This window comes from Pseudonocardia aurantiaca (genome assembly GCF_039526725.1).
GTDB lineage: Bacteria > Actinomycetota > Actinomycetes > Mycobacteriales > Pseudonocardiaceae > Pseudonocardia > Pseudonocardia aurantiaca.
Genome location: NZ_BAAAJG010000029.1, coordinates 112,219 through 168,922 on the forward strand (window position 1 = coordinate 112,219; position 56,704 = coordinate 168,922).

The window sequence follows — 56,704 nt, forward strand, 5'->3', positions numbered from 1 at the left end:
CTGAGCAGGATGAGCAGCCGCTCGGTAGCGCTCAAGAGCAGCGGTACTGGCGGCAGGGCATGCCCGCGCCCGCCGGGCTAGAACTGGTTTTCGGTGCCGAGTGGGTTATCGCGTCGCTCGTGCGCCAGCGGGTGGCGAGCTGGCTGCGGGAGCTGCGTTGGCCGCCTGCCCAGATCGAGGAGCTGGTGCTCGCCGTCAGCGAGGCCGTGAGCAACAGCGTCGAGCACGGTTACCAGGTCATGCCCGACGCCGTAGGTCAATCGGGGGCCGTCGAGGTCCGTGGCCGGGTCGTGCAAGAGCCCGACGGCTTCCGCAGGGCCGAGCTGACGGTGCGCGACCACGGGGCCTGGCGCGAACCGGTGCCCGGCGTCTCCAGCCGGGGGCACGGGATGCTGATCATGCGCGCGTGCGTCGACCGGTTCACGGTGAACCACAGCGCCGCCGGCACCACGGTGGTGCTCCTCGGGCGCCCCGCCCCGCCGCTGCCGGGCTAGGAGCGATTTTCCAGGGCCTGCTAGGGCCAGACGAACCCGAGCGGGGGCACGCGGGCGCTCGTCATCAGCATCGTGGTGCCGTCCACCTCGCGGGAGACCTCCACCGCGTCCATGCAGGTGTGGATCATCAACAGTCCGGGCCCCTCGAAGCCGTCCGGCTCGGGGCTCCAGTACTCGCCTGCCGCCACCGCGACCAGCACACGCCTGCCGCCGTCGCGCTCGGCGAACTGCCGGGCGGCCACCCGTACCTCGGCGCCGATGGCCGACGGATGTGTCTGCTCGACCGCGTTCGACACCGCCTCGTTGACGGCCATGACGATGTCGTCGACATCGCGGGAGGGCCAGCACAGGTTCGCGAGCCAGCGGCGGAACCGCTCGCGTACCACCGACAGCGAGACCGGGTCCGACAGGAGGACCATCGATATCACCGACCCGAGCGGTTCGTCGGGGATCGGTTCTCCCGCGGTGTGCACGGCGCCCGCCTGCTCTCAGCCGATGACGGCCTCGTCGACGGTGCGGTACAGCGACAGCACCTCGTCCAGGCCCATCGTGCGGATCGGACGGATGACGGGCCGTGACTCGTCCACGACCACCCGTAGCGGAACCCCCAGATCGCGGCCCTCGTCGTTCAACGCGACGAGTAGGCCGAGGCCGGACGACGAGAGGAAGTCGACGCCCGTGAGGTCGAGGACCAGCGGGCGGCCGCGCGCTTCGCGCAGCGTTGCGCTCCCCGCTTCCAACAGCCGTCCTCCCGTGCTCAGGTCCACCTCGCCGCGTACCGCGAGGATCAGACAGCCGCCCTGGTCGTCACGGGCGATCGTCATCAATTGCTCGGCCGGCGGCACTCCGCCGAGTGGGCCGTTCATGTTGGCGCAGCGTACAGATGGTGCCTGGGCGATCATCCGGACGCGGTCCCCCCGGCGGCGGACCGTTGCCCATCGTCGACTCCCTCAGCACCCGTCTCGCCAGCGTGACGACCTCGCGCAGCCCGCGTCGGTCCAGTAACTTCGCCACGTCGCGGGCCGCTGCCCGTGAGACGTCATCGCTCGTTGTCATGGCCCCGCAGCTCCCCCGACGACACGTTCCCCCAACACCCGTTCCAGCTCCGACGTTCCCGCCCGGAACGGGTGCCAAACGCCGCCGGGGTGCGTGCGGTGGCCGGGTCCTGGGTACCGGCCGGGGGCTGGGACAATGAACCTGGACGAGGTGGGCGCGGCTCACCGGGGAAGGGGAACGGTGACGGCGACCGACCAGGCGCTCGATCTGGCCCGCGTGGCCGTGGCCGCAGCGGCCGACAAGAAGGCGCAGGACATCGTCGTGCTCGACGTGTCCGACCAGCTGGTGATCACCGACTGCTTCGTGATCGCCTCCGCACCCAACGAGCGGCAGGTCCAGGCCATCGTCGACGAGGTCGAGGAGAAGCTGCGCGCGCAGGGGGCCAAGCCCACCCGCCGCGAAGGCACCCGCGAAGGAAGGTGGGTGCTGCTGGACTTCGTCGACGTTGTGGTGCACGTCCAGCACACCGAGGAGCGCGGGTTCTACGGGCTCGACCGGCTGTGGAAGGACTGCCCGCGGGTCGCGTTCCCCGAGGCGGAGGTCGTGGCTGACGGGCCGGACGCGAACGGGTCCGGCCGGGACGGGAACGGAGCCGGGTGACCCTGCGGATGGTGGTGCTGCTTCGCCACGGGCAGACCGACTACAACGTTGCCGGGCGCATGCAGGGCCACATCGACTCGGTGCTCACCGAGACCGGTGTGGCGCAGGCAGCCCACGTCGCCCCCGAGATCGCCCGGCTGGCCCCTGACCGGCTGATCAGCTCTGATCTCGCCCGCGCCGCCGACACCGCCGAGGCGGTCGCCGCGGCGAGCGGGCAGCCGGTCAAGCTGGATTCCCGGCTCCGGGAGACGCACCTCGGCGAATGGCAGGGCCAGACGGTCGCGGAGATCGAGGAGGCCTATCCGGGCGCGATCGCCACCTGGCGGTCCGACCCGGCGTGGGCGCCCCCGGGCGGTGAGTCCCGCATCGAGGTCGTGCGGCGCGCGATGCCGGTCGTCGAGGAGCTGGAGGACGAGTTCAGCTCAGGGCCGGACACCACCGCCGTGCTCATCGCGCACGGCGGGCTGATCGCGGGTCTCGTCTGCGGGATGCTCGCGCTTCCCCCGGCGACGTGGCCCGCCATCGGCGGCATCGGCAACTGCCGGTGGGCCACCCTCGCCCGCCGCGCCGACCACCCGCGCTGGAGGCTGGCCGGGTACAACGTCGGCTCCGACAGCTGACGGGCCCGTGCCCTCGTCGTCGGGTCCGGTCCTGCTGGTGCTGGGCGACTCCCTCACGTTCCACGGGCCGGAGCGCGCCGAGCCCGCCGACGATCCCCGGTTGTGGCCCAATGTCGCCGCGGCCGCGCTCGGGGGTCGCGCCGAGCTGGTAGCGGGGATCGGCTGGACGACTCGCCACGCCTGGCACGCCCTGATCTCCGATCCGCGCGTCTGGACGCTCCTGCCCGCCGTCGACGCGCTCGTGCTGGGCGTCGGCGGCATGGACACGCTGCCGTCGCCGCTGCCCACGTCGCTGCGGGAGCTGATCCCGGCGCTGCGCCCCGACGGGCTGCGCCGTGCCGTTCGGTCCGGGTACCAGCGCGTCCAGCCCGCGCTCGCGCGCACGTTCGCGGCGGTGCTGCCGGGCGGCGGCCCGGTGGCATTGCCGCCGCGCCTGACCGTCGAGCATCTGGAGCGGTGCCGCAGCGCGGTGCTGACGATCCAGCCGGAGCTGCCCGTCGTGACGGTGCTGCCGCCGCCGCACCGTGCCCCCGCGTACGCGTCGGTGCACCTCGGACGCGACGCCGCCGAGCGCGCCACGCGGGAGTGGGCGCACGCGCACGGCGTGGCAATGCTCGACCTGCCGGCGCTAGTCGGCGAGCACGTGCTGGGCGGTCACGGCAACCCGGACGGCATGCACTGGGGCTGGCCGGCCCACGCGGCGGTCGGCGCGGCGTGCGCCGACCTCCTGCGTCCGGCGCTCACCGTCCGGCCGCGACCGATGCCATAGGGTTCGTCGTCGTGCGCGTCGCCGTCGTGACCGACTCCACCGCCTACCTCCCGGCCGGGGTCGCCGCCGAACGCGGGATCAGGGTGGTGCCCCTCGAGGTGCGGCTTGGCGAGCGGGTGGGGCGCGAAGGGATCGACGTCGACGCCGCCGATCTGTCCGCGGCGCTCGCCCGCCAGCTCGACGTGCAGACCTCCCGCCCCGCCCCCGCCGAGTTCGCCGCCTGCTACCGCGAAGCGCTCGACGCGGGCGCCGACTGCGTGGTCTCCGTCCACCTGTCCCGGGAGCTCTCCGGCACGTGGGACGCCGCGCGGCTGGCGGCCGAGGAGATCGGCGGCGACCGGGTGCGGGTCGTCGACTCCCGAGCTACCGCAATGGGCCTCGGCTACGCGGTGCTCGCCGCGGCCGACGCCGCCGACGCGGGTGCGACCGGCGCCGACGTCGAGGCCGCAGCCTCCGACATCGTCGCCCGCTGCCGGATGTTCTTCTCCGTCGACAACCTCGACCGCCTCCGCCGCGGCGGCCGGATCGGCGCGGCTGCCGCGCTCGTCGGCACCGCCTTGGCCGTCAAACCGCTGCTCCACATGGAACAGGGGAAGATCGTGCCCCTGGAGAAGGTACGCACCACCGCCCGCGCGACCCAGCGCCTGGTGGAGCTCGCGGTGAAGGCGGCAGGCAACCGGCCGGTGGACCTTGCCGTCCACCACCTGGGCGCCGCCGCTCGGGCCGAGGACGTGGCGGCGCGGCTGCGGGAGCGGCTCCCGGACATCACGCGGTTGCTGGTGTCGGAGGTCGGGGCGGTGATCGGCGCGCACGTGGGGCTGGGGCTGCTGGGTGTGGTGGTGGTTCCGAGTCCCTGAACTGGCTGACGACACTCGCCCAGGCAGGGTGCGATCAGCGGTGACGTGCTCGCGCGCTGCTAGGCGACGACCCCACATCAGCAGGCGGATGAGTCGTGCGGCCGCGGCGAAGGAGATCGCCGGCGGCCTGGAACGCGCTGGCCACCGCGAACCACCGAGGTCTTGAGTCAGCCCTTGAATGAGCGTCCAGTTGCGCTGAGTGCCTCGATGAGAATGCGAACGGCCTTCGGCCCGACTCCGTGCATCGCCATAGCGCCCGCGTGGCCGGTCTTCCGGTGGCCTTGGGCAGGTCACCAACTTCACCGGCAGCCGCGGCGTCCCCGGCAGCTACCTGGGCTGCGAGCCGCTTCGGTGCGTGCGAGAGCCATGCGCGACCTGGCCAAGCGGCTGGAGTTATCGAGGATCTTGTTCCGAACTCGCTGTGGGAGCTGCACCGCAGCTGCCGGCACGTCCGTCGCGACGTCGTCGGCCTCCCGGGCGCAGGCCTGTCAACGAAGGGGGGTGCCCCCCGACATCCATTCTGCCGGGCGGGGGCGACGGTCTCGGCGACCTCGGGCGGTTCAGCGGTGAGTTGTCCACATCGGAGGACAGCCATCCACAGGTTCCCAGTACGCCCTGGCCAGGGGCCGTTCCGGACCTAGCGTCGGACGCGTGGCATCTCCCGACCTCACGTCCCGGCCCGGCCGCCTGAGCGCCGTCTTCGGCCTGCCGGCCGATCCGCCTGCCGTCGCGGGCCGGCCCGGTGAGGCCGCGTGGGCTCCGGGAGGCGTGTGGCCGCCGCCCCGTCCGGCAGAGCGCGCGGCCCCGCCGTCGGACGACACCCCGACGGTGCCGCTGCTCTTCGCGGCAGCTGGCGTGGAGGTGCGCGGGACGCCCGAGGCGGACAGGGAGCGGTGGTTCCCGGCGCTGCTGCGCCGCGCGGTGCCGCAGGCGTGGCGCGGGGCGCGGGTCCACCCGGGTCGGCCGGGAGCCACCGCCCTCGTGCTCGTGGCCGCCGGGGCGGCGGTCGTCGCCGCAATCGGCGTGTGGACGGAGCGGCCCCGCGCGGAGCCGGTGAGTGGGCTGCCTGCCGTGGCCACGGTCGTCGAGTCCCCAGCCGAATCCGCCGAGCCCGCGGCGCCGCCACCCACGGGTGCGGCCCCCACTGCCGCGGCTTCCACCGGCACCGCTCCCGCACCACCCGCGGAGCCGCTCGTCGTCAGCGTGTCGGGCAAGGTGCACCGTCCGGGCCTCGTCGAGGTGCCTTCTGGTGCGCGCGTGGCCGACGTCCTCGACGCCGCTGGCGGCCCCCTGCCCGGCACCGACCTCGCCGCGCTCAATCTCGCTCGCCGGGTGGCCGACGGGGAGCAGGTGGCGGTCGGCGTACCTCCGGCGGCCGACGCCGCCACGACCGGCGGTCCCGTTGCCGACCCCGTCGCCGGTGCCGGCGCGCCGCCCGGGAAGGTCGACCTCAACACCGCGACGGCCGCCGAGCTCGACGTGCTGCCCGGCGTCGGACCCGTCACGGCCACCCGCATCCTCGAATGGCGCACCCGCAACGGGCGCTTCTCCCGCGTGGAGCAGCTGCGCGAGATCCAAGGCATCGGCGAGCGGCGCTTCGCCCAGCTGCGCGAGCTGGTGACGGTCTGATGCCCGCCCCGGATCCCGGTGTTCGCGTCGACCCAGCAGAGGTCGCCCGGGTCCAGCAACTGCTCCGCGACCATCTGCGCGACGGTCTGCGCGACACGGCCGAACCCCGCCGTCCGCCCGACCTGCGGCTGGCACCGGCCGCTCTCGCGGCGTGGGGCGTGGTGCTCCTCGGCGTCACGCTCGGCCCGGTGGCCGCCATCGCCGCGCTGATCGCCGCTGTGCTGCTCGCGGTCGCCGCAGCCGTGCGCGTCCGGCGCCGGCAGCGGCATCGCCGTGCGCGTGGCGCGGCCACGGTGCTCGCCGCGGCGGGGTGTGCGGCGGCCGCGGGCCTCGTGGTCACCTCCCATGCGCTGCTGGTCGCGCAGCACCCGCTGCGCGAGCCCGCCGAGCGGGGAGCTGCGGCCACAGTGCGCGTTGTCGTCCGCGACGACCCGCAGCCGGTCCGCGCGGCCACCTACGGTTCGCAGCCCGGCACGCCGCAGCAGTTTCTGGTGCCGGTGGTGCTGGTGCGGGCCGAGGTCGACGACGGCGTGTGGGCGGCGGGCGGGCGGATGCTGCTCATCGCCCCGGCCGAGGGCTGGAGCGGGCTGCTGCCGGGCCAGGCGGTGAGCGCCGACGGACTGCTCGCCCCCGCTGCCCGGCGCGATCTCACCGCGGCGGTGCTGCGGGTCCGCGGCCCGCCCCGGGACGTCGCTGCCCCGCCCTGGTGGCAGCATGCGGCGGGCGAGCTGCGCGGCGGGCTTCGTGAGGCGGCCGAGGTGCTGCCGCCGGCCGCCGCCGGGCTGCTGCCCGGGCTGGTGGTGGGCGATACGAGTCGGCTCACCGCCGAGGTCGAGGCCGACTTCCGGGCCGCCGGGCTCACCCACCTGCTTGCGGTGTCGGGGGCGAACCTCGCGATTGTGGGCGGCGCGGTGCTGGCCCTGCTGCGGCTGGTGCGGGCCGACCCGCGGCTCGCGGCGGTGCTCAGCGCCGCCGCGGTCGCGGGGTTCGTGGTGCTGGCCCGGCCGTCGCCGAGTGTGGTGCGGGCCGCGGCGATGGCGGCGGTGGTGATGCTCGCGCTCGCGCTGGGCCGCGGCCGCTCCGCCGTGCCGGCGCTGGCGGCCGCGGTGCTGGTGCTGCTCCTGGCCGACCCCGCGCTCGCGGTGGACCCGGGGTTCGCGCTCTCGGTGTTCGCCACCGGCGCATTGGTGTTGCTCGCCCCGGGATGGGCCGTCGCGCTGCGCCGCCGTGGTGTGCCGGGCTGGGCGGCGGAGGCCCTGGCCGTGCCCGCCGCCGCGTTCCTCGCCACCGCCCCGCTGGTGGCCGGCCTGAACGGCGAGGTCAACGCGATCGCGGTGCTCGCGAACCTGCTCGCCGTGCCCGCCGTAGCGCCGGCCACCGTTCTCGGCGTGTTGGCCGCGGTGCTCTCCCCGCTGGGGCTGCCGCTGGCGCAGGCCTGCGCCTGGCTGGCCGGCCCAGCGGTGGGCTGGCTCGTGCTGGTCGCCGACCGGTCGGCCGCCGTGCCGGGCGCGGTGCTTCCCTGGCCGGACGGGCTGCTCGGGGCGCTGCTGCTCGCGGGGCTCGCCGTTGTGCTGCTCGCGCTCAGCCGCTCCCCGCGCTGGCGAGCCGTGCTGGTGGCCCTTGTGCTCGGGCTCGCGCTGGTGCTCGTGCCCACGCGGGTGGTGCGGCCGGGGTGGCCGCCGCCCGGCTGGGCCGTGGTGGCGTGCGACGTCGGGCAGGGCGACGCCCTCGTGCTCGCCACCGGACGGCCGGGATGGGCCGTGCTGGTCGACGCGGGTCCGGAGGACGGGCTGGTCGACGCCTGCCTCGACCGGCTCGGTGTGCAGGGTCTCGCGATGGTCGTGCTCACCCACCTGCACGCCGACCACGTGGGCGGGCTTGCCGGTGCGCTGCGCGACCGTCCGGTGGCCGGGGTGGCGGTGGGGCCGCTCCGCGAGCCCCGGTGGGCGCTGGCCGGGGTGGCCGCGGCGGCCGCTTCGTCCGGCGCGCCGCTGGTCGCGCTCACCGCCGGGCAGCGGCTCACCTGGCCTGCGCTCACCCTGGACGTGCTGGGCCCGCTGCACCCGGCCGCCGTCGTCGACCCCGACGACGGCACGGTCGTCAACGACGGCTCACTCGTCCTGCGAGCGCGCACTCCCGCGGGCACCGCGCTGCTCACCGGCGACGTCGAACTCGCGTCCCAGGCCGACCTCGTCGCGTCCGGTGCCGACCTGCGCGCCGACGTGCTGAAGATGCCGCATCACGGCAGCCGCTACACGTCCGTCGCGTTCCTCAACGCCGTGTCGCCGCGCGCGGTGCTGGTCAGCGTCGGGGCCGGCAACCGCTACCGGCACCCCGACCCGGGCCTGATCGGCGGCCTGGAGCGGGCCGGCGCCGCGGTGCGTCGCACCGACACGGCCGGCGACATCGCGCTGGTGGGCCGGTCCGCCGGGGAGGACCTGCAGTTCGTCTCCCGCGGCTCCCCGCTCCCGGCGCCGCGGTGAGGCGGGCGAGCACATGACCTCGATGGTCGGGCAGGCTGCCCGGCATGGCCGCTCCTCTCCGCCCGCCGCAGTAGCGCAAGTAGGACACCCTGCACCGGCTTCAGCAGGACGTGGACGCCTGGGTTGCGACGAGTCGGGACGGCGAACTCCCGCGATCCCGGGCACGTACCGGGGCGGGTGCATCGAGCTGGTCGACGACGAAGGCGGCGACGGCACGGGTGGCGCTGAGGGTGTTGACGACGGCTCCCGGCGGCCCCGTCCCGGCCGGCCGGAACGGGCTGTTCCGCATTGGCGCGGCGAGCTGGACCGCCGGTGTTGCTCGACGCGGCCTTCGGGAGCCGAGCACGGCGTGACCACCCAGGACGCCCGCCACCGGAAGCCGCCGCTCCTCTTCCCGGCCGCCACGGCCGGGCTCCGTCGCGGGAGCTACTCGGGCCAGGTGGCCAACGCACCCGGTCCCATGCATCTTCCCGGCGCATGCGACGAACGTGCCCTGATTCTGCTTGACGAACAATGAGAGCAGGGCCGCCCGCAGCTGACGGTCGGTACCGCCCAGCCACCGGCCACCGGTTCGCCGCCGACGATGACGAGCCGCCCGTTGGGAATGAGCGCACGCCGGAGATGGGACAACCGGCGATTGCCTGCCATGTCGAGGATCACGTCGAAGCGGTCTCGACCGTCGGCGATGTCGTCGCGGGTGTAGTCGACGACGTGGTCTGCGCCGATGCCCCGGACCATGTCCACATTGGCGGTGCTGCACACGCCGGTGACGTCCGCCCCAAACGCCTTGGCGATCTGGACTGCGAAGCTGCCCACCCCTCCCGAAGCACCGACGATCAGCACCTTGTGACCGGCCTCGACCCGTCCGTGGTCCCGGACGGCCTGGAGGGCGGTGAGCGCCGAGACCGGGACTGCCGCCGCCTCGTCGAAGGACAAATTCGACGGCTTGGTCGCGAGCTTGTCGGTTCGCACGCGGACGTACTCGGCGAACGAGCTGTCACAGATGCCGAACACCTCGTCGCCTGGCTCGAATCCGGTCACCGCGGTGCCCACGGCGTCGACGGTTCCAGCGAGGTTCCGCCCCGGGTTGAGGCGCTTCGGCTTGCGCAGCCCGAAGCCCGCGGCTCGGATGGTGCTATTCGTCATCGTGCTCCCCTTCCAGGAGATTTGCGTTGTCGGCCGGCATTGCGCGGATGCGGAGGAAACGACCCGTGATCGTGGTTCAGCTGGAGACGAGCGCACGTTCGGCGGGTCGAGGTGCCTTCGCGGTGCTGACGCCCTTGATCAGGAGGTAGGCGAGCATCGAGACCTCGCTGAGGGTCACCACCACGACCACGACGGGGTTGACCGCGTCGGCGAGCGCGGGGGCGAGGAATTGCAGCGCGACGTCGAGCAGATAGGCGACGGTCCCGGTCATCAGCACGACACCGAGCGGCCGCGGGAACATGCCCGACCGGTAGGCCAGGAGCCCCAGCGGGAACAGCCACAGGCCGAAGAAGACCTGCGCGACGAGGTACCCGTTGTGCTGCAGGTCGAGCAGCAGCAGCACCATCGCGTCCGAACCCTCCGCGCCGAACGCCCCGGCGTAGGCCGGCTCCGTCGCGACGAGCAGGGCCTGCAGCTGGGTGACCAGATTGAGGGCCTTGATCGCGACGGCGACCACCACGAAGACGACCATGGCGCGGGCGACGACCTTGGTCACGTGCTGCAGCAACTGGTAGAGGGCCATGACGGTGAGCAGGAAGAATGTCGCGTCCACCAGGTCGGCCACGAAACTCGTCCGGACCAGCGAGGCATTGGCGACGACGTTCGCCGCGGTCGCGGCGGCGTCCCCGGGCACGTAGACCTGCAGTCGCACAGCGTGGGCGAAGCCACCGCAGATCGCGACGACGAGGTAGAGGAGGCCTGCGTTTCGGGCGAGCCGCTTCGGTGAGCGTTGAACGGCCGGTGAGTTCATGAGGTACTCCCTTGTTCCGTGGCTGTCGGTTGGTCTGCTGGACCGTGGCAGGTACGAGTGGAGATCGGGCGCAGCCCGGGTTGAGCCGCCCCGGACCGGCTCAACCGGAGCGCATACTGGGACCCTCGACGGCGGGAGCAGCCCGATGGTCCGGATCGGTCTTCTCGGTGGCGTCAGTGCCACGACTGACGGTGGCGAGCCGGTGGACGTCGGCCCGGCGAAGTGCCAGACGGTTCTCGCGGTGCTCGCCCTGTCGGCCAGCTCTGCCATTCCGGTGCCGCGGCTGGTGGAGCTGGTGTGGGGAGCGGAGCCACCTCGGACGGCCGACAAGACCCTGCAGTCCTACGTCGTCCGACTCCGCAAGGCCCTGGGCCCCACGTCGATCGTTCGGACCGGTGCGGCCTACCGAATGGCAGTGGACCCTGACGCAGTCGACGTGGCGCGCTTCCAGCGGCACCTCGACTCGGGCGACATCACGGCGGCGTTGGCGGAGTGGACGGGAACTCCCCTGGCCGGGCTCGACGCCCACGGCCTCACGCCGGTCGTGGACGGGCTCGTGGAGCAGTGGCTGGGCGCGGTGGAGATCGACCTGGGGCGTCGCGTCGAGACCGACGCACCGGCGGCGATCGCCCCGCTGACCGAGCTCACCGCGCACCATCCGTTCCGTGAAGGGCTGTGGGCGCTGCTGATGACCGCCCTCTACCGCGTCGGGCGGCAGGCCGATGCGCTCGCGGCGTTCCGATCCGCCCGTCAACACCTCGTCGATCAGCTCGGGGTCGAACCCGGCCCACGCCTGCGGGAGCTGGAGTCCCTGATCCTCGGCCACGACGAGCAGCTGGCCGGCGCCCCGCCGTCGGGCCGTCCCACGGGGACGGTGACGTTCGGCTTCTGCGAGGTTGAGGGCTCGTCGCGGCTGTGGGCGACGAACCGGAAGAAGATGGCCGCGGCGATGGTCCGCCTCGACGAGCTCGTGCGGGCCGCGGTGGACCGGCACGGCGGGTACGTGTTCGCCACCGGCGGCGAGTCGTTCGGAGCGGCGTTCCACCGGGCCGACGACGCCGCTGCGTGGAGCACCGAGATGCAGCTCGAGGTGAACCGCGAACCTTGGCCTGGTGGTGTCGAGCTCAGGCTGCGGATCGGGCTGCACGCCGGCGAGACCGAGGAACGGGCGACGAGCTATTTCGGTCCTGCCGTCAACGTGGCGGCGCGCATCGCCGCCGCCGGTCATGGCGGCCAGACCCTCGTGTCCGGCGTGACCTCGGCCCTGCTCGACCGCAGCGACCTGCCCGACCTCGGCATGTATCGCTTCGACGGCGACGTGGCGGGCCACAGCATCTTTCAACTCGGCGACGGCGAGCATCCGCCGCTGCGGATCGAGGACAGCCGTCGAGGAAACCTCCCCCTCCGACTGGGTCGGCTCATCGGCCGCGACGATGACCTCGATGTCATCGCCGACGCCCTCGCACGCTCCCCGGTCGTGACGTTGGTGGGGCCCGGCGGGATCGGCAAGACTCGGCTCGCGCTCGGAGTTGCAGCACAGTTGTCCGCCATTGATCGCAGCTGCGGGGCCTGGCTCATCGAACTGGCCGGCATCGCCTCATCGGGCGACGTGCCCCGCGCCGCTGCCGACATCCTGGAGGTCACGGAGAGCACAGGGCGCACCGTGACCCAGTCGATCGTCGCGGCCCTGCAGTCCCGCCCGGCGCTTCTCGTTCTGGACAACTGCGAGCACGTCATCGACGGCGCTGCCGAGCTGGCCCACGCCATCGCCGAGCGCTGCCCGAGCGTGCGGGTGCTCGCCACGTCCCGGGAAGCCCTCGGCGTCGGCAACGAACAGCTCATCGCGGTGCAACCCCTGGACCCCGCCGGACCGGGAGCCGACCTGTTCAACGAACGCGCACGGTCGCTCTCACCCGCGTTTGATCCACACGCCCATCGCGACGAGGTCGAGGAGATCTGCCGTCGCCTCGACGGCATCCCACTCGCCATCGAGCTGGCTGCCGCTCGCACGAGAACTCTCGGGCCACCGGATCTGGTGGCCCGACTGGGCGACCGCCTCCGGCTCCTGACGGGCGGCCGCCGGACCAACGCGGAGCGCCACCGGACGCTGCGGGCCACCATCGGCTGGTCCTACGACCTGCTCACGCGACCCCAACAGGTGCTCTTCCTGCGGCTTTCGATCTTCGCAGGGCCCTTCGACGTCGCAGCGGCAGGGAGCGTCGGCGCCGATGCGGAGCTGGATGTCGTCGACGTCGAGGACCTGTTGGGGGACCTGGTCGAGCGGTCGATGCTTGTCGTCGAGTCCGGACCGTTCGGTCGCCTTTTCCGGCTGCTGGAGACCATGCGTGAGTTCGCAGCCAGCCAGCTCTCGGCGGACGGGGGCTCGGAGGTGATCGCCGGGCGCCACGCACAGTGGTGCCAGGACCAGGTCACCCACATCCACCACCTGCTCGTCGGCACGGCCGAGGTCGAGGGTGTCGCCCGCCTCGCCCAGCTGTGGCCCAACCTCCGCGCCGCCGTCGACCGGGCCTGCACCACCGGCGACCGGGAGCTCGCTGGCGCTCTCGTCCGCCCGGTCGCCGCCGAGCTCAACCTGCGCAGGCAGAGCGAGATCGGCGACTGGGCCGAACGGATCCTCGCCATCACCCCATCGGACGACGACGACCAGATCGCCTACTGGCTCGCCTGCGCCACCCACCGCTACATGCAGCGCGGAGACCACCACGGATACGAGCGTCTCGTCCACCGCTACCCGGAGCCGGACCACGCCCTGACCCGCTACGCGCGGGCCCAACTCCACGGCAACGGCGAGGCATTGCGCGCGTGCTACCCCGAGGCCGTGGCCTGGCTCCGCCGGGACGGCGAGGACCACGCGGCCGCGCTCACCGAGATCGGCGGCGCAGCAGGGTTGCTGAGCACCGGGAATTTCGAGGAGCTCGACGCCGTCGTCCCGGCCCTGGCGGACCGGTATCGCGCCCAGGGCCCCCCGACCCTGCTCTACGTGGCACTCACGCTGCTCGGCTACTCCGCCTTCGTCCAGGGCAAACCCGACCAGGCCGAGCGACTGTTCGACGAATCTGCCGGAATCGACGTCCCCGACCGGACCATCTCGGTGAACAAACCCGTCGAGGCACGAGCTGCGTTCCGGCGCGGGAACCCATCACGAGCGTTTCAGATCCTCCGCTCCCACGTCGACGAGCTGCTCGCGACCGACTACACAGACATCGCCAGCAACGCCGCCGTTGAGTTCATCAACATGATGGCGGCGATCGACCGCATCCCCGATGCGGCCCGAGTGCTCGGCTACCTCGCGGCCTCCGGCGACTACGGTGCCCTCGCTTCCCGAACGCTCGTGGCCGACGCCGCCGGCAAGATCGCTGCCGCCGTCGGGTACACCCCCGGTCTGAAACAGCGGCTTGATGCCCGCCAGGCACTCGAGTACATGCGTCACGTGCTCGACGAGCTCATTGACGATCAACGGGTCCGATCGGCGGGCGAGCCGTAGTGACGGCGAGGCTGACCCTGGGTGGGCCACGGCCGGCAGCATCCCGGATCCGCCCTGGCGCCTCCACTCAGGTGCCCTGCCTGTGTCGACGGCATCGTCGCCGACTATCTGATCACCCTCGGCTCCCCACGTATTCGTCGGGAGCCTGGAGCAGGCGCTCGAGAGAATCCACCGCATCACGGGAGCCGCTACACGTCCGTCGCGTTCCGCAACGCGGTGTCCCCGCGCGCGGTGCTGGTGAGCGTCGGGGCCGGCAACCGGTACCGGCACCCCGACCCCGGCTTGATCGGCGGCCTGGAACGGGGCGGTGCCGCGGTGCGCAGCACCGACACGGCCGGGGACATTGCGGTGGTGGGGCGGCCGGCCGAGGAGGATCTGCAGGTTGTCTCCCGCGGTTCCCCGCTGGCGGAGCCGCGGTGAGCCAGGTGCGGCCGCGTGCCGGGCGGGCGGTCGCGCTTCAGGCGTGGACCCGAACCGCACGTCGCCGAGCAGACCCTGTGCGCGACGACCGAGCGTGTGTAGCGTCGGTCCGGCTAGGAGCGTGCGGTGACTGCGGCTGGCGACGCCCGGCGAGCGAGCACAGACGGAGGCGTGATGCTCCGCCCCAGGAGGGACCAGCGCACCGCGACGGCGCCACCGGCGATCCAGCTCGTTCCCGGACGGGAGGCGACGATGACCAACGCGATCCTACGGCCCGCCGCAAGGCGCAAGTTCTGGGGCTGGGGCCTGGAAGGCGACGGGCTCACGAGGAGCGAGCTCGAGGAGCTCGGTGCGACGTTCGCCCGCCGCCTGGGCATCGAGGGCGTCCGCATGCAGGATCCACCGCGCGCGGAGGAGCTCGACCTGCGCGCCCCGCGCCTGTCCCCGCCCGCGTCGCTGGGCCCGATCTTCAGCGCAGATCCGTACGACCGGGCCGCGCACACGTACGGGAGATCGTTTCGCGACCTGGTGCGTGCGTTTCGTCGCGACTACGCGCACGCGCCCGACCTCGTCGCGTTCCCGCGTGACGAGCGCGACGTGACGTCCGTCCTCGAATGGTGCAGCGGCGCCGGCGCAGCCGCCGTCCCCTTCGGCGGCGGCTCGAGCGTGACCGGCGGCGTCGAGCCTGATGTCGGCGAGGGCTACCGCGGCGCCGTCAGCGTCGACCTTCGCCATCTCGACGGCGTGCTCGAGGTCGACGGCGTGTCGCTCGCTGCGCGGATCGCCGGGGGCACACTCGGCCCCGCGGTGGAGGCGCAACTGAAGCCCCACGGGCTGACGCTGCGCCACTTCCCGCAGTCCTTCGAGTGGTCGACGTTGGGCGGCTGGATCGCGACCCGGTCCGGCGGTCACTACGCGACGCTTCACACGCATATCGACGAGTTCGTCGAGGCGCTGCGGGTCGTGACCCCGCGCGGCGTGCTCGAGACGCGGCGCTTGCCGGCGTCGGGCGCGGGTCCCTCGCCGGAGGGCTTGTTCTGCGGCTCGGAGGGCACGCTCGGCGTGATCACCGAGGCGTGGATGCGCGTGCAGCCACGGCCGGGCTTCCGCGCGGGCGCCTCCGTGTACTTTGCCGACTTCGCGGCAGCGGTGAACGCGACCCGCGCGCTTGCCCAATCGGGGCTCAATCCGAGCAACTGCCGACTGCTCGATCACGACGAGGCGCTGCTGTCGGGGAGCGGCGACGGATCGCGCTCGATCCTCGTGCTGGGCTTCGAGTCCTCGGATCATGAGCTCGGCCCGTGGCTGGCGCGCGCGCTCGAGATCGCCACCGGCCATGGCGGCGAGCTGCCTGACGACGAGCGGGACGACGCCGCCGCGATCTGGCGCGCGTCGTTCCTACGGGGACCACACATCCGCGACGGCGTGGCACAGCTCGGGCTGATCCACGAGACGTTCGAGACCGCGGTGACCTGGGATCGCTTCGACGCGTTGCACGACGGCGTGCGGGCCGCGGTCGGGCGGGCCCTGGACGAGACGTGCGGCGGCGGCGCCATGTCCTGCCGCTTCGCCTACGTCTATCCCGATGGCCCCGCGCCCTATTACTCGGTCTACGCGCCGGGCCGCCCGGGGCAGGAGCTCGAGCAGTGGGACGCGATCAAGGCCGCCGCGTCGGAGGCGATCGTTGCGCTCGGCGGCACGATCACCCACCACCACGCCGTCGGACGCGACCATCGCCCCTTGTACCTGCGCGAGGTGCCGGAGCTCTTCACCGCCGCGCTGCAGGCGACGAAGGCCGAGCTCGACCCTTCGGGGATCATGAACCCCGGCGTCCTCTTGCCGCCCGGCGCGGCGGGGCCGACCGCGAATCGACGCACATCATGAGCGAGACGATCTCTCCGCCGACGGCACCTGAGTGGCACCCGTCCACGCCGAGCAAGGTGTTCCGCAGCGAGCTGAACCCGGTCGACCTGCTGCGGCGTGCGGCGTACATGTATCCGGACAAGGTCGCTGTCGTACACGGCACCCGACGATCCTCGTATCGGCAGCTGGCGGAACGTTCGTGGCGACTCGCAAACGGACTGCGCGCGGCCGGCCTGCAGAAGGGCGACCGCGTCGCCGTCATCCTCCCCAACTCGCCGGCGATGCTGGAGGCGCACTTCGGCGTGCCCGCGGCCGGCGGCATCCTCGTCAGCGTCAACACCCGCCTCGCGAGCGCCGAGGTCGGCTACATCCTCGGGCACAGCGGCGCGCGCTACCTCGTAGTCGACCAGGAGCTCGACCCGCTCGTCGCTCCGCTGGACCTGTCCGGCCTGACCGTCATCCGCTGCGCCGACACGGGTACCGCCGAGGATCCGTACGAGGCCTTCCTGGCCGCCGCGTCGGCCGCCGTGCCGGAGAGCTGGCTGGAGCACGAAGAGGAGACGATCTCCGTCAACTACACCTCGGGCACGACGGGACGGCCGAAGGGCGTGCAGTACACGTACCGCGGCGCCTACCTGAACGCGCTCAACGAGGTTATCGTCGCCGGCCTGTCGGGCGATTCGGCGTACCTGTGGACGCTGCCGATGTTCCACTGCAACGGCTGGTGTTTCCCGTGGGCCGTCACGGCCGTCGCCGCGCGCCACGTGACGATGCGGACCGTCGACCCGGAGCGCGTCTGGGCGCTCATCGACGAGGAGGGCGTGACGCACTACAACGGCGCACCGACCGTGCACCTGATGATCATCAACCAGCCGAGAGCGCATCGCGTCGAACGGCAGGTCACGGCGCTTGTGGCCGCCGCTCCGCCCTCGCCCACCTTGCTGGCCGCCATGGGCGAGCTGAACTTCCGCGTGGTGCACGTCTACGGCCTGACCGAGACATACGGTCCGACGACCGTCTGTCCCGAGCAGGAGACGTGGGCCGAGCTCGCGCCCGACGAGCGCGCGAAGCTCCTGGCGCGTCAGGGACAGGCGTACATCTCATCGGACCTCGTGCGTGTCGTGGACGAGGAGATGAACGACGTCCCCGGCGACGGCGAGACGATGGGCGAGGTGATCATGCGCGGCAACATCGTCATGTCGGGCTACTTCCAGGACGACCCCGCGACCGAGAAGGCGTTCCGGGGCGGCTGGTTCCACTCCGGCGACCTCGCGGTCTGGCATCCCGACGGCAACATCGAGCTCCGGGACCGCGGCAAGGACGTCATCATCTCCGGAGGCGAGAACATCTCGAGCATCGAGGTCGAGCAGGCGATCGTCGCCCATCCCGCGGTGCTCGAGTGCGCCGTCATCGGCATCCCGCACGAGCGCTGGGGAGAGCGACCGAAGGCCTTCGTGACCCGGCGGCCCGACGCGGCGGTGACCCAGGAGGAGATCCTCGCGTTCTGCCGCGAACGGCTCGCCGGCTACAAGTGCCCCGACGCGATCGAGTTCGGCCCGCTGCCGAAGACGTCGACCGGCAAGGTCCAGAAGTTCGTCCTGCGCGAGCGCGAATGGGCCGGGCACGAGGGAAGGATCGGGGCGGCGTCGTCGTCGAACCGCTGACGCGCCGCCGCTCGGCCCGCCGCCGGCCCAGGGCGTGATGCCGGGGGCGAGCCGGCCCAGATCGAGGGGACGGCCGCCGCGCTTGACGACCTGTCACGGCCCTGGCGGCATGCAGGTGCTCGACCCCTCGACGACCTCCGGCTCTGCGGGTCGACGGCGCTGATCCCGTCCATCGCAGAGATCTTCGGCTCGATCTCGCCATGAACGAATGCGATGCGCTCCCCGGTCCGAGGAATTCCTGCCCGCGTGGTGGCAACTCGGATCAGCATGACCTGACCGCCTCTCGACACCGAGTAACGGCGCATCGCGCGGGCACGAGCGCCAGCTCGTACCGACGGTGCCGGCGACAGTACAACGACGGGACGGACGCGCCCAACGCCTGATTCTGCTGCCGGAGCAGTGAACCAAGGTTCTGCCAGCTGTACTCGATCGCCCACCCTCGATCCACCGTTGATCTTCGGCCGGGGGGTGAGGCGCTGTTGCGTTCCGGGGAGAAGGGCTGACTCGACGCTTCGAACGCCGAGCTCAGATCGCGAGGGCGAGTTCGGTGAAGATCGCATCGCCTCAAGCCGGCGGCCGGGCAGGGCTTCCGAGCAGCAGGGGCGGAGCCGGTCTAGGCGTTGACCCGACACCCCTCACACCCCACCGCCCCTGCAACATGACTCGCTCACCGGTACGGCAGGCTCCGCTTGACTTCCCGTGCACCATCTAGTAAGGCGCGATTTCAAGGCCCCGATGGGGTACCCCGGGGTGCGCGAGGAGGCATTGTGGCCCACATCGATCCATCGGCCGGAAGGCCGGCAACCACAACCATCTACGAGCAGGTCCAGGCAACAGCCGAGTTCCAGGATCTCCGGCGCCGGCTTCGCCGGTTCGTCTTCCCCATGAGCGCGGCGTTCCTGCTCTGGTATCTGCTGTACGTCCTGCTGGCCAGCTACGCGCCGGCGTTCATGGCCACCAAGCTGGCCGGCAACATCACCGTCGGGCTGGTGATCGGGCTCCTGCAGTTCGTCTCCACGTTCGCCATCACCGCCGTCTACGTCCGCTACGCGAACCGGCACCTCGACCCCCGCGCCGAGCGGCTGCGCGAGCTGATCGAAGGAGGGGACGGGTGATGGACCACCTCGCGCAGGGCAGCGCGCCGGCGAGTGTCGGCAACCCACTGCTGAACATCGGCATCTTCGCCGTGTTCGTCGTCGTCACGCTGGTCGTCGTGTTCCGGGCCAGCCGCACTACCAAGACGGCATCCGACTACTACGCGGCCGGCCGCTCGTTCACGGGGGCGCAGAACGGCATCGCCATCTCGGGCGACTACCTGTCCGCTGCGTCCTTCCTGGGCATCGCCGGCGCGATCGCCGTCACCGGGTACGACGGCTTCCTGTACTCGATCGGGTTCCTGGTCGCCTGGCTGGTCGCCCTGCTGCTGGTCGCCGAACTGCTGCGCAACACCGGCAAGTACACGATGGGCGACGTGCTGAGCTTCCGGATGCGTCAGCGCCCGGTCCGCGCGGCCGCCGCCACGTCCACGCTGGTCGTGTCGTTCTTCTACCTGCTCGCCCAGATGGCCGGTGCCGGCGCGCTGATCGCGCTGCTCCTGAAAATTCCCAACACGAACGTCCTCGGTCAGGGCGCGGTGATCGCGGTCGTCGGCATCCTGATGATCATTTACGTGCTGGTGGGCGGGATGAGGGGCACCACGTGGGTGCAGATCATCAAGGCCGCCCTGCTGCTGACCGGCGCCGCGGCGATGACGCTCTGGGTGCTCGCCCTGTTCGGATTCAGCCTGTCGGCCATCCTCGGCCAGGCGGTCGTCGCGAACCCGGTGCTCGAGTCCGGCGGCCAGACCAAGGAGCTGGGCGAGAAGCTGCTCGGCCCGGGCCTGCAGTACGGGGCAACCGCGACAGCAAAGATCGACTTCATCTCGCTGTCGCTTGCCCTGGTGCTGGGCACTGCCGGCCTGCCGCACATCCTCATGCGCTTCTACACGGTGCCCTCGGCCAAGGAGGCCCGGCGCTCGGTCGTGTGGGCCATCTGGATCATCGGGATCTTCTACCTGTTCACGCTGGTGCTGGGCTACGGCGCCGCGGCGCTGGTGCCCGGGGGCGCGACAACGATCGCCAACGCGCCCGGCAAGACCAACTCCGCTGCGCCGCTGCTGGCCTACGTGCTCGGCGGCGAGGTCCTGCTGGGCTTCATCTCCGCGGTCGCCTTCGCCACGATCCTGGCGGTCGTGGCCGGTCTGACGATCACTGCGTCGGCGTCGTTCGCCCATGACGTCTACGCCAACGTGATCAAGCACGGCGAGGCGTCGCCGGACTCCGAGGTGCGGGTGGCCCGGATCACCGCCGTCGTGATCGGCGTGATCGCCATCGCGGCCGGCATCTTCGCCCGCAACCAGAACATCGCGTTCCTGGTCGCGCTCGCGTTCGCCGTCGCAGCGTCGGCGAACCTGCCGACGATCCTGTACACGCTGTTCTGGAAGCGGTTCAACACCACCGGAGCCCTCTGGAGCATTTACGGCGGACTGGCGAGCTGCGTGCTGCTGATCATCTTCTCGCCGGCGGTATCCGGGAGTCCGACGGCCATGCTCAGGGACGTGGACTTCCACGTCTTCCCGTTGGCCAACCCCGGCCTGGTGTCCATCCCGCTGTCGTTCCTGCTGGGCGTCATCGGCACGTACGTCGGCGGGCGCCAGCCGGTCGACGAGGCCAAGTTCGCCGAGATGGAGGTCCGGGCACTCACCGGCGCCGGCTCCGAGAAGGCGGTCATGCAGTAGATCCGGGCATGCACTAGATCCGGTAGAGCCGCGCGCTCGTGCGGGCCTGGGCGGTCGCCGCGGCGGCCGCCCTCAGCTCGCCGAGAGTGCGCACACCTCGGCCGGCGAGCAGCGGCAGCTGCCGGAGGAAGATCTCCCCGGTGAGGAGGGCGTCGCCGAGAGCGGTGTGCCGGCCGACGAGGTTCACCCCAAGGCGCTCGGCCATCGCCTCAAGGGTGTGGGGGTCGTGATCAGGGTGGAGCGCCCCGTCGATGAGCAGTGTGTCGAGCAGCGGCGCGGACAACTTCGTCCCGGTGCGGCGCTGCGTGGCCGCGAGGAACGCCATATCGAACGCCACGTTGTGGCCGACGAGCACGCTGTCGGCGGCGAACACGGCGAACGCGGGCAGCACCTCGTCCAGCGTGGGCGCGCCCCGAACGAGGTCGCTGGTGATCCCGTGCACTGCGGTCGCCGTCCGCGGGATGCTGCGGCCCGGGTCGACCAGCCGCTCGAAGGTCTCGGTGCGCAGCAGCCGGCCACCGACGATGCGCACCGCCCCGATCGAGACAATCTCGTCTCCCTCCTCGGGAGCGAACCCGGTGGTCTCCGTGTCGAACACGGTGTAGGTGAGCCGGTCGAGCGGGCCGTCCTCCCACTCCGACCACTCGGCCGGGTCGGGCTGGAACTGCTCGAGCTCGAAGTCGTAGAGCGCCGGCGGGGGTTCCTCAGGCATCCCCTTCGCCTGCGGCCGGGGGGCACCATCAGATCGCGGCAGCATCACCCGGACCTGCGGGTGGTGCGTGTCGGCCCACAGCTCGCCGCCGTGGCGGCGGATCACGGCCGTCGCGTCCCCGATCCCCCGCTCGAGCTCGCCGGCCGCCAGCGGCGGACCCGCCCAGCTCAGGTCGACGTGACCGAATTCGCCTGTCGCGGCGGCGCCGCTGGGAGCGGCCGCGAGCAAGACGCGGTTCACGCCGTGCCGCTCGCCCAGCAGCCGGACCACGGTGGCGAGCGCCTCAGAAACGGCATAACTCTCGACGGCGAACCAGACGTCGCCCGGCGGGTCGTCGATCCGGATCTCCGGGCCGTCGGTGCGCCGGAGAATTGCGCCGACGGCGGCGCACAGGTCCCGCGCGGAGATGTCGGTGACCGCCCACTGGCCCTCGTTGGCGGGGGACTCGGTCATCAGGTGCTGAGTCACCTCCCCGAGCCGGGTCGCCTCCTCGGCGATCACCTCGACGAACCGGCGGCGCTGCTCCGCCGGCATGTCCGGATAGCCCAGAACCGCCCCCGCGGCGGCGCCGATGCTGCCCGCAGCGCCCCGAACCCGGTCGGCGCTCGACCGCAGCAGCTCGGCGTGGCGCGCGGCCGCCTGCTCCGGCCGCGTCGCGTCGTCGCAGACCAGGACGAACCCGGCCGCGCCCGCGGTACCCGACGGCACACGAGCCAGCCGGACGCGCACCAGCGCGCCGACGCGCTCGACCGTCGCCTCGTGCGGCGTGGCTCCCACGTCGACGCGCTCCAGGCCGTGCACGACCAGATTGCGGTCGAGCACGCCGAACACCGACCGCCCCAGCCCGACGTCCTCCCCGAGCAGGTCGCGCGCGGCGGTGTTGTACAGCAGGATCCGCCCGTCCTCGGCGCACACCAGGACCGCGATCGTCAGCACCCCCATCAGGACCGCGAGCCTGTGACGCTCGCGGTCGAGGTCGGCCGCCGCTGTCTCCACCTGCTCGACCACGTCGCGGCGCGCCTTCGCGTGCCGTTCGGCCAGCTCGTTCACGGCTTCCGCCAGTGTGCGCAGCTCGGCCGGACCGGAGGGCGTGACGTGGTGGTCCGGGTTGGCATCGAGCATTACTCGAACGTCCGCGGCCAGCCGGCGCGCCGGGTCGACATAGCGGCGTAGCGCCGCGGCGAGCAGCAGTCCGGCGACGAGCACCACCAGGGACGCGGCCACCGCGAGGAATCCCACCTGCTCGCGCACCACGCGGTCCAGCACAGCTCGGTCGGCGGCCGGCACGCTGACGTAGACGCCGGCCCCGAGAACCGCGACCACCACAGCGGGCGCGAGGACCACCGCGGCAAGGGCCCCCGCGAGGCGGAGGCGAGAGGGGTTCATGTCTCCCCTCCCCGCCCGAGCAGCCGCTGCACGCGCGCCACGAGGTCCTGGGTGCCGAACGGCTTGGTCAGGTAGTCGTCCGCACCGACCGCGAGACCCTTGGCGATCTCCGCCTCGCGCCCCTTGGCGGTCAGCATGAGGATCTTCATCCGGTGCCCGCCCGCACGCAGCGTCTGGCAGATCTCGTAGCCGTCCCGGCCCGGCAGCATCAGGTCGAGCAGCACCAGATCCGGGTCGAACTCCGGCACCTCCGCGAGGACCGCTTCCCCGTCGCCGACCACCCGGACCTCGTGGCCCTGCCGGCGCATGAGGAAATCCAGCGAGACCACGATGTTGGGCTCGTCGTCGCAGATCAGGATGCGCGCCACGGCTCAGTGTCCTACCGCGTTCGGGACGGCTGCACCCGCCGGCGCCGCACGGGCCGGCGAACCGGGAGCCGGACCGAGAACGTGGCACCCCGGCCGTTTCCGCCACAGTCCGACACCGCGATCGTGCCGCCGAACTGCTCGACAATCCGCCGGCTGATCGCGAGGCCGAGTCCGGTCCCACTCGGGCGGGCACCGGGCCGGCCCTGCCGGAACCTGTCGAAGATCACCTCCCGGTCCGCGGCCGGCACCCCCGGGCCGTTGTCCGAAACATCGATGCGAGCCGCACTGTCGTCAGTGCCCAGCCGGATCCGCACCCGGCCGCCGGATGGCGGGCTGACCTTGACCGCGTTGGAGAGCAGGTTGAGCAGCACCTGCATCACGCCGTCCCGGTCGGCCTCGACGACCGGTCCCGGATCGGCCTTCTCGACCTCCAATGCGACCCGCTTGTCGGTGAACAGCTGGGCAGTTGCCGTCGCCGCCTCGTCGATCACCTCGCTCAGATCGAGCTCGGTGAGCCGCCACCGGGCGTTCCCGGACTCGAGCCGCGCGAGGTCCAGCACCTGGTTCACCATCCTCGTCAGCCGCTCGGCCTCTGTTGCCATGATCTCCAGGTAGCGCGCCCGCTCCGCGGTGGGCAGGCCCGGGTTGTCCCGCAGGATCTCCGTGAATGCCCGGACGGAGGTCAGCGGCGTACGCAGCTCGTGCGTGACGGTCGCGATGAACTCGTCCTTGAGCCGGTCCAGCTCGCGCAGGTGCTGCGCTTCGCCGACCAGTTCGATGACCTCCGTCATGCCGAGGGGCTCCTCGTCGACCACCGAGGCGACGAGTGCCCGTGCGGCGGCCGGCCCGACCGCACCGGTGAGCGCGGTCTCCACCTGCCGGACCAGATCAGCGTCGGCTTGCGCGTCGTCGGCCAGAGTTGCGCCGGCCCGTGCGGCGTGCTCCGCGACGAGGGCGGTGGCGGCCCCGGCACCGACGAACCGCGCCAGCAGGTCGCGCAGCTGCGCCACCGGCACGCTGCCCCGGTAGAAGCGGGTACCCGGTCCCGGGGGCTGGCGGTCGATGTCCACGAACAGCGCCGCGTGCCCGGCCTCTGCCGGACTGGGGCGCCCGGCGAGCGACACCCCGACGAACAGCCCGACGTTGACCAGCAGGCTCCAGAACACGCCGCCCCCGACCGCACCCATACCGGTCAGGCCGAACAGCTCCTGCGGGCGCAGCAGGGCGACACCGAACGGCCCGTCGCGCACGATCGACTCCGGCACCCACCCCGACTTCGAGAGCTCGGGAAGCAACAAGGTGTAGGCCCACAGCGCGATCCCGGCGACCAGGCCGACCAGGGCCCCGTTGCGCGTGCCGCCCTTCCACCACAACCCGCCGAGCAGCGCGGGCGCGAACTGGGCGACCGCGGCGAACGAGACCAGCCCCATGTCGACCAGGCCCAGCGCGTCACCGGAGATCCGGAAGAACGCGAAGCCCAGCAGCAGCACCACGAGGATCGTGATGCGGCGGATCAGCAGGACCAGCCGGCCGAGATCGCGCCGGGCGACGAGACCGGCGCGCCGCAACAGCAGTGGCACGACGAGCGAGTTCGACACCATCGTGGAGAGCGCGATCGTCTCGACGATCACCATCCCGGTCGCCGCCGAGAGCCCTCCGACGAAGACCAGGAGGGCGAGTGCACCGTGCTGTTGCAGCGCGAGCACGTAGGTGTCCGGGCTCGCCGTCCCGCCGAGCACGAGCAGGCCCGCCAGCGCGATCGGCACGACGAAGATGTTGATCACGAGGAGGTACAGCGGGACCAGCCACGCGGCGGTGCGGACGTGCCGCTCGTCGACGTTCTCGACCACACCGATCTGGAACTGGCGGGGCAGCAGCAGCACCGCGAACGACGACAACACCATCAGCCAGAACCAGTTCCCGTACCCGCCGATGTTGACCACGTCGGCCAGCACCTGCGCGGCGGCGGCCCGGTCGAACAGATCGACGAACCCACCGAAGAGGCCGAAGGTGACGAACACGCCGGCCGCCAGGAACGCGACGAGCTTGACCACCGACTCGAACGCGATCGCGGCCACCATGCCCTCGTGCCGTTCGGTCGCATCCAGGTGCCGCGTGCCGAACAGGATCGCGAACACCGCAAGCACCAGCGCGACGTAGAGCGCCGTGTCGGCGAGCAGCGGCACGTCCGCCGTGGAGACCTCGCCGCCGGTCACGATGCGGAACGTGCTCGACACCGCCTTGAGCTGCAGCGCGATGTACGGCACGGTGCCGACCACCGCGATGAGCGCGACCAGTCCGCCGAGCACCCGGCTGTTGCCGTAGCGCGCGGCGGCGAAGTCCGAGAGCGACGTGATGTGGTAGCGCTTGCTGACCCTGATGATCTTCTGGAGGACGACGGCGGAACAGGCCATCATCAGGGCGGGCCCGAGGTAGATGGTCAGGAACTCCAGACCCCGCGTGGCGGCCCGCCCGACGCTGCCGTAGTACGTCCAGGACGTGGCGTACACCGCGAGCGACAGCGCGTACACGACGCCGCTGGAGATCAGGCTGCGGCCGGCGGCGGCCCGCTGAGTGCCGTAGTGGGCGATGCCGAAGAGCAGGCCGAGGTAGGCCAGCGAGACGACCACCACCACCCAGGCCGCGACCATCTAGTGCCCCCCACCGGCCCGCCTCGACAGGATGGCCACCGCCACGATGAGCAGAGCCCAGACCAGGAACAGGTACCCCCACACCAGCGGCACCCCGAGCACCTGAACCGGCCGGTCGAACAGCGACAGCAGCGGGTAGGTGAAGCACCCGGCAGCGAGTGCCGTCACGGCGATCAGCTTCGCCTTCACGCCGCTCACCCCGGGTCCGGATAGGTCAGGGCGCTGGCTTGCAGTGCCGTGCGTACGGCGCGCAACGCGGCCAGCAGCTCGCGGCCCTGCCGGGCCGACAGGATCATCGCCTGGGCGCTCGCCCGATCCCCGGTCCGGCCGCCGAGTTCGGTCGCCAGCCGGTTCGAGAGCAGGACGGCGTAGGCGTCGAGCAGGGTGTCGGCGGCGTCGGCGGAGATCAGGTCCGCGGCTGCGGCGGCGCGCAGGCGGCCAGCGGTGGTGCGCTCGGGGGAGCCGGCGGCCAGGCCGTAGAGCCGGCCCAGCATGACGATCGGGACGGTGCCGCGCAGCTTCACGTCGGCCGGCGCCAGCCGGTCCGTCCGGACCCGCCCCAACCGCCCGGCCCGCGGGGCGAACCTGCGGGCCGTCTGTGCGAGGGCCAGCTGGATGCCCGGGCGGTTGCGCCCCCGGGCCAGCGCGCGGTCCAACACACCGACGTCCAGCCCGCCGGCGACGGGACGCAGGTCCAGGAACACCTGCGCGTCGAGCAGGCGCTGGGCGTCCGGCTCGTCGAGCCAGCCGAGGAACGTCCGCCGCCACTCGTCGAGCGGCCGGCACCAGGCGGTCGCCATGAAGCCCCCGGGGCAGCGCGGGACGCCTGCCGCCGCCAGCCCGTTGGTGACCCGCTCGGCCAGCGCCGCGAAGTACTCACCGGCCTGGGCGGTTGGCTCGGCGTAGGCGAGCGCGGTGTCCTGGTCGGAGTGCAGCAGTTGCTCCATCCGCCCCTGCGACCCGAGCGCCAGCCATGCGTACGGGCAGTGCGGTGGCCCGAGCTCGCGCTCGGCGAGCTGCAGCATCCGGACGGTGAGCGCGTCGCGCAGGCTCGCCACGACCGCTGCGATCCGCAGCCCGTCGACGCCGACGGCGAGCAGTGACGCGGCCGCGCCGGCGAGGTCGGTGGACACATCCGGCAGTGCCGAATCGTGCAGTCCTCCCGAGCCAGCGCGACGGATCCGGTCTGCGACCAGCAGCGGGCTCGCGGACTGCTGGCGCATCACGTCGACGTCGGTGACCACGCGGACGACCCGGTCGCCACGCACCACCGGGACGTGCTCGATGCCCTCGTCCAGCATGAGCAGCAGCCCCCGGATGAGCGGGGCGGCGGCGGGCAGCACGTGCACCGGGCTGGTCATGACATGGCGCACCGGAATGTCCGATGGGCGGCGCTCGGCCAGCACCCGCGCCAGGTCCCCATTCGTCACGATGCCCACCGGCTCGGAGGTGACCACGGCGCAGCTGTGGTGGCCCTCCCGCATCGCCATCGCCACGTCGGCGACGGTGGTGGCGGGCGGGACGAGCAGCGGCTCGCGGCTGACCACCTCGGACAGCGGCGTGGCGAGGCCGGCGGCCCGGACCTCGGGATCAGGCGTGTCCCGGGCCGCTACGGCCTGCCGGTCGGCACCGGGATCCGCCGGGATCACGACACAAGTGCAGACCTGAGTGCCACCGGTGTCAACGGCCAAGGTCCCTCGATTGGATCGGCCAGGGCCGCCGGCTCGGGACTCGGCGCACCCGCTAATCACCCTTGCGGTGGTCTACGGCATGCGCCGCGGCGAAATCGCTGCGCTGCGCTGGGAGGACGTGGACTTCGCGGGCGGGCACCTCAGCGTCCGGGCCACGCTCCGACCAGTGCACCACGTTGTTCTGCTGCTCGGCGATCGCCAGTTCGACCGCGGCGGCCACTTCGCCGCGATGGAGGCGCCGGATCTGCTGGTCGACGACGTCCGCGCGTTCTTCCGGAAGGTGCGCTGAGATGGCCGCCCGCGGGCCGGGACGGCGATCGGGGGCCGAGGTGCTGAGCCCGCGGGCGCTCAACCGCGCGGTGCTGGCACGGCAGTTGCTGCTGCGCCGCGCGGACCTGCCGGTGGCCGCGGCCGTCGAGCAGGTGCTCGGGCTGAACGCGCAGGATCCGAACCCGCCGTACCTGGCGCTGTGGAGCAGGCTGGAGCCCTGCGAGATGCGTGCCACCCAGCCAGCCGGACGTTCCGGCTCGACCACGCCCCGGCGAGCGCCATGCCCCCGCGTCTCCCGGCCGGCTCAGCCGTTGCGGGGCTGCTCGGGGACCGAGCTGAGCGCGTCGGCGGGGACGAGAACATGCGTTGGGTGAGCATGATCGCGCCGTGCGGGTCGTGCACCGGGAAGTCGACGCGCCCGTACCACCGGCGGTCGGTGGCCCGTTCCCACCATGAGGACGCCCGGGACGCGGCCGGTGGGGTGGATGACGTGGTGCGGCGCCGGGTCGAGAGCGGGATCCGCGCCGTCCGGCCTCGTAGCGGGGGAGGTGCGGTAGAGGCGGTCCAGGTCGACCCACACCCGACTGCTACTTACTACTCAGATGGAAGAACCGGACTCGGTCGGCCATGGCGGGCTCCGGCGCCCCAGCGCAGCTCCGCGGCGCCACTTCGGCGGCGACGGATCAGCGTGACCGCCGTGATCGGTGCCATGACTACGGCCGACGCAGCAGTACAGCACTGTTGACGGCGGCCACCGGATTCAGCCGGTGAAGGCCTTCCGGCCGGCCTCGGCCACCTGGTGGTCCTCGTCGACCGTGCCGGCGCTGACCCCCACACCCCCGGCCACCATGCCGTCGGGCCTGCGCAGCAGCACGCCGCCAGCGAAGACGACCAGCCGGCCGCTGGTGGTGGACTCGATTCCGTAGAGGGCCGCCCCGGGCTGCACAAGCGGGACGAGATCGCGGGTGTCCATGTGGAAGTAGACAGCGGTGAGCGCCTTCTTCTGCGCGATGTCCTCACCGATGAGCTTGGTGTCGTCCATCGCGACGAAAGCGACGAGGTTGCCGCTGTCGTCGACCACGGCGATGTTCATGGGCTGCCCGACAGCGCGGGCCTCGGCCTTGCAGGCCCCGATGATGTTCTCGGCCTGCTCGAGGGTGATGTTGCGGCTCATGATCACTCCCACTACCAGCGGCTGGTCGTGCACGACTATCTGAAGACCGTCACGCAGACCGGCGTGGTGGACAAGGTGCTGCTCGGTGGGAACTGCCCTTCGCGAGTCGCAGCGGCCGAACGGTCGCTTCGGAGGGCGGGGGAGTGCGGCCTGCGGGCGGGTGCTGATGGAGCGATCGGTGCGGGCGGTGGGTGTTGTAGTGCTCGACGTATTCCTGCAGCACCGCCGCGAGGTGGCGTGGTCCGGTGATGAGAATGTGGTCCAGGCATTCGCGGCGCAGGGTGCCGATCCAGCGTTCGGCGATCGCGTTCGCTCGCGTTGCTCGAACTGGGGTGCGGATGATGCGGATGTCGGCGCTGGCGAAGACGGCGTCGAAGGCGGCGGGGAACTCGGTCCAGCTTCGCCGGGTTCCGGTTCCCGCGCGAGGTGATCATGCTGGCGGTGCGCTGGTACATGCGGTACGGCCTGTCCTACCGCGATGTGGAGGAGCTACTTGCGGAACGAGGCATCGCGGTGGATCACGTCACGATCTACCGGTGGGTGCAGCGGTTCACTCCCGAGTTGATCGACGCCGCCCGGCCCTGCCGGCATGTCGCTGGGGACCGCTGGTTCGTCGACGAGACCTACTTGAAGGTTGCCGGGCGCTGGGTGTACCTCTATCGGGCGATCGACCAGTATGGGCAGGTCATCGACGACTTGGCCTCGCCGAAGCGGGATCTGGCGGCGACCCGCCGGTTCTTCAGTCGGGCGCTGAACACGGCCCGGCGGCCGACCGAGGTGACCACCGACCGAGCCCCGGCCTACCCGCGGGTGCTCGACGAGGTCGTGCCCGAGCCGTGGTGGCACGAACTCGGCGGCGTCGGCACCCCCGTCCGGCACGCCGACCCGCATGTCCCGGCAACAGCAGGAAGTGCCACGAGCTCGCGGCGCATCCACCTCGACACCGTGTGGTTTTCAGTACGGCTTTTGAGCGCGTCCAGTTGAGTCCCAAGCGGCGGCGCCGGTCGAGGACCAGCAGCCGCTCGCCCGGCTGGCCTCAGCCGAGGCACGCCGCGTTGATCCACCGCTCGATCGCTGCGCTGTGGCGGTGCAGGAGGTCGACATTGGATCGCGCATGTCGCAGCGAATCGGCTGCAATCGATGCCATGGCTGACGCGGGCAAACCGAACGCCCGATGCGCCAGAGCATATTCGTCCAGCAGGTCGACCCCGTAGAGGTACGGCGCGTCACTTCCCAGCGACACGGGGATTCCCCGACGGATCAGTTCAGGCAGCGGATGGTCGCGAGCGGACGGAACGACGCACAACTGCAGGTTTCCGGTCAGGGCGACATCAAGACAGATCTGCTGTCGCGCGAGCTCGGCGAGTACGGCGTCGTCCTCGACCGCTCGTACGCCGTGACTGATCCGGTGCGGCTGCAGCTCACGCAGCGTCTCCGCGACGCAGGAGGCGTTGCCGCTCTCGCCGGAATGCGGGACGACTCCCAACCCGCTGTCCCGTGCTCTGCGGTAGGAGGCGGCGAAACGTGAGGACGGGAAATCGTCCTCCTTTCCGGTCAGACCCATGGCCACGACGCCGCGGCCTGCCCACGACAGGGCGAGATCCGCGACCTCGTCGGCCGCAGCCGAAGAGGCGTTGCGCCCCACGCCGAGGACCAGCCCACCCGCGCCGCCACCGTCGCGGCGGGCGAGATCGATCCCGTCGACGGCGGCCTCGACCAGACCCTCGACCGGGCCGAGCCGACCGCCGTACAGATGTGGGACGACGTGCAGCTCGGTCCACACGATCCCCTGTGCGGGCGCGTGCTCGAACACCTCACGGACCACGCGCCTGAGGTCGTCGAGCGATCCGATCAGCGCTCGGCATTGCTCGTACGCTGCGCTGAACGTCGGCCAGGTCGGATGTTGCTGCCCGATCGGAGGCAGGGGGAGACCAGAGCGATCGGCGAGCTCCGCCGCGGTTCCGGGGCGGATCGCCGCCTCGGTGTGCAGGTGCAGCTCCGCCTTGGGCAGCGTCAGGAAGTCTGTGGCACGCAACGACTGATCCGGCATCGGGGGGCCGTCAGCCGGCGGCGGCGGTGGCGTCGGCCGCGGACAGGACGGCCTCCAGTTGATCGGCGGCCGGCTTGGGTTCGACGTCGACTGCAGTCACGTGGGGCTTCGCATCCTTCGGTAGGTCAACCTAGGGGACTGTTGACAGAATGAAGATATTCATTATGTTGCTACCATGCGTCAAGCTGCGGACGCCCGCGAGGTGCCCGACGTCGCCCCCATGGTCGCTGTCATCGGGGCGACTGTGCGGTGCCTTCGCAAGGACCGCGGGATGACGCTGGATCAGCTCGCCGAGCGCAGCGTGCTGTCCGCCGGCGTGGTCAGCCAGCTGGAGCGCGGGATCGGCAACCCCAGCTTCGCGACCCTCGTCCAACTCGCACATGGGCTGGATGTGCCGGTTGGTCGGTTTCTCATGATCACCGATAGTTCGTCGCCGGTCGTTCGTGCGGGCGAGCGGCGTCGCATCGACGGTCACGGCATGCAGAGCGACCGCGTGTCGTACGAGATGCTCACCCCGGACCTATCCGGCCAGATCGAGGCGAACCTGGTCTCGTCAGAGCCCGGCCATGACACGAGTGCCACGCCGTTCCGCCACAACGGCGAGGAGTTCGGGATCGTCCTCTCAGGACAGATCGATGTCTTCATCGACGGCGTGCGGCACGGGCTGTCGACCGGTGACTCGATCCGCTTCTCCTCCACCGTGCCGCACTGGTTCGTCAATCCAGGGCCTCAGGCCGCCACCGCGATCTGGGTGAACACTCCACCGACCTGGTAGGGCGTCCGCCTTCGACGTCGATCACTCCCGCCAGGGGAATTTCATAACGACCCACGGCAAACATGCGAGCAAACGAGGTTTCTCGCATCGGGCCCGGGAGACGGGTCGTCCCGCACCGAACCATCCCCTGTCCCCCGGACCGCGGTCTGCTGCCGCCTGGAAGGCCGAAGCCATGTCCAACACCGTCCCCGGCACATCCCAGGCGACCGGAGCCGCGGGCCCCCCGCCGGATCCGAAGTCGTCCGCGCAGGACACGATCGACCGCAGAACGCTGCGGCGATCGATGCTCGGCCTCGGGCTCGGAAACACGCTCGAGTGGTACGACTGGCAGGTCTTCGGCCTGCTCGCCGCGAGCATCGGACCGCATTTCTTCCGGGACTCGAGTCCTCTGGACGCGACCCTGAACACGCTGTCCATCTTCGCGGTCGGGTTCGTCGCCAGGCCGGTGGGCGGGATCCTTCTCGGCGGTGTCGCTGACAAGATCGGCCGCAAGAACGTGATGCTGTGGTCCGTCGGGCTGATGGCGGTCACCACCTTGGTCATCGGTGTCATGCCCGATGCCGCCACCATCGGCGCAGCAGCCCCGATCATCCTGCTGATCTGTCGGCTGCTCCAGGGCTTGTCCACCGGCATCGAAGCCCCACTGTCCACCGCGTACGGCGTGGAGGTGATGCCGAAGGGTCGATCAGGGGCGGCGGCGGGCATCATCAGCTTCTTCGTCAACTTCGGGATCCTGCTCGCCTCGCTGGTCAACTACGTGCTCGGGCTCGCCCTCGGCTCCGGTGTGATGGGCGACTGGGGATGGCGGATCCCGTTCCTGGTCGGCGCCGCGATGGGCCTGGTCGTGTTCTGGCTGCGCAGGGCGCTGCCGGAGACCCTGCATCAGTCCGATCCGGAGTACGTCGGCGTCACGTCCAGCGTCTGGAAGGGCGTCTTCGCCCGGTGGCGCAGCCTGCTCGCCGTCATCTTCGTCGTCGGCGCCGCTCAGGCCTTCAACTACGGCTGGAACGTTGGCCTGCCCAACCTCGCTCGCACCAGCTTCGGCGAGGACCCGACCAGCGTCTTCGGCGTCACCACGATCCTCTCCCTGATCATGGTGGTCGGATCTCTCGTCGTCGGCCCGCTCGCCGACCGCTACAGATTGAGCCGGGTCTTCCTCATCGGGCGGTTCCTGATGATCCCGGCGGTGTTCCTGATGCTGCTCTACACCGCGAAGGGACTGGGCGGGTTCGCCGCCGTGCTGTTCATCGGTTCGCCGATCCTGCTCATCAACATGACGCTCTATGTCCTGGTCAGCGCCTCGTTGTTCCCGAAGGGAATCCGCTCCTCAGCCTGCGGGCTCGGCTACGGCATCGGCGTCGCCGCCTTCGGAGGAACGGCGTCGTACCTGGTGGTGTGGATGTCCGGGAAGGGTCTGAGCCAGCTGTTCCCCGTGTACATGGCTGTTCTCGCCGCCCTCAGCATCGGCCTCTACCTGTGGGCGAGGAAGACCGAAGGAGTGTTCGTCGGTGAGTGATCTACGAGTGTCCGGCTCGGCAGTCGACTGCGAGGTCGTCGCGACGTCGGATGTCGTCGTGGTCGGCGGCGGGCCGGCGGGCGTGTCCGCTGCGGTCACTGCCGCCCGCAGCGGTGCGTCGGTGACGCTGCTCGAGCGTTACCCGGCACTTGGCGGCCTCGCCTCGGGCGGGATGGTGCTGGTGCTCGACGACATGATCAACGGGCAGGAGATCACCGTCACGGGGATCGTCTCGGAGTACATCGAGCGACTGTCCACGATGGAGCTCGTCGTGGTACCCCCGAAGGAGGATCGCCGCGCCTCGACCGAGACGTGGAACAAGTGGGGCCGGTACGGCGTCTTCGACTTCCACGTCTCCTCCAACCCCAAACCGATCTGCTACGCGGCGGCGTTCGACCCTGACGGCTGGAAGCGGGTCTCCAACGACCTGGTTCGGGAGGCCGGGGTCAACCTGCGGCTGCACAGCTGGTTCTCCCGGCCGATCGTCGACGACGGGGTGATGCGCGGCGTGATCGCCGAGACGAAGTCGGGCCCACAGGCGGTTCTCGGCGACGTCGTCGTCGACACCACAGGCGACATCGATGTCGCGTCGCGGGCGGGTGCGTCGTACGTCAAGGACTCCTACATCACCACGCTGGTCTTCCGCCTCGGCGGCGTCGACACCGACGAGGCCGAGCGCTTCGAGCAGAACGATCCCAAGGCCGCGCGGGCGCTGAACAAGGCGATCAAGCGCACGCTCGGCGGAGCCTGGGAGCTGTGGTGGTTGAAGACCCCCATCCCCGGCGTGGTCTGGTGCAACGCGCCGCACATGACCGGCTTCGACGGCACCGACCCGGCTTCGTTGACCGACGCGGAGTTCTCGGCCAGGACGAAGATCGCCGAGGCGGTCGAGCTGTGCCGAAGGACGCTCCCCGGGTTCGAGAACGCCTTCGTCGTTGACGTCGCGGAGCAGATGGGAGTCAGGCAGACCCGCCTGCTCCAGGGTGAGTACGTCGTGACCGCTGACGACGTGCATGAGCGCAGGCACTTCCCCGACACGGTCGCTCGCGGGCGGGACTACTACACGCCGTACCGCGCCATGCTGCCGAAGGAGGTCGACCAGCTGGTCGTGGCGGGGCGGCACTACTCCGCCACCCCCCAGGCGCAGAAGATGTCGCGGGAGATCCCGCCCTGCATGGCGATGGGTCAGGCCGCGGGCTTCGCCGCCGCGCTCGCCGCGGACAGGGGCGTCGCCGTACGCGACGTGCCGGCGACCGACATCCAGCTGGCGATGCGCAAGGCCGGAGCGGATCCGGGTGACATTCCCAGCGAGAACGCCTCCTCCGGGGAGCAGCCAGTCGAAGTGGAGATCGATCACTCATGAGCCAGGCGATCAGCGCGCTGGAAGGCATCACCGTCGTCGACTTCACCCAGGTCTACATGGGGCCGTCGGCCACCCAGCTGCTCGGCGACTACGGCGCCGACGTGATCAAGGTCGAGCGACCGAAGTACGGCGACCTGTCCCGCAGCTCGATCGCCGACGAGTCGGGTCTGGACAACCCGATCTTCTACTCGATCAACCGCAACAAGCGCAGCATCAGTATCGACACCCGCACCGATGAGGGGAAGCAGGTCGTCTACGACCTGGTCCGCGACGCCGACGTCGTCGTGAGCAACTTCCGCGCCGGGGTGATGGACCGGATCGGCTTCGGTTACGACAAGCTCAAGCAGCTCAACCCTCGGATCATCTGGGCCTCGGGCACCGGCTTCGGCGAGGTCGGTCCCTACTCCCACAAGGGCGGTCAGGACGTGCTGTTGCAGGCACTGTCCGGCGTGATGTGGCGGCGGCAGAGTGACGACCTTCCGCTGAGCGTCTACCCCACGACGCTGTGCGACTACACGACAGGAATGCACCTGATGCAGGGGATCCTGCTCGCCTTGCTGGCCCGTGAACGGACCGGCGAGGGCCAGCGGGTGGACGTGCGGATGTTCGACTCGATGCTGCACATGCAGATGCAGGAGGCAGCGACCCAGCTCAACCGTGGCACCGAGATCAACTGGGCGGCAATGCCGTTGTCCGGGGTCTTCCCGACGACGGACGGCGCGGTGTGCATGGTCGGCGCGTTCAAGCAGGAGCCGTTGCGCGATATCTGTACCGCGCTCGGGCTGCCCGACGAGCTCTGGCAGCGGCCCGACCTCCAAGACCAACCCGGCCAGATGGCCGCCCGCCCGGAGCTGCAGGGCATCTTCGGCAAGCGGTTCGCCCAGGACACCACCGCGCACTGGATCGAGCGTCTGGAGGGCGTCGATCTCCTCTGCGCACCGGTTCTCACGATGGCGGAGGCCCTCGCCGACGAGCAGACGGCGATCAACGAGATGATCGTCAAAATGGACCATCCGACCGAGGGCAGCGTGCAGGTGCTCAACGCGCCGATCGGCTTGTCCGCGACGCCGGCCACCGTACGCCGCCGCGCGCCACGGCTGGGCGAGGACTCCGAAGCGGTGCTCGCCGAGCACGGCTACGACGCCGGCCGCATCGCGGCCCTGCGGGCCGGCGGGGTGGTGTCGTGAGTAGCCCGGGAGCGCAGAGCTCAGACCCTGGCCCGGGACAGCACGGTCGCTCACGCCCCACGCCGGTGGGTGATCCGGTCGACGAGGTGCGCTTCGAGGTGCGCGACCACGTGGCCTACGTGACCGTCGACCGGCCGAAGGTGCTCAACGCGATCGACGGGCCGACCCACCAGCGCCTCGACGAGATCTGGACCGAGATCGAGGCGTCCGACGTGCGGTGCGTCGTCGTGACCGGAGCAGGGGAGAAGGCATTCAGCGTCGGCGCGGACATGTCCGCGAGCGCGATCGACAAGACCGGGCTGGAGTACTGGGCAACGGTGGACGCCAACGGCTTCGGCGCCCTGAGCCTGCGGCAGAGCCTCGACGTGCCGGTCATCGCGCGGGTGAACGGCTACGCCCTCGGGGGCGGGATGGAGCTGGTGCTCGGCTGCGACATCGTGATCGCGGCCGACACAGCGCAGTTCGGGCTGACCGAGCCGCGGGTGGGCCGGCTGCCACTCGACGGCGGCATGGTGCTGCTGCAACGCAAGATTCCGTACAACGCGGCGATGGGCATCCTGCTCACCGGCCGGCGATTCCCGGCGGCCGAGATGCACCGGCTCGGCCTGGTCAACGAGGTCGTCCCGGCGGCGGAGCTCGACACCGCCGTCCAGCGCTGGGTCGACGACATCCTGGCCTGCTCCCCGTCGTCGCTGCGAGCGATCAAGCAGCTGGCCATCCGCACCGCCCACCTCACCGCGCGTGAGGCCCGCGACGCGCGGCTCCCTGCTGTCGTCGCGGCGCTCGACAGCGAGGACAGCAGGGAAGGCGTGCTCGCCTTCCAGGAGAAACGTCCTCCGGTGTGGAGCGGCCGATGAGGGTGTCTCGAACCGGGTCCACCGTCGCCTCCGCGACTTCCACCAAGTAGCCGCCGGACCGGCCGCGGATGCCGAACCCCTCGCCGGCCCCGCCTGTCGAGCAGGCCGCTTCGCGCGCGGCCTTGCAGATCAGAAGTGAAAACCGGTGTAGCTCGTATGGCTCGAGCCGTAAGTCTGACGGCTCGAACCGGTCGGGACCCTGCCGGTCTTGTAGTCCTCGGTGAACAGTTTCCACCAGAAGTCCCACAACCCGGTGTGGCGGGAGAGGCCTGGCAGGTCTGCAAAGTGGGCCCGGATGTGCTCCTGGATCGAGTCGTCGAACACCACATCCGCCCAACCGCGCTCCACCAACGACTCACGCAATGTGCGCACGTCCACGTCCTCCACCAGCGGCGCGGCGTCCTCCGGCACCGCGCGCGGCGCAACGCCCACGCACACCACGTGCAGCGTGCGACCGGGGGAATGCGAGACCTTGATGCCCCAGCGAAGCTCGTCGGCGAGTTCACCGAGCCGCTGTTCCACGACGGCCTGGATGCGCTGTTCCTCCACCTTCTCGGCCTGCCTCTGGGCGTGGAGCCGGCGCAAATCCACATCCAGCTGCCGCCTGATCGCGTCGCCGACCTCCCGGATTACGGGGGAGTAGGCGTCGGTGGCAGCCTGGAAGCGGGACCGGTAGCGACTCTGTGCATCGGCCCAGTCGCGCTGCATCTCCTCAGCAAGCGCGCGCTTTCGCGGGGGCGGCTGCGCTGCGCGCCGCCGGGCCTCGTGCAAGGCCAGCGCGGCGCGGTCGAGTTCGACGACGCACGCCACCGCCGCCTCGGTCCAGCGCTCGTTCTGCTCGGGCGTACACGGAATCACCCAGCCGAGCGGTCGCCCGGTCACCGTGTCCGGATCGACGGTCTTATAGACCGTCGACCGGGTCCGGAAGTCGAGCGCGTGGTCGACGCCGAATTGGAGGATCGCCACCCGGCCGTCGACTCGACGCCCGGGTTCGGGCTCGATCACCCGCCCCATCATCGGCTCGAGTTCGGCAGCCGGCATCCATGTGAGTTGTCCCTGCCTGCGCCTGCGCCACATCTCGGCATCACCCCCCACTCTCAAGATGAGCGTCAGTTGAGATCGGGCGGAACGACCCCGTCAGAGCCCGCGGGCCGCCAGGGCCTCGCGTACGGCCTTGCTGGTGGAGGGCACGGTGGCCGACGGGCCGACCTGGTCGGCCACGGCGTCGAGGGTCTTGAGGCCGTCGCCGGTGATGAGCAGCACGGTCTCGGCGTCCGGGTCGATCTGGCCGGCCTCGATGAGCTTCTTGGCGGTCGCGACGGTGACGCCGCCGGCGGTCTCGGCGAACACGCCCTCGGTGCGGGCGAGCAGCCGGATGCCCTCGACGACCTCGGCGTCGCTGACGTGCCCGACCGCGCCGCCGGTGCGGCGGACGGTGTCGAGCACGTAGGGCCCGTCGGCGGGGTTCCCGATCGCGAGCGAGCGGGCGATGGTGTCGGGGCGGACCGGCTGCACCACGTCGTGGCCGTCGGCGAATGCCTTCGCCACCGGCGAGCAGCCCGTGGCCTGGGCGCCGAACACCCGGTAGGGGGTGGGCTCCACCAGGCCGAGCTTGCCCAGCTCGGTGAAGCCCTTGTCCACCTTGGTGAGCTGGGAGCCCGACGCCACGGGGATCACGATCTGCTCCGGCAGCCGCCAGCCGAGTTGCTCGGCCACCTCGTAGCCGAGGGTCTTGGAGCCCTCCGCGTAGTACGGCCGCACGTTGACGTTGACGAACGCCCAGTCCTCGTGCTCGGCGGCGAGCTCGGTGGCCAGCCGGTTCACGTCGTCGTAGTTGCCGTCGACGGCCAGCAGGGTGCCGTCGTACACGGCGGTGGTGAGCACCTTGGCCTGCTCGAGCGACTTGGGGATCAGCACCACCGAGTCCCAGCCGGCCCGCGCCGCGGCGGCAGCCACGGCGTTGGCGAGGTTGCCGGTGGACGGGCAGGCGAGCACCGAGAACCCGAGCTCGCGGGCGGCGGCGAGCGCGACGGCGACCACGCGGTCCTTGAAGGAGTGGGTCGGGTTGCCGGTGTCGTCCTTGACCCACAGGTTGCGCACGCCGAGCGCGGCGGCGAGCCGGTCGGCCTTGATCAGCCGGGTGAGGCCGGGCTCGGTGTTCGGGTGGCTCTGCACGTCGGACGGCACGGGCAGCAGCTGCCGGTAGCGCCAGATCGACTTGGGGCCTGCCTCGATCGACTCGCGGGTCACCGTGCCGAAGTCGTAGGCCACCTCGAGGGGACCGAAACACTGGGGACAGGCGAACTCCGCGGCGAGCGGGATCTCGTGGCCGCACTCCCGACAGGAGAGGGCACGGGCGGGGCCGAGGTCGTAGGAGGTGGCGGCCGTGGCGGCGGCAGACAGGGTCATGACGAGATCTCCTCATCTTTCCCGCAGCATGCGGGTCGGAATTGGCACCGTGATCGAGCGCAGACGCGCATCGCCGGTTGCCGGGGCTTCGTCGGGCCGTTCCCTCTGCCCCTCTGGATGAGCCATGTGCAGTTGTGGTCCCCGGAGCACGTCGCCGTGGGATGACCTTCACGTTACGACACCAGCGGCCGCTCCCCCAAGTCCGTCCCGTGATCTGGGAGCCGGGTCACGAATCGTCGGTGCCGTGCGCGAGCATGGACGGCATGTCCGCGCCGCCCCCACCCGCGCCGCTGCACCTCGTGCTGGGAGAGGAAGAGCTGCTGGTCGAGCGGGCGGTCGAGCAGGTGATCGCGGAGGTCAAGGCCGTCGAGCCGGGGGCCGAGGTACGCAAGGTCCGCGCCGGCGACCTCACGCCAGGCGATCTCGCGGAGAGCCTCAGCCCGTCGCTCTTCGCGGAGGGCCGGGTTGTCGTCCTCATGGCCGCCCACGAGGTCGGCAAGGAGATGGCCACCGCCATCGCCAGGCAGTCCGGCGACCCCGTCGACGGCATCGTGCTGGTCGTCGCGCACGCGGGCGGGGCGCGCAACAAGGCGCTGGCCGACGAGCTGCGCAAGAAGGGCGCTGTCGTCACCACGTGCAACAAGATCACCCGGTTCGAGGAGCGCTCCGACTTCGTACGCGCCGAGGTGCGCCGCGTCGGCGGCAAGATCGCGCCGGCCGCTGTGGGTGTGCTCATCGAGGCCGTGGGCTCCGACCTGCGGGAGCTGGCCTCCGCCGCGGGCCAGTTGGTGGCCGACACCGGCGGCACCGTCGACGAGCAGGCAGTGCGGCGTTACCACCGTGGTCGCGCCGAGGCGTCCGGGTTCGCGGTGGCCGACAAGGTCGTGCTTGGCGACCGGGCGGGCGCGTTGGAGGCGCTGAGGTGGGCACAGTTGCTCGGGGTGCCCTCGGTGCTGATCGCCGACGCGCTGGCGGACGCGCTGCGCACGCTCGCGAAGGTGGGCTCGGCCGGCCGCGGCGACCCCAACCGCCTCGCAGGCACACTCGGCATGCCGCCATGGAAGATCCGCAAGGCGCAGCAGCAGGTGCGGTCGTGGGGGCCGGAGGCGATCGCCGAGGCGTTCGCGGCGGCCGCCGAGGTCAATGCCGACGTGAAGGGCGCGGCGGCCGACGCCGACTACGCGCTGGAGCGGGCGGTGCTGCGGATCTGTGCGGCCAGGGGCCGCCGCTGATGGGGTGTCGGTCGGTCAGCTGTTGCCGCTGGTGCGCAACTTCTTGATCCAGAGCCCGATCTTGTCCCCGAGGAGCGCGCCTCCGATACCGGCGAGAACGGCTGGGACCATGGCGATCAGGTTGACGAGCATCGAGAACTTCTCCTAGGGCTCGGGCGGCCGGAGAGCAGGGGTAGGCCGCCTGCGGGCGAACCTCCACTGTCGGCGAGCGTCTCGGATACTGTCTACATTCTTGTAGGAGACGTCACGTTTGCGACGGCGGCGAGCGCGCGCGCCGCCGAGCGGTTGACGTACGTGAGAGTCCCGCGCAGCGCGCACACAAACGGCGCTGCCCGCGAGGGGGCAGCGCCGTTCGTGAAGAGCCGAGTCAGAGAGCGCTGACGCGCTTCGCCATCGCCGACTTGCGGTTGGCGGCCTGGTTCTTGTGAAGGACGCCCTTGCTGGCGGCCTTGTCCAGGGCGCGGGAGGCGGCGCGCTGCAGCTGGGTGGCCTTCTCGGTGTCGCCGGCCTCCACCGCCTCGCGGAAGCGCCGTACGGCAGTGCGGACGGCAGACCGGACCGACTTGTTGCGCTGACGCCGCTTCTCGTTGGTCTTGATCCGCTTGATCTGGGACTTGATGTTGGCCACGCGAATGCCTCGAGTTTCTTCCTGCCGGTGGACTGCTCGCTTCGTTCCGCTCCGCACCGGCGGCGGGGGATCGATCATCACGCCGGGCGCTCAGCGGTCCATGCTACAGGCGGCTTGCTGAGCGGGTAAGGAGGGTACTGAAAGGCTCCGGCCGTAGCGCAGTAGGCCCGAGCTTTTCAGCGCGCTCCTAGATCGGCCCGGCCCAGCGGCCGCAGCGCGAGGTGAGCGCCGAGCGCGCAGACGCCCGCTCCGACGACGATCCCACCGTACCCGCCGGTGAGATCGACGAGCAGACCCGCGAGCGGCGCGCCGAGGAGCGCCCCGAACCCGGACGAGGTGTAGCTCAGCCCGACCACCCCGCCGAGGCCCCGGACGCCGAAGAGCTCCGCGAGCACGGCGGGCGCCAGTGCGATCCAGCCGCCGTAGCCGACGCCGAGCACCACGGCGAAGGCGACGAGCGCGGGGAAGGATCCCGCGAGCAGGTCGGCGGCGAGCCAGAGCGCGAAGCTGCCTGCGAGCACCGCGAAGCTCGCGCGGAAGGTCCGGATGTGCCCGGCCCGTTCGGCATACGCGCCGATCGCGATCCGGCCGACGACGCTGGAAACGCCGATGATCCCGACGAGCGCCGCCGCCGCGACCGGGGTCGCCCCGGCCGCCGCCGCGTAGGGCGGGAGGAAGACGAGTGTGGCGAAGAGCGCGACCGACGACAGCAGCGTCGCCACGTACAGCGATCGGAACGCCGGTGTGCGCAGCAGCGCCCGGGTGCCGAGCGCGGGGGCGTTCTGCGCGGGTTCGGGCGGGCGCCGCACCGCGACCGCGCACAGCAGCAGGAGCACCCCGCCCGCCAGGCCGAACACGACGTGCGTCTGGCGCCACCCGTGCGCGGCGATGAGCGCGGCGGCGAGCGGCGCGCCGATCAGGGTGCCGACCCCGATCCCGGCGACGGCGACGGCGAGCGCGACGGCCCGGCGCCGCGCGAACCAGCCGCCGACGGCGGCCACGAGCGGGACGTACCCGCACGCGACGGCGACGCCCACCCCGAGGCCGTAGGTGAGGTAGCCCAGCCACAGCCGCTCGACGGCGGCGGTGAGCAACAGGCCTGCGGTGAGCGCGGCCGCCCCGGTGATCAGGAGCGGACGCGGCCCGATCCGGTCGGCGATGCGGCCGGTGACGGAACTGAGCAGGAACCAGCACGCCGCGGTCACACCGAACACGAGGGACGTGGCGCCGTTGCCGGAGCCGAACTCCGCGGCCATCGGCGCGAAGAAGGCACCGAAGCTGTAGGCCACGGCGAACACCACTGCCATCGAGACGAACGCGGTGGCGACGGTGACCCACCCCCGCGCCGAGTCGAGAACTGGGCTCGGCCGGGGCTGCGTTGCCACCCCCGGAGCGTACGTCGTGTCACCCGCCCGTAACGCGCACCGGCACGTGTGGGTCGCGGTGGGCCGCGACTACGCCGACGTCCCGCCCCTCAAGGACATGACGCGGCTGGCGTGACGCTCTCCCGGGTGGCCGGATCGGTGCGACGGATGTCGTTGACGCCCGTCCGCGGCGCCGCTTGGGTGATCTCATGACAGTGGTGCTCGTGCACGGCAATCCGGAGACCCCCGCCCTCTGGGACCCCCTCGTCGAACGACTCGCCGCGCTCGGGGTCGCCGAGCCGCTGCGGCTCGCGCCGCCAGGGTTCGGGGCACCGGTGCCGGACGGGTGGGGTGCCACGGTCGCCGAGTACCGCGACTGGCTCATCGCCGAGCTGGAGGGGATCGAGGGGCCTGTCGACCTCGTCGGGCACGACTGGGGCGGCGGACACGTGCTGAACGCCGTGATGGCCCGCCCAGACCTCGTGCGGAGCTGGTGCTCGGACGTCGTCGGTGTCTTCGACCCGGACTACGAGTGGCACGAGCTGGCGCAGGTGTGGCAGACGCCCGGCGCGGGCGAGGCCGCCGTCGCCGCGATGGCCGCCGCTCCCGTGGCGGCGCGGGCCGAGCGGCTCGCCCATGGTGGGATGGCGCCGGCCGTCGCGGAGCGGGTGGCCGAGGGCATGGACGCGACGATGGGCGACTGCATCCTGCGGCTCTACCGCTCCGCCGCCCAGCCGGCGATGGCCGAGCTGGGCGCGGGTCTCGAAGCCGCGGCGGACCATCCCGGCCTCGCCCTGCTGCCGTCCGAGGACCACATGGTCGGCACCGACGAGCAGCGCCGCCGGGCCGCCGGCCGGGCGGGGGCCCGGGTCGAGGTGCTCGACGGGCTGGGGCACTGGTGGATGACCCAGGACCCGGACCGGGGCGCGAGGGTGCTGGCCGACTTCTGGCGGTCGCTGTGACTGGTCCCTAACGGGCGCGTGCGGACACCGGGCTGGTGCCGCTGACCACCGTGTTGCCGCCGGCCCGTTTGGCCCGGTACATGGCGGCGTCGGCCGCAGCGAGCGCGGCCGACGGCTCGCCGTCGAGCGGGGCCCTCACCACCCCGACCGACACCGTGACGCCCGCCGCGACGTCCGTGGGGAGCGCGGCGACGGCGTCGGTCGCGCGCTGCAGCGCCGCCGACGCCACCGGGAGCGCGGTGGACGGCATCACGACGACGAACTCGTCGCCGCCGTACCGGGCCACCATGTCCTGCGCGCGCAGTGCCGTGCGCAGGCACCCCGCCACCTCACGCAGCACCGCGTCGCCCGCGGCGTGCGAGCGGGCGTCGTTGACGTCCTTGAACCGGTCGAGGTCGACCAGGGCGACGGCGCACGGCTGGCCCGCCGCGTTGCTCGTCGTCTCGGCCAGGAACAGGTCGAGGGCGCGGCGGTTGGGCAGGCCGGTGAGCGGGTCCTGCATGGCCTGGGCGGCTACCGCACCGTGCTCGCGGGCGAGCCGGTGGTGGTCGTAGTGGCTGCGCAGGGCGGTCAGCCGGGCCTCGCGCAGCGCCCACAGCTCGCGCTCGAGCGCGGCCGCGTAGTGCTGGAGGGCGAGGGAGCTGCTGCCCGGCCCGCCGCGGGCCAGTTGGTCCATTCTCGCGAACTCGCGGTGCAGGGCCAGCGCCATCACGGCCTCGGAGGTGTTGTCGCGCAGCTCCTCGTGCAGCGGGCCGACCGCCGCGACGGCCTCGGCCGCGCGGCCGGCGACCACGAGGCAGCGCGCGGTGGCGATGGCCAGCACGATGCGGTCCTCGACGAAGTGGGCGACGTCGCGCAGCCCGAACAGCGTGTCGAGGTGCTCCGGGCCGGGCCGCTGCAGCGCGTACGCGGCGCCGATGACGGAGATCTCCTGCGTGGCCGGGCGGGTCGCGCCGCCGCTCGGCGCCATCGCGGCAGCCCACAGCTCGGCGGCGACGCGCGCGGTGCGGGCGGCGTCGGCGAACCGGGTGGCGGCCGCCGCGTCCCGCCCGCCGCGTTCCAGGCGCAGCCCCCAGGACAGCTGCAGCCGTACGCGGTTGAGCTTGTGCACGAGCCGGTCCATCGGCGAGCCGCAGGTCTCCAGGACCGCGACAGCCCGCTGCGACACCTCGTCGGCGAGCTCGTGTGACCCGAGCTTGAGCAGCACGAGCACCAGGCCGTTGAGGCTGCGCGCGAGGCCCTGCGCCCACCGCACCGGGTCCTCGCCCGGGGCGGGCGCGGTGATGTCGGTGAGGATCGCGAACGCGGCGGCGGCGTCGGCGAGTGCGTTCTCGCCCTGGCCGAACGCCGACGTGCGGTGGGCGCGCAGCGTGGCTGCGTCGCCCAGCCTGCGCGGATCCCTGTCGATCTCGACGATCTCGATGAACTCCGCCAGCAGCGCCTCGACGTCGTCGGCGTCGGCCGGGTCGGCGTCGAGCAGGCGCACCATGAGGCAGATCCCGAGCAGCTCGGCCACCAGCGACGACGGCCCCCGGCCGCGGGCCTGCACGAGCAGCGCGTCAAGCCCCCCGCGGGCGGCGGACATGCCCGCCGGGGTGGCTCGCTGCTCCCAGCGGAGCATGCTCACCGCCCTCGCGACGATGTCGTCGTCGGTGAGATGGACGGCGTCCTCGGAGCAGCGGCACGCCGGTGCCCCCGTGACGAGCGCGCAGTCGGGTCCCGCGCTGCTCGCCCATGGCGGGCCCATCGCTGTCACCGGTCGCCCCCTGGGATTGGGCCGGTCGGGCGGTTCGGGCCGGTCGACGCCGGGGCTGGGGTCCCGGCGCGAGCACGAGCGTTGACGCCGTCCCGCATACCGACATCTCTGGCCATCGTGGCATGAGAAAAGGCCTCTGAGGAGCTGGGGTCCACGGCGTCACCCTAGATCAACAGATCGTGAGTGATTGATCACTTCAGGTGATCAAGGGACCACGTGCGCGGCCCGGGAACCCGTTCGGCCCTGGTCGCGGGACGGCGTGGGACGATGGAAGTACCCCACACGAAGGAACGACGATAGTGAGCTTCGCCGACCAGACGTTCACGCCGCCGGAGTTCATCCGCAACTTCTGCATCATCGCCCACATCGACCACGGCAAGTCCACGCTGGCCGACCGGATGCTGCAGTTCACCGGCGTCGTCGACGAGCGCCTGATGCGCGCCCAGTACCTCGACCGCATGGACATCGAGCGGGAACGCGGCATCACCATCAAGGCGCAGAACGTGCGGCTGCCGTGGCGGGTGGGTGACACCGACCTCGTGCTCCACCTGATCGACACCCCCGGCCACGTCGACTTCACCTACGAGGTGAGCCGGGCGCTGGAGGCGTGCGAGGGCGCGATCCTGCTCGTGGACGCCGCGCAGGGCATCGAGGCGCAGACGCTGGCGAACCTCTACCTGGCGCTGGAGAAGGACCTCACGATCATCCCGGTCCTCAACAAGATCGACCTCCCGGCCGCCGACCCCGACCGCTACGCCGCCGAGATCGCCCACATCATCGGCTGCGACCCCGGTGACGTGCTGCGGGTGTCCGCGAAGACCGGCGCCGGTGTGCGGGAGCTGCTCGACGAAGTCGTCCGCCAGGTGCCCCCGCCGGTGGGCGAAGCAGATGCCCCGGCCCGCGCGATGATCTTCGACTCGGTCTACGACACCTACCGCGGCGTCATCACCTACATCCGGGTCGTCGACGGGCGTATCACGCCGCGTGAGCGGATCAAGATGATGTCCACGGGCGCCACCCACGAGCTGCTCGAGGTCGGCATCGTGTCGCCGGAGCCCAAGCCCAGCTCGGGCCTCGGCGTCGGCGAGGTGGGCTACCTGATCACCGGGGTGAAGGACGTCCGGCAGTCGAAGGTCGGTGACACGGTCACCTCGGCCCGCAAGGGCGCGCAGTCGCCGCTCACCGGCTACCGCGAGCCGCGCCCGATGGTCTACTCGGGGCTCTACCCCGTGGAGGGCTCGCAGTACCCCGACCTGCGCGAGGCGCTCGACAAGCTGCAGCTCAACGACGCCGCGCTCACCTACGAGCCGGAGACGTCCGCGGCGCTCGGGTTCGGGTTCCGCTGCGGGTTCCTCGGCCTCCTGCACCTGGAGATCACCCGCGACCGGCTGGAGCGGGAGGCGGGGCTCGACCTCATCTCCACGGCGCCCAACGTGGTCTACCGCGTGGTCAAGGACGACGGCACCGAGATGACGGTGACCAACCCGTCGGACTGGCCGACCGGCAAGGTCGCGCAGGTGTTCGAGCCGGTTGTGAAGGTGACGATCCTGGCGCCGTCGGAGTTCATCGGCGCGATCATGGAGCTGTGCCAGAGCAGGCGCGGCCAGCTCGGCGGCATGGACTACCTGTCCGAGACGCGCGTGGAGCTGCGCTACACGATGCCGCTCGCGGAGATCATCTTCGACTTCTTCGACGCGCTGAAGTCGCGCACCCGCGGCTACGCCAGCCTCGACTACGAGGAGGCGGGCGAGCAGGAGTCCGAGCTCGTCAAGGTCGACATCATGCTGCAGGGGGAGCCGGTCGACGCGTTCTCGGCGATCCGGCACAAGGACGACGCCTACGCCTACGGCACGGCGATGGCCACGAAGCTGCGCGAGCTGATCCCGCGCCAGCAGTTCGAGGTGCCGATCCAGGCCGCGATCGGGTCGCGGATCATCGCGCGCGAGAACATCCGCGCGATCCGCAAGGACGTGCTCGCGAAGTGCTACGGCGGTGACATCACCCGCAAGCGGAAGCTGCTGGAGAAGCAGAAGGAGGGCAAGAAGCGGATGAAGACGATCGGGCGGGTCGAGGTGCCGCAGGAGGCCTTCGTCGCCGCGCTCTCCACCGACTCGGCGGCGGACAAGGCCAAGAAGTAGGCCCCAAGAAGTAGGCCCCAAGAAGTAGGCCCAAGATCAGAGCAGGCGGTCAGGGCACCGTCGTGGTGATCTCGAGCCGGGCCGTGCTGCCACTGATCTCCAGCACGTGCACGGTGAGCGTGCCGCTCCCCGCGCCGAAGGTGGAGGTGCCGCCCGCGCTGACGGTGCCGATCCCGGCGCTACCGGCGCGCCGCACGGCGAACGCCACCGCGGACGGCCGGATGTCCGTGATCGACAGCGCCGGGTATCCGGCCCGCCCGTCGAGCGGGATCTCGAGCGGCGCGGTGACGGTCAGCGTGCACGTGCCGTCGTAGCAGGCGGCGACGTCCGGGGGCCGAACGGCAGGCGCTTCGCCGTGGGCGTGCGCGGCGAGCGCGCCGAGTCCGCCGATGACGAGGGCGGTGAGCACGGCAGCGGTCCGGGACATGTCGGGAACGCTATGCGGCTGATCCCGTCGGCGCCGCCTCCGTGACCCGGACGTGGCAACTGTCTACCCTGGACGAGTGCAGGTGGGGCCCATCTCGGTGTCGACCCCGGTCGCCGCGGTCGCGCTGGGGGTGGTCCTCCTCCTCGGAGTCCTCGCCGGCCGGGCAAAGGCGCGCTGGATGCTCCTCGTCGCCGGGCTGGTGGGCGCACTCGTCGCCGGGATCGTGGTCACCGCCATTGGTGGTGGCCCGCCGGGTGACGACTCCGCCACGGAGATCACGGCGCTCTACCGCGTGACCGTCCCGCTTGCCGTCGCGTTCCTGGCCGGGTGGCTGTGCGGTCGGGGCTCGTGGCTGCGCAGGCTGCTCGTGGTGGCCGTGGCCGCTGTGCTGCTCGCGTCCTTCCCGTACGACGCCGCCGGCCGGGCGACGGCCGATTCGCTGCTTCGATCTTCCGAGGTGAGCCAGTGACCGCAGGCCGTGTCGAGTCCGTCAACGTGGCCGAGGTCCGCACCGACCCGTGGACGCGGGTCAAGGGCGGGCGTTCCGGCATAGACAAGCGACCGGTCGACGGGCCCGTGCTGCTGTCGGTGGACGGCGTGGCGGGCGACACGATCTGCGACACGAAGAATCACGGCGGCCCGGATCAGGCCGTCTACGCCTACTCGACCGAGGATCTGGAGTTCTGGACGGCCGAGCTGGGCCAGGCGGTGCTCCCTGGTGGGGTCGGGGAGAACCTGACGCTCTCGTGCGTCGACTGCTCGGGCGCGGTGATCGGCGAACGCTGGCAGGTGGGCGCGGCGGTGCTTCAGGTGCGCGGGCCACGCACGCCGTGCCGCGTGTTCGCCGGGTTCCGCGGCGTGCCCGACCTCGTCAAGCGGTTCATCGCCGCCGGCCGGCCCGGCGCGTACCTCGCCGTGGAGCGGCCGGGGCACGTGCGGGTGGGCGACGTCGTGACGGTGCTGGACCGCCCTGGGCACGGCGTCACTGTGGCCGACGTCATGGCGGCGTCCACTGTCGCCCGCGAACGGACCCCGGAGATCGCGGTGGCGCGCGAGCACCTCGGGGCGCGTGGGCGGGACTGGCTAGATCGCACACTCGCGGTATTGGGGGAGTGACTTTTCGGGGGCGGGGAGTCGGCGCCGGGGCTGTCGGGGGATCGACGGGTTAGCCCGCGGCGGTGGGCTGGCGTGCGAGTGCTTCGAGGAGCTCGGCGAGCTGGGCCCGCTCTGCGGTGTGGGGGGAACCGAGCGCGTCGCCTGCGCGGCGTTCCACACGCCCGCAGACTCGCTCGACCACGGCCCGCCCCGCCCCTGCGAGGTGGACGAGCACCCTCCGCCGGTCGACCGGGTCGGTACGCCGGTAGGCGAGCTGGGCGGCGACCAGCCGGTCGACCACCCGGGTGGCGGTGGGGGCGGGCAGAGCGGTGTGCGAGGCGATCTCGCCCATGCTCCGGCCGCCACCACGGGCGAGCATCAGTAGCACCCGCCAACCGTCGCGGCTGACTCCTTCCGCCGAGGTGACCGGTGACAGCGAGGAGGCGACCGCGCGGTCCAACCGGTCGAGCAACTCGACCAGACCTGTCACTCGCGGCGCCGGAGCGTAAGGACCGCCCGGCGCCATTCGACTTGATGGCTCAGACACGGTCGCACACACTACGTCCTGTGAGGGCGAGTCGGGGTTCGCACTAGCGAGGCGTGCTCGACGAACGGCTGGTTCAGCGCGACGGGCGGTTCATAAAGTAAAGACAATTTTGCCTGGGGTGTCCCCGTCGAGCATCGCGCGGAAGCCCTCCTGGGCCTGATCCATCGGGAGTTCGAGCCCGATCTCGGGGGATATGCCGGCCTCCGAGACGAAAGCGAGCAGGTCGGCGAGCTCGTCGCGAGTGCCCATTGTGGATCCCACCACCTGCAGCTGGAGGAAGAACAACCGCTGCAGGTCAGCGCCCGGGTTGGGGCCGCTCGTGGAGCCGGAGACGACGATCACGCCGCCCGGCTTGAGCGAGCGCATCGAGTGCGACCACGTAGCGTCGCCGACGGTCTCAAAAACCGCGTCGACGCGCTCCGGGAGACGCTCACCGGAGGGGAAGGTTGCGTGCGCTCCGAGCTTCTCGGCGATGGCCCGTTTCGTCTCGGTGCGCCCCGTCACCCACACGCGCATCCCGGCGGCGCGCCCGAGCTGCACCAGGGCGGTCGACACCCCGCCCGACGCGCCCTGCACGAGCATGGTCTGCCCTGGCCGGAGGCCGGACTTCGTGAACAGCATCCGGTACGCGGTGAGCCACGCGGTGCCCATCACCGAGGCCTGCACGGTAGAGAGGCCGGGGGGCTTCGGCACGGCGTTGCGCCGCGGCACGACCACCTTCTCGGCGAACGTGCCCTGGTGCTTCTCCGTGAGCAGGGTCCGCCGGGGGTCGAGGGTCTCGTCGCCGCGCCAGTCGGGGTCGCCGACCACCGAGTGCAGCACGACCTCGGTGCCGTCCGGGAGCGTCCCGGCGCCGTCGCACCCGAGGATCATCGGGAACTGGTCGGGCTTGATGCCCACCCCGCGCAGCGTCCAGAGGTCGTGCATGTTCAGGCTTGCGGCCGAGACGGAGACCTCGACCCAGCCGTCGGGGACATTGGGCGCGGGGCGCTCTCCGATGGTCAGCGAGTCGAGGGGAGATTCGGCGTTGGGCTCGGCGGCGTAGACGGCGAACATGCCTCGCAATCTAGTGCGCGCCGGCCCGGTCTAGTGTGTGAGTCGTGGTGCGGGCTGTGGCGGATTGGTGGGATGCCGTCGAGCTGTGGCTCACCCAGCTCTCCTTCGTCTTCCAGGTCGTGCTCGCCGTCGTCGTGGTCCTGCCGCTCTGCTGGGGCGTCGCGGTGGGGGTGGACCGGCTCGTCGACCGCGTCGCCGCCCTCGTCGACGCGCGGGTGGCCGCCCGCCGGGCCGGCCGCAACCAGTGACGGCCGTCCGCATCTGAAGGCCGCGGAGGCGCCGTTCGACGGGCCGACGGTGGCCCACTGGCCGGGCGTGCTCGCGGCGCGGGACTGAGATCAGCCGCGGTTGTCCGCGGCAGCCGCGGCGACCGCCGTGAGCACCTCGGAGCAGCCGCCGTCGACGACTACGTCGGCGAGCGCGTCCCCCCGGGTCCGGCCCCGGTTGACGATCACGACCGGCGTGCCGCGCTTGTGGGCGTGGCGGACGAACCGCAGCCCGGACATCACCGTCAACGACGAGCCTGCGACGAGCAGCACGCCCGCGGCATCGACCATCGCGTACGCCCGCGCCACCCGGTCCTTCGGCACGTTCTCCCCGAAGAACACCACGTCGGGCTTGAGTGCGCCGCCGCAGCCGGTGCACCAGGCCACCTGGAAGCCGTCGACGGCGGCCAGTTCCGCGTCGCCGTCCGGGGCGGACTCGACGGCATCGCCCACCGCTTCCACGAAGCCGGGGTTCAGCGCGGTCAGCCGGGCCTGAAGGGTGTCGCGGGGGCTGCGCTGCCCGCAGCCGACGCATGTGACGTCGGAGATGCGGCCGTGCAGGTCGATCACCGCGTGGCTGCCCGCGGCCCGGTGCAGCCCGTCGACGTTCTGCGTGATCACACCGTGCAGCGCGCCCACCCGCTCCAGCTCGGCGACCGCCCGGTGCCCGCGATTGGGCTCGGCGTGTGCCATCCGCGCCCATCCGACGTGGCTGCGGGCCCAGTAGCGGCGCTGGGCAGGCAGGCCGGAGAGGAACTGCTGATAGGTCATCGGGGTGCGGGGCGGGGAGCCGGGGCCGCGGTAGTCCGGGATGCCGGAGTCGGTGGAGAGCCCGGCGCCGGTGAGCGCGACGATCGGCCGGCGGGCGAGCACGGCCAGTGCCCGGCTGAGCGACCGGTCGGCCTCCAGGAGGTCCACGCCGACCAGGCTAACCGGGGCGCGCATGTCGCGTTCGTGCAATTGGGGCCGGAAGCGACGCTGTTTACTGCGCCCATGGACCGAACCTACGTCGACGAGACCAACCGCCGGGTGATCACGGAGTTCCGGGCAGGCGGGCCCGTCGAGGGGATGCACCGCGAGCGGCTCGTCCTGCTCACGACCACCGGCAGGCGGTCGGGCCGGGCGCACACCGTGCCGATGATGTTCCATCGCGACGGCGACCGGGTCCTCGTCATCGCTTCGGCGGCAGGCGCACTGCGACACCCGCACTGGTACCTGAACCTGGCCGCGGACCCGGCGGTCACCGTCGAGCTGCCGGACGAGTCGTACGCGGGCGTGGCCGAGACCCTCGGCGGCGAGGACCGCGAGCGGACGTGGGCGATGCTCAAGCAGACCTACCCGTTCTTCGCCGACCACGAGGCCAAGGTCGAGCGGGAGATCCCGGTGGTCCTGCTGCGCCGAGCCGAGTGACCGGTCGGCGACACCCTCGGGGCGCCGCAGGCTCTGCACACACATACGCGTCCACCCCTCTTGCCGGTCGGCCGTGAGGTGCACGTCAGGCCTGTTGGATCTTGGTTGGAGCGCTCTCACGTTCATCTCACCGCCGCACCCGGTGCGTGGATGTGTGCAGAGCCTGGTAGCGCTCCCCGCCTGTCGCGTTCGTGCAATACCGGCCGACGGCCGCATGCGACTCTCTTGGCATGGATTCCGCAGATCACATGACGAGGAGCATCGAGATCGCGGTCGCCGCCATCCGCGGCGCCGACCCCGCCCGCTTCTCCGCCCCGTCCCCGTGCAGCGAGTACACCGTCGAGCAGGCCGTGAGCCACCTCGCGTTCGGCCTGCTGCTCGCCCAACGTGCCGGCGAGCGCGAGGCGTGGGACCCGGAGTGGAGCGGCACCGACACGGCGCCCTACCTCGTCGGCGAACCCGCGCAGCGGTGGGGCGATCTCGCCGCCCGGCAGGCGAAGGCCACGGCGCGCGCGTGGGCCGACCCACGAGCGTGGGAGGGCGCGACCACCTTCGGTGGCGGCGAGATGCCGGCCGCGGCCGTCGGGTCGATGATGACGGCCGAGTTCGCCGTCCACGCCTGGGACGTCGCGGTGGCCACCGGCCAGCCCATCGAGGTGCCCGCCCCGCTCGGCGAGACCGTGCTCGAGGGTGTGCTCGCGATCGCCCCGATGGGCCGCGACGGTGGGTGGTTCGCCCCGGAGGTGCAGGTGCCCGGCGACGCCCCGGCCTTCGTCCGCGCCCTGGCCGCGTCGGGCCGCGATCCACAGTGGACGCCCGGGGACTGACCTACAACGCCCACGCGGGCGGGCGCTTCTCCGCGAACGCCCGCATGCCCTCCTGGCCCTCGTCGCCCGCGAAGAACTTCGCCGACAGCTCCTGCATGGCGGCGAAGCGCTCGCCCATTCCGCCGTCGCCGCGCAGGAGCTCCTTGGTGGCAGCGAGGGCTCCGGGCGCGCCGTGGCGGAGCATCTCGGTATAGCGGTGCACCTCGGCGTCGAGGTCGAAGCCCGGCACCGCGCTGTTGACGAGCCCGATCTCCGCGGCGCGGTTGCCGTCGAACGTCTCGCCGGTGAGGAACAGCTCATAGGCGGCGCGGGGCAGCAGCCGCGGCAGCACCGTCACCGAGATGACCGCAGGCACCACGCCGATCCGGACCTCGCTGAACGCGAACGTGGCGTCCTCGGCGGCCACCGCGATGTCGCACGCCGCCACCAGGCCGACGCCGCCTGCCCTCGCCGGCCCCGCGATACGCGCGACGACGGGCTTGGGGGAGGTCCAGATCCGCTCCAGGATCGCCGGGAACTCGTTGACGCCCTGGCCCGCCGCGTCGGCGCCGCGGGCCTCCTTGATGTCCATGCCGGAGCAGAACACCCGGCCGGTGTGGCTCAGCACGACCACCCGCACCTCGTCGTCGGCGATCGCCCGGTCGAGCCCGGCCAGCAGCTCGCGGCGAAGCTGCGCGGACAGGGCGTTGCGGTTGGCGGGGGAGTCCAGCGTGAGGGTCGCGACGCCCGCCGCGACGTTGAGGTGCACCAGTTCGCCGGGCCGGGTGTCGGTCATGCGGGGACCGTATCCGGTGTGTCGTCCTCGTCGGAGTACGCGCGCGCCTGGATCGTGAAGAGCTCGTGGTAGGTGCCGCCGCGGGCCATCAGCTGCTCGTGCCTGCCGTGCTCGACGAGCCGCCCGTGCTCCAGCACGAGGATCTGGTCGGCGTGCTTGACGTTGGCCAGCCGGTGCGTGACGAGCACCGTGATCCGCGCCCCGCGGGAGTGCAGGCCCGGCACGGCGAGCCCACGCAGCGTCCGGAACACGGCGTGCTCGGCACGGGCGTCGAGCGCGGCCGTGGGCTCGTCGGCGATGACGACGGGCGCGTCGCGGTAGAGCCCGCGGGCGACCGAGACGCGCTGCCACTGCCCGCCGGACAGGTCGCGCCCGGCCTGGAACTGGCGCGACAGCACCGTGTCCCAGCCGGCCGGCAGCTCCGCGACCACCGAGTCGGCCTCGGCACGGGCGGCGGCGTCGGCGAGCCGCTCCCCGCCGGGGTCCGGCAGTTCGAGCCGCCCGATCCGGACGTTGTTCTCCGCGGTCATCGGCCACCGCAGCGGGTCCTGCATCACGACGGCCACCCGCGCGTGCAGCTCCGCGGCCGGGACGGTGGCGGTGTCCACGCCGTCCCAGGCGACGCTGCCTTCCGCGGGCAGGTACAGCCCGGTGATCAGCTTCGCGAGCGTGGACTTGCCGGAGCCGTTCTCGCCGACGAGCGCGATCACCTGGCCGCGGCGCAGGGTGACCGTGACGTCGTCGATCGCCCGCTCGTCCTGCCCGGGGTACTGGAACGACACCCCGGACAGGGCGATCACGTCCGGGTCACCTGCAAGCCGGGCCGTCGGCTCGGCACGGCGCCGCGTGCGCGCGTCGGTGAGGCAGGAGCGGTAGAGGGCGACGTACAGGCTGGCCTCGTAGAGGCGGTTCGTCTGATAGACCACCTGCGACACCGCCTGGGCGGCCGTACGCATGGCGACGGCGGCCGCCCCGGCGAGCGCGAGCGGCAGCCCGCCGGTGTAGAGCAGCAGGCCGAGCACCAGGTAGGCGAGCGCGCTGCCGATCCCGGCGAACGTGCGGCCGAGCACCTGGACGATGGTGCGGTCGCGGGAGAGCCGTATCGCGTCGGCCGTGATCTCGTCGCCGATGCGGCGGTGCTCACCGAGCAGCACCGCCTGCGTGGTGAAGGCCCGCACCTCGGCGGCCGCGTCCCGGTCGGTGATCAGGTTGCTCGTGACGCCCCGGCGGCGGTGGGCCGAGTTGGTCCGCAGCACGGATGCGAACATCAGCCGTGCCGCCCGAACGGACGCCCATCCTTGCGGGAGGGCGGCGAGGAGCACCACCGGCGCGAGCACGGGGTGCAGCGCGCCCGCCGCGCCGACGGCGGCGACGAGCGACACGACCGACGCGATCAGGTTGCCGGTGTCGTTCACGGCCTCGCGGATGCGCCCGGGGCCGAACAGGGCCGCGCGCTCCACCAGATCGGCGAAGTCGGCGTCGTCGAACGCGGCCAGCTCGACGTCGAGGATCACGTCGTGCAGCAGCTCGTGCGCGCGCTGCTCGACGCGGGGGACGAGCGCGCCCTGCACCGCGGCGATCGTCGCGTCGAGGAGACCGCGTGCGGCGAAGGCCGCGACGACCGCGGCGATCGCCGGCAGCGCGGACAGCAGGCGCTCCGGGGTCGGGCCCTGCTCCAGGAGCTGCGTGAGGACGTCGGCCGTGGCGAGCAGGCCGAACGCGGTGACGGCGCCGGCGAGCAGCTGCACCACCCCGGCGATCACGGTGAGCCGCGGCGAGGTCCGCCACGCCCAGCCCACTGCGAGCGTGACCGTGTGCGGCGCCGCGCGCGCCATCGCCAGCACTCCGGCCTTCGCCGTGGACTCCAACCCGAGTGCCCACGGCGGTGTGGTCATGTCGTCCACTCCGATGAGCGGGGCAGGCCTCTGCTGCTCTCCCACCCGTCCCCCTCACGCCGCCCCGGAACCGCCCATCGTTCCTGATCTCGGCCCGTGAGGAGACGGAGTTTCAGCCGAAGCGTTCTCGCAGGTAAGAGCTGGTCGCGTCGTCTGCGGGGAAGAAGCTCTCGATCGCGATCTCGTCGAGCGTGACGTCCAGTGGCGCCCCGAGCACTGCGACCGTCGAGAACAACGTCAGCTCCTGGTCGGGGTGGCGCAGCCGCAGCGGCAGCACGATCCGGTCGCGCGGGTGCGCCGCGGGATCGAGCCCGGCGGCGCGGCAGTAGCCGACCAGCTCGTCGAGCAGCACCCGCAGCCCGGTGGTGGCTGCCCGCTCGGCCTGCCTGCGCACCCGCGACACGAGGTGTGCCGCGTACTCCTCCAGGTCGGCGACGTGCGGGGCGAGCCCACGCGGATGCAGGCTCACCCGCAGGACGTTCACGGGCGGGATGAGCAGCTCGGGGTCCACGAGCTCGGTGAGCATGGCGACTGCCCGGTTCGCCGCCTGCATGTTCCACGAGCCGTCCACGAGGACGGCGGGGTAGGGCTCGTGGCCGGTCAGGATACGGCGCAGGGAGCGGTGCACCTCGCCCAGCTCCGCGTCATCCAGTGAATGCTGCGTATAGGCCGCGGTGTACCCGGCCGCCATCATCAGCTCGTTGCGCCCGCGCAGCGGCACGTCCAGCTCCTCCGCGAGCAGCAGCACCATCTCGCGGCTCGGCTTGGACCGGCCGGTCTCCAGGAAGGAGAGGTGCCGGGCCGACACGTCGGCCTGGAGGCCGAGGTCGAGCTGGGTGAGCCGGCGGCGCTGGCGCCAGTCGCGCAGGAGCGACCCGAATGCGGTGGCGGTGGCGGTCGCTGTGGTCATGGCGGCGACGCTAGTCGCCGGTGTGTCCGCGTTCGATGACCTCGGGGGTAATGGACCGGCGTCGGCGGCCGGGCCATGGTGCTCGCATGACAGCCACCGACGAGCTCACCGCACAGATGCACGCCGCCATGCCGTTCATGGCACTCCTCGGGGCCACCGCGGTGCAGGCCGGTCCGGACGAGGTGGTGCTGTTCCTGGGTTGGGACGCCACACGCTGCACGACGGGCGGGCTGATGCACGGTGGCGCGCTCATGGCGCTCGCCGACGCCGCGGGCGGCTGGTGCGCGATGCTCAACCTCCCGGACGGCGCCACC

54 protein-coding genes, 1 pseudogene and 1 riboswitch (2 of these 56 running past the window's edge) are annotated in these 56,704 nt (G+C 71.7%); of the genes and pseudogenes, 31 read left to right on the forward strand and 24 right to left on the reverse strand.

Features of this window, described 5'->3' with window-relative positions; genetic code table 11:
* Positions 1-494 carry the 3' portion of an ATP-binding protein gene (locus ABD143_RS36295; RefSeq protein WP_343987755.1) on the forward strand. 13 nt of this gene lie to the left of the window's left edge, so the window shows 494 of its 507 coding nt (coding positions 14-507); the start codon falls outside the window, past its left edge; the stop codon is at positions 492-494.
* Between the two features lie 20 nt (positions 495-514).
* Here ABD143_RS36295 and ABD143_RS36300 read toward each other — a convergent pair whose 3' ends face one another.
* Both ABD143_RS36300 and ABD143_RS36305 read right to left on the reverse strand, forming a co-directional pair.
* On the reverse strand, positions 515-913 hold the full coding sequence (locus tag ABD143_RS36300; protein WP_343987758.1) for an ATP-binding protein: 399 nt from the start codon (positions 911-913) through the stop codon (positions 515-517).
* Positions 914-982: 69 nt separating this feature from the next.
* The gene (locus ABD143_RS36305; RefSeq protein ID WP_343987761.1) at positions 983-1,360 is read right to left on the reverse strand and encodes an STAS domain-containing protein; all 378 of its coding nucleotides are present in this window, start codon (positions 1,358-1,360) and stop codon (positions 983-985) included.
* Between the two features lie 370 nt (positions 1,361-1,730).
* On the opposite strand from ABD143_RS36305, the gene rsfS reads away from it, so the two are divergent.
* The 6 genes from rsfS to ABD143_RS36335 all read left to right on the forward strand — a co-directional run bounded on the left by rsfS (position 1,731) and on the right by ABD143_RS36335 (position 8,508).
* Entirely contained in the window at positions 1,731-2,150 is a 420-nt protein-coding gene (gene rsfS / locus ABD143_RS36310) for a ribosome silencing factor (protein ID WP_343987763.1), read from the forward strand.
* Positions 2,147-2,770, forward strand: coding sequence for a histidine phosphatase family protein (locus tag ABD143_RS36315; protein WP_343987767.1), 624 nt, complete (start codon positions 2,147-2,149; stop codon positions 2,768-2,770). Before rsfS ends, ABD143_RS36315 begins: the two co-directional genes overlap by 4 nt.
* 37 nt (positions 2,771-2,807) lie before the next feature.
* Positions 2,808-3,539, forward strand: coding sequence for a diglucosylglycerate octanoyltransferase (gene octT, locus ABD143_RS36320; RefSeq protein WP_343987770.1), 732 nt, complete (start codon positions 2,808-2,810; stop codon positions 3,537-3,539).
* A gap of 11 nt (positions 3,540-3,550) precedes the next feature.
* Entirely contained in the window at positions 3,551-4,396 is an 846-nt protein-coding gene (locus ABD143_RS36325) for a DegV family protein (RefSeq protein WP_343987773.1), read from the forward strand.
* Between the two features lie 651 nt (positions 4,397-5,047).
* The gene (locus tag ABD143_RS36330; protein ID WP_343987776.1) at positions 5,048-6,025 is read left to right on the forward strand and encodes a ComEA family DNA-binding protein; all 978 of its coding nucleotides are present in this window, start codon (positions 5,048-5,050) and stop codon (positions 6,023-6,025) included.
* Entirely contained in the window at positions 6,025-8,508 is a 2,484-nt protein-coding gene (locus tag ABD143_RS36335; RefSeq protein WP_343987779.1) for a ComEC/Rec2 family competence protein, read from the forward strand. The genes ABD143_RS36330 and ABD143_RS36335 overlap by 1 nt, the downstream gene beginning before the upstream one ends.
* 426 nt (positions 8,509-8,934) lie before the next feature.
* Here ABD143_RS36335 and ABD143_RS36340 read toward each other — a convergent pair whose 3' ends face one another.
* Together ABD143_RS36340 and ABD143_RS36345 are read right to left on the reverse strand one after the other, a co-directional pair.
* Complete coding sequence (locus ABD143_RS36340) at positions 8,935-9,654, reverse strand: NAD(P)-dependent alcohol dehydrogenase (RefSeq protein ID WP_379659763.1); 720 nt, start codon at positions 9,652-9,654, stop codon at positions 8,935-8,937.
* Positions 9,655-9,730: 76 nt separating this feature from the next.
* Entirely contained in the window at positions 9,731-10,465 is a 735-nt protein-coding gene (locus ABD143_RS36345) for a DUF4386 domain-containing protein (protein ID WP_343987785.1), read from the reverse strand.
* Between ABD143_RS36345 and ABD143_RS36350 the strand changes: the two genes are divergently transcribed.
* The 6 genes from ABD143_RS36350 to ABD143_RS36375 all read left to right on the forward strand — a co-directional run bounded on the left by ABD143_RS36350 (position 10,464) and on the right by ABD143_RS36375 (position 20,693).
* Positions 10,464-13,970 (forward strand): AfsR/SARP family transcriptional regulator, encoded by a 3,507-nt coding sequence (locus ABD143_RS36350; protein WP_343987788.1) that lies wholly within the window; start codon positions 10,464-10,466, stop codon positions 13,968-13,970. The two genes, ABD143_RS36345 and ABD143_RS36350, sit on opposite strands and share 2 nt — an antisense overlap.
* Positions 13,971-14,186: 216 nt before the next feature.
* The gene (locus ABD143_RS36355; RefSeq protein ID WP_343987791.1) at positions 14,187-14,390 is read left to right on the forward strand and encodes a hypothetical protein; all 204 of its coding nucleotides are present in this window, start codon (positions 14,187-14,189) and stop codon (positions 14,388-14,390) included.
* A 252-nt stretch (positions 14,391-14,642) separates the two neighbouring features.
* Positions 14,643-16,274, forward strand: a complete 1,632-nt coding sequence (locus ABD143_RS36360) for an FAD-binding oxidoreductase (RefSeq protein WP_343987794.1) — start codon at positions 14,643-14,645, stop codon at positions 16,272-16,274.
* Positions 16,271-17,917, forward strand: a complete 1,647-nt coding sequence (locus ABD143_RS36365) for an acyl--CoA ligase family protein (RefSeq protein ID WP_343987797.1) — start codon at positions 16,271-16,273, stop codon at positions 17,915-17,917. Before ABD143_RS36360 ends, ABD143_RS36365 begins: the two co-directional genes overlap by 4 nt.
* A 776-nt stretch (positions 17,918-18,693) precedes the next feature.
* Positions 18,694-19,032, forward strand: coding sequence for a DUF485 domain-containing protein (locus ABD143_RS36370; protein ID WP_379659776.1), 339 nt, complete (start codon positions 18,694-18,696; stop codon positions 19,030-19,032).
* On the forward strand, positions 19,032-20,693 hold the full coding sequence (locus ABD143_RS36375) for a solute symporter family protein (RefSeq protein WP_343988550.1): 1,662 nt from the start codon (positions 19,032-19,034) through the stop codon (positions 20,691-20,693). The genes ABD143_RS36370 and ABD143_RS36375 overlap by 1 nt, the downstream gene beginning before the upstream one ends.
* 13 nt (positions 20,694-20,706) lie before the next feature.
* Here ABD143_RS36375 and ABD143_RS36380 read toward each other — a convergent pair whose 3' ends face one another.
* From ABD143_RS36380 to ABD143_RS36400, 5 genes are read right to left on the reverse strand one after another with little or no spacing between them, the layout of a single operon-like run.
* Positions 20,707-22,791 (reverse strand): 3'-5' exonuclease, encoded by a 2,085-nt coding sequence (locus ABD143_RS36380; RefSeq protein ID WP_343987802.1) that lies wholly within the window; start codon positions 22,789-22,791, stop codon positions 20,707-20,709.
* Entirely contained in the window at positions 22,788-23,159 is a 372-nt protein-coding gene (locus ABD143_RS36385) for a response regulator transcription factor (RefSeq protein ID WP_343987805.1), read from the reverse strand. Before ABD143_RS36385 ends, ABD143_RS36380 begins: the two co-directional genes overlap by 4 nt.
* 11 nt (positions 23,160-23,170) lie before the next feature.
* The gene (locus ABD143_RS36390; RefSeq protein WP_343987808.1) at positions 23,171-25,810 is read right to left on the reverse strand and encodes an ATP-binding protein; all 2,640 of its coding nucleotides are present in this window, start codon (positions 25,808-25,810) and stop codon (positions 23,171-23,173) included.
* Entirely contained in the window at positions 25,811-25,999 is a 189-nt protein-coding gene (locus ABD143_RS36395; protein ID WP_343987812.1) for a hypothetical protein, read from the reverse strand.
* 5 nt (positions 26,000-26,004) lie between these two features.
* Positions 26,005-27,459, reverse strand: coding sequence for a DUF294 nucleotidyltransferase-like domain-containing protein (locus ABD143_RS36400; protein WP_343987815.1), 1,455 nt, complete (start codon positions 27,457-27,459; stop codon positions 26,005-26,007).
* Between the two features lie 121 nt (positions 27,460-27,580).
* Here ABD143_RS36400 and ABD143_RS36405 point away from each other — a divergent pair, with 121 nt between their 5' ends.
* Positions 27,581-27,790, forward strand: coding sequence for a hypothetical protein (locus ABD143_RS36405; RefSeq protein ID WP_343988603.1), 210 nt, complete (start codon positions 27,581-27,583; stop codon positions 27,788-27,790).
* Position 27,791: 1 nt separating this feature from the next.
* Positions 27,792-28,145 carry a hypothetical protein gene (locus tag ABD143_RS38430; RefSeq protein ID WP_379659764.1) on the forward strand — a complete coding sequence of 118 codons (354 nt, stop codon included), beginning with the start codon at positions 27,792-27,794 and terminating at the stop codon, positions 28,143-28,145.
* 386 nt (positions 28,146-28,531) lie between these two features.
* On the opposite strand, the gene ABD143_RS36415 is transcribed toward ABD143_RS38430, so the two are convergent.
* Both ABD143_RS36415 and ABD143_RS38435 read right to left on the reverse strand, forming a co-directional pair.
* Positions 28,532-28,945, reverse strand: coding sequence for a GlcG/HbpS family heme-binding protein (locus tag ABD143_RS36415; protein ID WP_343987818.1), 414 nt, complete (start codon positions 28,943-28,945; stop codon positions 28,532-28,534).
* A 49-nt stretch (positions 28,946-28,994) separates the two neighbouring features.
* On the reverse strand, positions 28,995-29,249 hold the full coding sequence (locus tag ABD143_RS38435; RefSeq protein WP_379659777.1) for an integrase core domain-containing protein: 255 nt from the start codon (positions 29,247-29,249) through the stop codon (positions 28,995-28,997).
* Here ABD143_RS38435 and ABD143_RS36420 point away from each other — a divergent pair.
* Both ABD143_RS36420 and ABD143_RS36425 read left to right on the forward strand, forming a co-directional pair.
* Positions 29,145-29,375, forward strand: coding sequence for a hypothetical protein (locus ABD143_RS36420; protein ID WP_343987822.1), 231 nt, complete (start codon positions 29,145-29,147; stop codon positions 29,373-29,375). The genes ABD143_RS38435 and ABD143_RS36420 overlap by 105 nt on opposite strands.
* 2 nt (positions 29,376-29,377) lie before the next feature.
* Positions 29,378-29,779: pseudogene (locus ABD143_RS36425) on the forward strand (IS6 family transposase); the annotation flags it as partial.
* Positions 29,780-29,981: 202 nt separating this feature from the next.
* Here the strand turns inward: ABD143_RS36425 and add are convergent.
* Positions 29,982-30,995, reverse strand: a complete 1,014-nt coding sequence (add, locus tag ABD143_RS36430) for an adenosine deaminase (protein WP_343987825.1) — start codon at positions 30,993-30,995, stop codon at positions 29,982-29,984.
* 175 nt (positions 30,996-31,170) lie between these two features.
* Between add and ABD143_RS36435 the strand changes: the two genes are divergently transcribed.
* The 5 genes from ABD143_RS36435 (at position 31,171) to ABD143_RS36455 (ending at position 36,693) form a co-directional block, all read left to right on the forward strand.
* Entirely contained in the window at positions 31,171-31,770 is a 600-nt protein-coding gene (locus ABD143_RS36435; RefSeq protein ID WP_343987828.1) for a helix-turn-helix domain-containing protein, read from the forward strand.
* 172 nt (positions 31,771-31,942) lie between these two features.
* Entirely contained in the window at positions 31,943-33,286 is a 1,344-nt protein-coding gene (locus tag ABD143_RS36440) for an MFS transporter (protein WP_343987831.1), read from the forward strand.
* Entirely contained in the window at positions 33,279-34,649 is a 1,371-nt protein-coding gene (locus tag ABD143_RS36445) for an FAD-dependent oxidoreductase (protein WP_343987834.1), read from the forward strand. The genes ABD143_RS36440 and ABD143_RS36445 overlap by 8 nt, the downstream gene beginning before the upstream one ends.
* On the forward strand, positions 34,646-35,836 hold the full coding sequence (locus tag ABD143_RS36450) for a CaiB/BaiF CoA transferase family protein (protein ID WP_343987837.1): 1,191 nt from the start codon (positions 34,646-34,648) through the stop codon (positions 35,834-35,836). The genes ABD143_RS36445 and ABD143_RS36450 overlap by 4 nt, the downstream gene beginning before the upstream one ends.
* Positions 35,837-35,901: 65 nt before the next feature.
* Complete coding sequence (locus ABD143_RS36455; RefSeq protein WP_343987841.1) at positions 35,902-36,693, forward strand: enoyl-CoA hydratase-related protein; 792 nt, start codon at positions 35,902-35,904, stop codon at positions 36,691-36,693.
* Positions 36,694-36,822: 129 nt separating this feature from the next.
* Here ABD143_RS36455 and ABD143_RS36460 read toward each other — a convergent pair whose 3' ends face one another.
* Entirely contained in the window at positions 36,823-37,734 is a 912-nt protein-coding gene (locus tag ABD143_RS36460) for a hypothetical protein (protein ID WP_343987844.1), read from the reverse strand.
* 96 nt (positions 37,735-37,830) lie between these two features.
* Entirely contained in the window at positions 37,831-39,102 is a 1,272-nt protein-coding gene (thrC, locus tag ABD143_RS36465) for a threonine synthase (RefSeq protein ID WP_343987847.1), read from the reverse strand.
* 9 nt (positions 39,103-39,111) lie between these two features.
* Positions 39,112-39,226, reverse strand: a riboswitch (SAM riboswitch).
* Positions 39,227-39,365: 139 nt separating this feature from the next.
* On the opposite strand from thrC, the gene holA reads away from it, so the two are divergent.
* The gene (gene holA / locus ABD143_RS36470) at positions 39,366-40,334 is read left to right on the forward strand and encodes a DNA polymerase III subunit delta (RefSeq protein ID WP_343987850.1); all 969 of its coding nucleotides are present in this window, start codon (positions 39,366-39,368) and stop codon (positions 40,332-40,334) included.
* A 367-nt stretch (positions 40,335-40,701) separates the two neighbouring features.
* Here holA and rpsT read toward each other — a convergent pair whose 3' ends face one another.
* Positions 40,702-40,962 (reverse strand): 30S ribosomal protein S20, encoded by a 261-nt coding sequence (gene rpsT, locus ABD143_RS36475; RefSeq protein WP_343988553.1) that lies wholly within the window; start codon positions 40,960-40,962, stop codon positions 40,702-40,704.
* A 176-nt stretch (positions 40,963-41,138) separates the two neighbouring features.
* Positions 41,139-42,347, reverse strand: a complete 1,209-nt coding sequence (locus tag ABD143_RS36480) for an MFS transporter (protein ID WP_343987853.1) — start codon at positions 42,345-42,347, stop codon at positions 41,139-41,141.
* 188 nt (positions 42,348-42,535) lie between these two features.
* Between ABD143_RS36480 and ABD143_RS36485 the strand changes: the two genes are divergently transcribed.
* Positions 42,536-43,288, forward strand: coding sequence for an alpha/beta fold hydrolase (locus tag ABD143_RS36485; protein WP_343987855.1), 753 nt, complete (start codon positions 42,536-42,538; stop codon positions 43,286-43,288).
* Positions 43,289-43,295: 7 nt separating this feature from the next.
* Here ABD143_RS36485 and ABD143_RS36490 read toward each other — a convergent pair whose 3' ends face one another.
* The gene (locus ABD143_RS36490) at positions 43,296-45,035 is read right to left on the reverse strand and encodes a GGDEF domain-containing protein (RefSeq protein ID WP_343988556.1); all 1,740 of its coding nucleotides are present in this window, start codon (positions 45,033-45,035) and stop codon (positions 43,296-43,298) included.
* 305 nt (positions 45,036-45,340) lie between these two features.
* Between ABD143_RS36490 and lepA the strand changes: the two genes are divergently transcribed.
* The gene (gene lepA / locus ABD143_RS36495; protein ID WP_343988559.1) at positions 45,341-47,182 is read left to right on the forward strand and encodes a translation elongation factor 4; all 1,842 of its coding nucleotides are present in this window, start codon (positions 45,341-45,343) and stop codon (positions 47,180-47,182) included.
* A gap of 49 nt (positions 47,183-47,231) precedes the next feature.
* Here lepA and ABD143_RS36500 read toward each other — a convergent pair whose 3' ends face one another.
* On the reverse strand, positions 47,232-47,609 hold the full coding sequence (locus ABD143_RS36500) for a hypothetical protein (protein ID WP_343987858.1): 378 nt from the start codon (positions 47,607-47,609) through the stop codon (positions 47,232-47,234).
* Positions 47,610-47,685: 76 nt separating this feature from the next.
* Here ABD143_RS36500 and ABD143_RS36505 point away from each other — a divergent pair, with 76 nt between their 5' ends.
* Both ABD143_RS36505 and ABD143_RS36510 read left to right on the forward strand, forming a co-directional pair.
* Positions 47,686-48,078 (forward strand): hypothetical protein, encoded by a 393-nt coding sequence (locus tag ABD143_RS36505; protein ID WP_343987861.1) that lies wholly within the window; start codon positions 47,686-47,688, stop codon positions 48,076-48,078.
* Entirely contained in the window at positions 48,075-48,725 is a 651-nt protein-coding gene (locus ABD143_RS36510) for an MOSC domain-containing protein (protein WP_343987863.1), read from the forward strand. The genes ABD143_RS36505 and ABD143_RS36510 overlap by 4 nt, the downstream gene beginning before the upstream one ends.
* A 49-nt stretch (positions 48,726-48,774) precedes the next feature.
* Here the strand turns inward: ABD143_RS36510 and ABD143_RS36515 are convergent, their stop codons facing one another.
* Positions 48,775-49,194 (reverse strand): MarR family winged helix-turn-helix transcriptional regulator, encoded by a 420-nt coding sequence (locus ABD143_RS36515; protein WP_343987866.1) that lies wholly within the window; start codon positions 49,192-49,194, stop codon positions 48,775-48,777.
* 147 nt (positions 49,195-49,341) lie between these two features.
* Positions 49,342-50,307 carry a zinc-binding dehydrogenase gene (locus ABD143_RS36520; RefSeq protein WP_343987869.1) on the reverse strand — a complete coding sequence of 322 codons (966 nt, stop codon included), beginning with the start codon at positions 50,305-50,307 and terminating at the stop codon, positions 49,342-49,344.
* 44 nt (positions 50,308-50,351) lie between these two features.
* Between ABD143_RS36520 and ABD143_RS36525 the strand changes: the two genes are divergently transcribed.
* A complete protein-coding gene (locus ABD143_RS36525; protein ID WP_343987872.1) occupies positions 50,352-50,555 on the forward strand; it encodes a hypothetical protein in 204 nt (67 codons plus the stop codon).
* A 90-nt stretch (positions 50,556-50,645) separates the two neighbouring features.
* Here ABD143_RS36525 and ABD143_RS36530 read toward each other — a convergent pair whose 3' ends face one another.
* Positions 50,646-51,491, reverse strand: coding sequence for an NAD-dependent protein deacetylase (locus tag ABD143_RS36530; RefSeq protein ID WP_379659765.1), 846 nt, complete (start codon positions 51,489-51,491; stop codon positions 50,646-50,648).
* Between the two features lie 75 nt (positions 51,492-51,566).
* On the opposite strand from ABD143_RS36530, the gene ABD143_RS36535 reads away from it, so the two are divergent.
* Both ABD143_RS36535 and ABD143_RS36540 read left to right on the forward strand, forming a co-directional pair.
* Entirely contained in the window at positions 51,567-51,983 is a 417-nt protein-coding gene (locus ABD143_RS36535) for a nitroreductase/quinone reductase family protein (RefSeq protein WP_343987876.1), read from the forward strand.
* Between the two features lie 248 nt (positions 51,984-52,231).
* Positions 52,232-52,810 carry a TIGR03086 family metal-binding protein gene (locus tag ABD143_RS36540; RefSeq protein ID WP_343987879.1) on the forward strand — a complete coding sequence of 193 codons (579 nt, stop codon included), beginning with the start codon at positions 52,232-52,234 and terminating at the stop codon, positions 52,808-52,810.
* A gap of 1 nt (position 52,811) precedes the next feature.
* On the opposite strand, the gene ABD143_RS36545 is transcribed toward ABD143_RS36540, so the two are convergent.
* The 3 genes from ABD143_RS36545 to ABD143_RS36555 all read right to left on the reverse strand — a co-directional run bounded on the left by ABD143_RS36545 (position 52,812) and on the right by ABD143_RS36555 (position 56,390).
* On the reverse strand, positions 52,812-53,585 hold the full coding sequence (locus ABD143_RS36545; RefSeq protein WP_343987882.1) for an enoyl-CoA hydratase-related protein: 774 nt from the start codon (positions 53,583-53,585) through the stop codon (positions 52,812-52,814).
* Positions 53,582-55,525 (reverse strand): ATP-binding cassette domain-containing protein, encoded by a 1,944-nt coding sequence (locus tag ABD143_RS36550; RefSeq protein WP_343987884.1) that lies wholly within the window; start codon positions 55,523-55,525, stop codon positions 53,582-53,584. Before ABD143_RS36550 ends, ABD143_RS36545 begins: the two co-directional genes overlap by 4 nt.
* A gap of 67 nt (positions 55,526-55,592) precedes the next feature.
* On the reverse strand, positions 55,593-56,390 hold the full coding sequence (locus tag ABD143_RS36555; RefSeq protein ID WP_343987887.1) for a helix-turn-helix domain-containing protein: 798 nt from the start codon (positions 56,388-56,390) through the stop codon (positions 55,593-55,595).
* Positions 56,391-56,476: 86 nt separating this feature from the next.
* Here ABD143_RS36555 and ABD143_RS36560 point away from each other — a divergent pair, with 86 nt between their 5' ends.
* Positions 56,477-56,704 carry the 5' portion of a PaaI family thioesterase gene (locus ABD143_RS36560; RefSeq protein WP_343987890.1) on the forward strand. Its footprint extends 180 nt past the window's final position, so 228 of the gene's 408 nt are visible here — the first part of the coding sequence; its start codon is at positions 56,477-56,479; its stop codon lies off the right edge, out of view.

Coding starts and splice junctions, on each gene's coding strand:
- ABD143_RS36520 (WP_343987869.1), bottom strand. CDS start 50,307: ATGTTCGCCGTCTACGCCGCCGAGCCCAACGCCGAATCTCCCCTCGAC.
- ABD143_RS36450 (WP_343987837.1), top strand. CDS start 34,646: ATGAGCCAGGCGATCAGCGCGCTGGAAGGCATCACCGTCGTCGACTTC.
- ABD143_RS36300 (WP_343987758.1), bottom strand. CDS start 913: ATGGTCCTCCTGTCGGACCCGGTCTCGCTGTCGGTGGTACGCGAGCGG.
- ABD143_RS36415 (WP_343987818.1), bottom strand. CDS start 28,945: ATGAGCCGCAACATCACCCTCGAGCAGGCCGAGAACATCATCGGGGCC.
- ABD143_RS36460 (WP_343987844.1), bottom strand. CDS start 37,734: ATGCCGGCTGCCGAACTCGAGCCGATGATGGGGCGGGTGATCGAGCCC.
- ABD143_RS36535 (WP_343987876.1), top strand. CDS start 51,567: ATGGACCGAACCTACGTCGACGAGACCAACCGCCGGGTGATCACGGAG.
- ABD143_RS36545 (WP_343987882.1), bottom strand. CDS start 53,585: ATGACCGACACCCGGCCCGGCGAACTGGTGCACCTCAACGTCGCGGCG.
- ABD143_RS36375 (WP_343988550.1), top strand. CDS start 19,032: ATGGACCACCTCGCGCAGGGCAGCGCGCCGGCGAGTGTCGGCAACCCA.
- ABD143_RS36540 (WP_343987879.1), top strand. CDS start 52,232: ATGACGAGGAGCATCGAGATCGCGGTCGCCGCCATCCGCGGCGCCGAC.
- ABD143_RS36365 (WP_343987797.1), top strand. CDS start 16,271: ATGAGCGAGACGATCTCTCCGCCGACGGCACCTGAGTGGCACCCGTCC.
- ABD143_RS36390 (WP_343987808.1), bottom strand. CDS start 25,810: ATGGTCGCGGCCTGGGTGGTGGTGGTCGTCTCGCTGGCCTACCTCGGC.
- ABD143_RS36305 (WP_343987761.1), bottom strand. CDS start 1,360: ATGAACGGCCCACTCGGCGGAGTGCCGCCGGCCGAGCAATTGATGACG.
- ABD143_RS36340 (WP_379659763.1), bottom strand. CDS start 9,654: ATGACGAATAGCACCATCCGAGCCGCGGGCTTCGGGCTGCGCAAGCCG.
- ABD143_RS36335 (WP_343987779.1), top strand. CDS start 6,025: ATGCCCGCCCCGGATCCCGGTGTTCGCGTCGACCCAGCAGAGGTCGCC.
- ABD143_RS36490 (WP_343988556.1), bottom strand. CDS start 45,035: ATGGGCCCGCCATGGGCGAGCAGCGCGGGACCCGACTGCGCGCTCGTC.
- ABD143_RS38430 (WP_379659764.1), top strand. CDS start 27,792: ATGGCCGCCCGCGGGCCGGGACGGCGATCGGGGGCCGAGGTGCTGAGC.
- add (WP_343987825.1), bottom strand. CDS start 30,995: ATGCCGGATCAGTCGTTGCGTGCCACAGACTTCCTGACGCTGCCCAAG.
- ABD143_RS36435 (WP_343987828.1), top strand. CDS start 31,171: ATGCGTCAAGCTGCGGACGCCCGCGAGGTGCCCGACGTCGCCCCCATG.
- ABD143_RS36485 (WP_343987855.1), top strand. CDS start 42,536: ATGACAGTGGTGCTCGTGCACGGCAATCCGGAGACCCCCGCCCTCTGG.
- ABD143_RS36345 (WP_343987785.1), bottom strand. CDS start 10,465: ATGAACTCACCGGCCGTTCAACGCTCACCGAAGCGGCTCGCCCGAAAC.
- ABD143_RS36380 (WP_343987802.1), bottom strand. CDS start 22,791: ATGAACCCCTCTCGCCTCCGCCTCGCGGGGGCCCTTGCCGCGGTGGTC.
- thrC (WP_343987847.1), bottom strand. CDS start 39,102: ATGACCCTGTCTGCCGCCGCCACGGCCGCCACCTCCTACGACCTCGGC.
- holA (WP_343987850.1), top strand. CDS start 39,366: ATGTCCGCGCCGCCCCCACCCGCGCCGCTGCACCTCGTGCTGGGAGAG.
- ABD143_RS36360 (WP_343987794.1), top strand. CDS start 14,643: ATGACCAACGCGATCCTACGGCCCGCCGCAAGGCGCAAGTTCTGGGGC.
- ABD143_RS36350 (WP_343987788.1), top strand. CDS start 10,464: ATGAGGTACTCCCTTGTTCCGTGGCTGTCGGTTGGTCTGCTGGACCGT.
- ABD143_RS36405 (WP_343988603.1), top strand. CDS start 27,581: ATGCGCCGCGGCGAAATCGCTGCGCTGCGCTGGGAGGACGTGGACTTC.
- ABD143_RS36500 (WP_343987858.1), bottom strand. CDS start 47,609: ATGTCCCGGACCGCTGCCGTGCTCACCGCCCTCGTCATCGGCGGACTC.
- ABD143_RS36440 (WP_343987831.1), top strand. CDS start 31,943: ATGTCCAACACCGTCCCCGGCACATCCCAGGCGACCGGAGCCGCGGGC.
- ABD143_RS36555 (WP_343987887.1), bottom strand. CDS start 56,390: ATGACCACAGCGACCGCCACCGCCACCGCATTCGGGTCGCTCCTGCGC.